General features: G+C 69.2%; 33 protein-coding genes and 1 pseudogene (1 of these 34 running past the window's edge). 13 read left to right on the plus strand and 21 right to left on the minus strand.

Annotated elements, in window-relative coordinates:
* The 4 genes from BST14_RS11690 to BST14_RS11705 all read left to right on the plus strand — a co-directional run.
* On the plus strand, positions 1-21,017 hold a 21,017-nt coding region (locus tag BST14_RS11690; protein ID WP_083064642.1), incomplete at its 5' end, for a non-ribosomal peptide synthase/polyketide synthase.
* A 155-nt stretch (positions 21,018-21,172) separates the two neighbouring features.
* The gene (locus BST14_RS11695) at positions 21,173-22,978 is read left to right on the plus strand and encodes an N-acetylglutaminylglutamine amidotransferase (protein ID WP_083064643.1); all 1,806 of its coding nucleotides are present in this window, start codon (positions 21,173-21,175) and stop codon (positions 22,976-22,978) included.
* On the plus strand, positions 22,975-24,768 hold the full coding sequence (gene ngg, locus BST14_RS11700; RefSeq protein ID WP_083064644.1) for an N-acetylglutaminylglutamine synthetase: 1,794 nt from the start codon (positions 22,975-22,977) through the stop codon (positions 24,766-24,768). Before BST14_RS11695 ends, ngg begins: the two co-directional genes overlap by 4 nt.
* Before the next feature lie 81 nt (positions 24,769-24,849).
* Complete coding sequence (locus tag BST14_RS11705) at positions 24,850-26,334, plus strand: MFS transporter (RefSeq protein WP_083064645.1); 1,485 nt, start codon at positions 24,850-24,852, stop codon at positions 26,332-26,334.
* Between the two features lie 28 nt (positions 26,335-26,362).
* Here the strand turns inward: BST14_RS11705 and BST14_RS11710 are convergent, their stop codons facing one another.
* The 5 genes and pseudogenes from BST14_RS11710 to BST14_RS11730 form a co-directional block, all read right to left on the minus strand.
* A complete protein-coding gene (locus tag BST14_RS11710) occupies positions 26,363-26,704 on the minus strand; it encodes a hypothetical protein (RefSeq protein ID WP_083064646.1) in 342 nt (113 codons plus the stop codon).
* A 134-nt stretch (positions 26,705-26,838) separates the two neighbouring features.
* Positions 26,839-27,465 (minus strand): annotated as a pseudogene (locus tag BST14_RS11715) (pyrimidine reductase family protein); the annotation flags it as partial.
* Positions 27,466-27,557: 92 nt separating this feature from the next.
* Positions 27,558-28,844 carry an APC family permease gene (locus BST14_RS11720; RefSeq protein ID WP_438502148.1) on the minus strand — a complete coding sequence of 429 codons (1,287 nt, stop codon included), beginning with the start codon at positions 28,842-28,844 and terminating at the stop codon, positions 27,558-27,560.
* 11 nt (positions 28,845-28,855) lie between these two features.
* Positions 28,856-29,830 carry a TIGR03560 family F420-dependent LLM class oxidoreductase gene (locus tag BST14_RS11725; RefSeq protein ID WP_083064647.1) on the minus strand — a complete coding sequence of 325 codons (975 nt, stop codon included), beginning with the start codon at positions 29,828-29,830 and terminating at the stop codon, positions 28,856-28,858.
* A gap of 12 nt (positions 29,831-29,842) precedes the next feature.
* On the minus strand, positions 29,843-30,967 hold the full coding sequence (locus tag BST14_RS11730) for an FAD-dependent oxidoreductase (RefSeq protein WP_083064675.1): 1,125 nt from the start codon (positions 30,965-30,967) through the stop codon (positions 29,843-29,845).
* A gap of 131 nt (positions 30,968-31,098) precedes the next feature.
* Between BST14_RS11730 and BST14_RS11735 the strand changes: the two genes are divergently transcribed.
* Positions 31,099-31,920 (plus strand): hypothetical protein, encoded by an 822-nt coding sequence (locus BST14_RS11735; RefSeq protein WP_083064676.1) that lies wholly within the window; start codon positions 31,099-31,101, stop codon positions 31,918-31,920.
* Here the strand turns inward: BST14_RS11735 and BST14_RS11740 are convergent.
* A complete protein-coding gene (locus tag BST14_RS11740; protein ID WP_083064648.1) occupies positions 31,917-32,834 on the minus strand; it encodes a TIGR03619 family F420-dependent LLM class oxidoreductase in 918 nt (305 codons plus the stop codon). The genes BST14_RS11735 and BST14_RS11740 overlap by 4 nt on opposite strands.
* A gap of 61 nt (positions 32,835-32,895) precedes the next feature.
* Here BST14_RS11740 and BST14_RS11745 point away from each other — a divergent pair, with 61 nt between their 5' ends.
* Positions 32,896-33,585: a PadR family transcriptional regulator gene (locus tag BST14_RS11745; protein WP_083064649.1), complete on the plus strand. Its 690-nt coding sequence runs from the start codon at positions 32,896-32,898 to the stop codon at positions 33,583-33,585.
* A gap of 162 nt (positions 33,586-33,747) precedes the next feature.
* Positions 33,748-35,148 carry an HNH endonuclease signature motif containing protein gene (locus BST14_RS11750; RefSeq protein WP_083064650.1) on the plus strand — a complete coding sequence of 467 codons (1,401 nt, stop codon included), beginning with the start codon at positions 33,748-33,750 and terminating at the stop codon, positions 35,146-35,148.
* 7 nt (positions 35,149-35,155) lie between these two features.
* Here BST14_RS11750 and BST14_RS11755 read toward each other — a convergent pair whose 3' ends face one another.
* On the minus strand, positions 35,156-36,898 hold the full coding sequence (locus tag BST14_RS11755) for a 3-ketosteroid-delta-1-dehydrogenase (RefSeq protein ID WP_083064651.1): 1,743 nt from the start codon (positions 36,896-36,898) through the stop codon (positions 35,156-35,158).
* A gap of 102 nt (positions 36,899-37,000) precedes the next feature.
* Here BST14_RS11755 and BST14_RS11760 point away from each other — a divergent pair, with 102 nt between their 5' ends.
* Both BST14_RS11760 and BST14_RS30925 read left to right on the plus strand, forming a co-directional pair.
* Positions 37,001-38,137 carry a 3-ketosteroid-9-alpha-monooxygenase, oxygenase component gene (locus BST14_RS11760; protein WP_083064652.1) on the plus strand — a complete coding sequence of 379 codons (1,137 nt, stop codon included), beginning with the start codon at positions 37,001-37,003 and terminating at the stop codon, positions 38,135-38,137.
* Positions 38,137-38,442: a ferredoxin gene (locus BST14_RS30925; protein ID WP_083064653.1), complete on the plus strand. Its 306-nt coding sequence runs from the start codon at positions 38,137-38,139 to the stop codon at positions 38,440-38,442. Before BST14_RS11760 ends, BST14_RS30925 begins: the two co-directional genes overlap by 1 nt.
* Positions 38,443-38,463: 21 nt before the next feature.
* Here the strand turns inward: BST14_RS30925 and BST14_RS11770 are convergent, their stop codons facing one another.
* From BST14_RS11770 to BST14_RS11795, 6 genes are all read right to left on the minus strand, one after another.
* Complete coding sequence (locus tag BST14_RS11770; protein ID WP_083064654.1) at positions 38,464-39,075, minus strand: PaaI family thioesterase; 612 nt, start codon at positions 39,073-39,075, stop codon at positions 38,464-38,466.
* Positions 39,072-40,148: a hypothetical protein gene (locus BST14_RS11775; RefSeq protein WP_083064655.1), complete on the minus strand. Its 1,077-nt coding sequence runs from the start codon at positions 40,146-40,148 to the stop codon at positions 39,072-39,074. The genes BST14_RS11770 and BST14_RS11775 overlap by 4 nt, the downstream gene beginning before the upstream one ends.
* Before the next feature lie 45 nt (positions 40,149-40,193).
* Positions 40,194-41,177, minus strand: a complete 984-nt coding sequence (locus BST14_RS11780) for an alpha/beta hydrolase (protein WP_083064656.1) — start codon at positions 41,175-41,177, stop codon at positions 40,194-40,196.
* A 1-nt stretch (position 41,178) separates the two neighbouring features.
* Positions 41,179-42,048 carry an SDR family NAD(P)-dependent oxidoreductase gene (locus tag BST14_RS11785; RefSeq protein ID WP_083064657.1) on the minus strand — a complete coding sequence of 290 codons (870 nt, stop codon included), beginning with the start codon at positions 42,046-42,048 and terminating at the stop codon, positions 41,179-41,181.
* Entirely contained in the window at positions 42,045-42,524 is a 480-nt protein-coding gene (locus BST14_RS11790; protein ID WP_083064658.1) for a nuclear transport factor 2 family protein, read from the minus strand. The genes BST14_RS11785 and BST14_RS11790 overlap by 4 nt, the downstream gene beginning before the upstream one ends.
* A gap of 160 nt (positions 42,525-42,684) precedes the next feature.
* On the minus strand, positions 42,685-44,244 hold the full coding sequence (locus BST14_RS11795) for an acyl-CoA synthetase (protein WP_083064659.1): 1,560 nt from the start codon (positions 44,242-44,244) through the stop codon (positions 42,685-42,687).
* Positions 44,245-44,345: 101 nt separating this feature from the next.
* On the opposite strand from BST14_RS11795, the gene BST14_RS11800 reads away from it, so the two are divergent.
* Together BST14_RS11800 and BST14_RS11805 are read left to right on the plus strand one after the other, a co-directional pair.
* The gene (locus BST14_RS11800; protein WP_083064660.1) at positions 44,346-46,283 is read left to right on the plus strand and encodes a flavin-containing monooxygenase; all 1,938 of its coding nucleotides are present in this window, start codon (positions 44,346-44,348) and stop codon (positions 46,281-46,283) included.
* Complete coding sequence (locus BST14_RS11805) at positions 46,280-47,170, plus strand: SDR family NAD(P)-dependent oxidoreductase (RefSeq protein ID WP_083064661.1); 891 nt, start codon at positions 46,280-46,282, stop codon at positions 47,168-47,170. The genes BST14_RS11800 and BST14_RS11805 overlap by 4 nt, the downstream gene beginning before the upstream one ends.
* Here the strand turns inward: BST14_RS11805 and BST14_RS11810 are convergent.
* The 6 genes from BST14_RS11810 to BST14_RS11835 all read right to left on the minus strand — a co-directional run bounded on the left by BST14_RS11810 (position 47,167) and on the right by BST14_RS11835 (position 52,930).
* Positions 47,167-47,793 (minus strand): Dabb family protein, encoded by a 627-nt coding sequence (locus tag BST14_RS11810; RefSeq protein ID WP_083064662.1) that lies wholly within the window; start codon positions 47,791-47,793, stop codon positions 47,167-47,169. The genes BST14_RS11805 and BST14_RS11810 overlap by 4 nt on opposite strands.
* A complete protein-coding gene (locus tag BST14_RS11815; protein ID WP_083064663.1) occupies positions 47,786-48,133 on the minus strand; it encodes a hypothetical protein in 348 nt (115 codons plus the stop codon). Before BST14_RS11815 ends, BST14_RS11810 begins: the two co-directional genes overlap by 8 nt.
* 255 nt (positions 48,134-48,388) lie before the next feature.
* A complete protein-coding gene (locus BST14_RS11820) occupies positions 48,389-49,225 on the minus strand; it encodes an IclR family transcriptional regulator (RefSeq protein WP_083064664.1) in 837 nt (278 codons plus the stop codon).
* A 131-nt stretch (positions 49,226-49,356) separates the two neighbouring features.
* The gene (locus tag BST14_RS11825) at positions 49,357-50,832 is read right to left on the minus strand and encodes an FAD-dependent oxidoreductase (RefSeq protein ID WP_083064665.1); all 1,476 of its coding nucleotides are present in this window, start codon (positions 50,830-50,832) and stop codon (positions 49,357-49,359) included.
* Positions 50,829-51,737: a biphenyl-2,3-diol 1,2-dioxygenase gene (gene bphC / locus BST14_RS11830; protein WP_083064666.1), complete on the minus strand. Its 909-nt coding sequence runs from the start codon at positions 51,735-51,737 to the stop codon at positions 50,829-50,831. The genes BST14_RS11825 and bphC overlap by 4 nt, the downstream gene beginning before the upstream one ends.
* Positions 51,738-51,745: 8 nt before the next feature.
* Positions 51,746-52,930, minus strand: coding sequence for an acyl-CoA dehydrogenase family protein (locus BST14_RS11835; RefSeq protein WP_083064667.1), 1,185 nt, complete (start codon positions 52,928-52,930; stop codon positions 51,746-51,748).
* Between the two features lie 296 nt (positions 52,931-53,226).
* Here BST14_RS11835 and BST14_RS11840 point away from each other — a divergent pair, with 296 nt between their 5' ends.
* Positions 53,227-54,828, plus strand: a complete 1,602-nt coding sequence (locus tag BST14_RS11840; RefSeq protein WP_211280708.1) for a flavin-containing monooxygenase — start codon at positions 53,227-53,229, stop codon at positions 54,826-54,828.
* Positions 54,825-55,628, plus strand: a complete 804-nt coding sequence (locus tag BST14_RS11845; RefSeq protein WP_083064669.1) for a mycofactocin-coupled SDR family oxidoreductase — start codon at positions 54,825-54,827, stop codon at positions 55,626-55,628. Before BST14_RS11840 ends, BST14_RS11845 begins: the two co-directional genes overlap by 4 nt.
* A 23-nt stretch (positions 55,629-55,651) precedes the next feature.
* Here BST14_RS11845 and BST14_RS11850 read toward each other — a convergent pair whose 3' ends face one another.
* On the minus strand, positions 55,652-56,521 hold the full coding sequence (locus BST14_RS11850; RefSeq protein WP_211280709.1) for an alpha/beta fold hydrolase: 870 nt from the start codon (positions 56,519-56,521) through the stop codon (positions 55,652-55,654).
* 87 nt (positions 56,522-56,608) lie between these two features.
* On the minus strand, positions 56,609-57,671 hold the 3' portion of the coding sequence (locus BST14_RS11855; protein ID WP_083064671.1) for a WS/DGAT/MGAT family O-acyltransferase. 332 nt of this gene lie beyond the right edge of the window; 1,063 of the gene's 1,395 nt are visible here — the last part of the coding sequence; its start codon lies off the right edge, out of view; it ends in the stop codon at positions 56,609-56,611.

Below are 57,671 nucleotides of genomic sequence, written 5' to 3' on the forward strand. Positions count from 1 at the left end.
ATGCGGTGGCGCTGACGTTTGAGGACCGGTCGTGGACGTATCGGGAACTCGACGAGGCGGCCAACCGGTTAGCGCACCTGCTGATTGAGCGCGGCGCGGGCCCGGGTGAGTTTGTCGCGCTGCTGTTTTCGCGGTGTGCTGAGGCGATCGTGGCGATCCTGGCGGTGCTCAAGTCCGGGGCGGCGTATCTGCCGATCGACCCCGCGCTGCCGACCGCGCGGGTGCAGTTCATGCTGACCGACGCCGCGCCGATGGCCGCGGTCACCACCGCCGAGCTGGCTGACAAGTTCGATGGCTTTGAGCTGATGGTCATCGACGTGGCCGACCCGGCGCTGGCGGCCCAGCCGAGCACCCCGCCGCCCGCGCCGGCGCCCACCGATCTGGCGCACGTCATCTACACCTCGGGCACCACCGGGGTGCCCAAAGGCGTGGCGGTCAGCCAACATAACGTCGCGCAGCTGTTCGATGACCTGCGGCTCGGTTTCGCCTTGTCGGCCGAACAGGTGTGGACCCAGTTCCACTCCTATGCGTTCGATTTCTCGGTGTGGGAGATCTGGGGTGCGCTGCTGCATGGCGGGCGCCTGGTGGTGGTGCCCGGCGCGGTGGCCCGCTCGCCCGAGGAGTTCCACGCCCTGCTGGTGTGCGAGGGCGTCACGGTGTTGACCCAGACTCCCTCGGCGGTGGGGCTGTTGCCCACCGACGGCCTGGACGGGACGGCGTTGGTGATCGGCGCCGAGCCCTGCCCGCCGGAGCTGGTCGACCGCTGGGCGCCCGACCGGGTGATGGTCAACGTGTACGGCCCCACCGAAACCACCATGTGGGCGTGCAAGAGTGCGCCGCTGGCGGCTGGGTCGGGATTCCCGCCGATCGGCTCACCGGTCACCCGTGCCGCCTTCTTCGTGCTCGACGAGTGGCTGCGCCCGGTGCCCGCCGGCGTGGTGGGCGAGCTGTATCTGGCCGGCGAAGGCGTCGGCGTCGGGTACTGGCGCCGCCCCGGGCTGACCGCAGCGCGGTTCATGGCTTGCCCGTTCGGCGAACCCGGCACCCGCATGTACCGCACCGGCGACCTGGTGTGCTGGGGCCCCGACGGGCAGTTGCGCTATCTGGGCCGCGCCGACGAGCAGGTCAAGATTCGCGGGTACCGGATCGAGCTCGGCGAAATCCAGGCGGCGCTCGCCGCGCTCGACGGGGTGGAGCAGGCGGTCGTCGTCGCCCGTGAGGACCGCCCCGGTGACAAGCGCCTGGTCGGTTATGTCACCGGCTCGGCGGACCCGGGCAAGGCACGCGCCGCGCTGGCCGAGCGGTTGCCGGGCTACATGGTCCCGGCCGCGGTGGTGGTGCTCGAATCGCTGCCGTTGACGGTCAACGGCAAACTCGATACCCGCGCGCTGCCCGCCCCGGACTATCGCAACGCCGATAACTATCGCCCGCCGAGCACCGCGGTCGAAGAGATCCTGGCCGGTATCTACGCCCAAGTCCTGGGGCTGTCCCGGGTCGGGGTCGACGACTCCTTCTTCGACCTAGGCGGCGATTCGCTCTCGGCGATGCGGGTGATCACCGCGATCAACACCAGCCTCGATATCCACCTTCCGGTGCGCGCCTTATTCGAGGCGCCCACCGTCGCGCGGCTGGCGCCGCGCATCGCCCGGAGCGCGGCCGGCCTGCAGCCGCTGATCGCCGGCGACCGGCCCCCGGTGGTCCCATTGTCGTTCGCGCAGAACCGGTTGTGGTTCATCGACCAATTCCAGGGCCCCTCACCGCTGTACAACATGGCGGCGGCGCTGCGGCTGCGCGGACGGCTCGACGCCGGGGCCCTGGGCGCGGCGCTGACGGACGTGGTGAGCCGCCACGAAAGCCTGCGCACCCTGTTCCCGGCGCACGAGGGAACGCCCCAACAGCTGGTGGTGCCCGTCGAGCGCGCCGACATCGGCTGGGACGTCATCGACGCCACTGCATACTCGGCGGACCAGCTGGACGACGCCATCAAATCGGCGACGCGCCATGCGTTCGACCTGGCTTCCGAAATCCCAATCCGCGCAAAGCTTTTCGCGGTCGCCGAGGACGAGCATGTCCTGGTGATCGTGGTGCATCACATCGCCGCGGACGGGTTGTCGCTCACGCCGCTGGGCGCCGACCTGAGTGTGGCCTACACCAGCCGGTCTGCCGGTCGGGCCCCCGGCTGGGCCGAATTGCCGGTGCAGTACGTCGATTACACGCTCTGGCAGCGTGCCCAGTTCGGCGACCTCGACGACAATTCCAGCCGCATCGGCAGCCAGCTGGCGTACTGGGAGGAAGCCCTGGCGGGAATGCCCGAGCGGCTGCAGCTGCCCACCGACCGGCCCTACCCGCCGGTGGCCGATCAGCGCGGCGACAGCGTGGTCGTCGACTGGCCAGCGGAGTTGCAGGAGCAGGTCCGCCGGCTGGCCCGCGAGCACAACGCGACCAGTTTCATGGTGGTGCAGGCCGCCCTGGCCGTGCTGCTGTCCAAGATCGGCGCGAGTTCCAATGTGGCCGTTGGCTTTCCGATCGCGGGACGGCGCGATCCCGCCCTCGACCAGTTAGTCGGCTTCTTCGTCAACACCTTGGTGCTGCGGATCGACCTGGCCGGTGACCCGAGCTTCACCGAACTGCTGGAGCGCGTGCAGGCGCGCAGCCTGGCGGCGTTCGAGCACCAAGACGTGCCGTTCGAGGTGCTGGTGGAGCGGGTGAATCCGGCCCGGAGCCTGACGCATCACCCGCTGGTGCAGGTGATGCTGGCCTGGCAGAACTTCGCCGGGCACGACGACCCCGCCGCCGGCCTGGCGCTGGGCGACCTCGAGGTCACGTCCATACCGGTGGAGGACCAGTCGGCCCGCATGGATTTAGTGTTCTCCCTGGCCGAGCGGTGGAGCCCGGCCGGTGAGGCGGCCGGGATCGGCGGGCGGGTGGAATTCCGCACCGACGTGTTCGACGCGGCCACGATCGAGACGCTGATCGCGCGGCTGCAGCGGGTGCTGACCGCGATGACCGCCGATCCCACGCACCCGGTGTCGTCGGTGGACCTGCTCGACGAGGCCGAGCACGCCCGCCTGGAAGAGCTGGGAAACGCAGCAATTTTGACCGGGCCGGGCGCCGCACCGGTGTCGGTGCCCGAACTGTTCGCCGCGCAGGTCGCCGCGGCGCCGACGGCCGTGGCGCTGGTGTGCGACGGCCTGTCGGTGACGTACCGCGAGCTAGACGAGGCGTCGAACCGGTTGGCGCATCACCTGGCGGCGCAGGGCGCCGGCCCGGGACAGACTGTCGCGCTGCTGTTTTCGCGGTCGGCCGAGGCGATCGCCGCCATCCTCGCGGTGCTCAAGACCGGGGCGGCCTACCTGCCCATCGATCCGTCGTCGCCCGACACCCGGATCGGGTTCATGCTCGGCGACGCCAAGCCGGTCGCCGCGATCACCACCGCCGACCTGGCCGGGCGGTTCGACGGACACGGCGTGACCGTCATCGACGTCAACGATCGGCGCATCGACGCCCTGCCCGAAACGAGTCTTCCGCTGCCCGGGCCCGACGGCGTCGCCTACCTGATCTACACGTCGGGCACCACCGGTGTCCCCAAAGGCGTTGCCATCACCCACCGCAACGTGACCCAGCTGCTGGGCTCGCTGGATGCCGGCCTGCCGGCCGCGGGCGTGTGGTCGCAATGCCACTCGCTGGCGTTCGACGTCTCGGTGTGGGAGATCTTCGGCGCGCTGCTGCGCGGCGGCCGGCTGGTCGTGGTGCCCGAATCGGTGGCACGGTCACCGCAGGACCTGCACGACGTCCTGGTCGCCCAGCACGTCAGCGTGTTGACCCAGACGCCGTCGGCGGTGGCGATGCTCTCGCCCGAGGGCCTCGAATCGGTGTCGCTGGTCATGGCGGGGGAGGCCTGCCCGGGCGAGGTGGTGGACCAATGGGCGCCCGGACGGGTGATGGTCAACGCCTACGGCCCGACCGAGACCACCATGTGCGTGACCATCAGCGCGCCCCTGGCGCCCGGGTCGGCGGCCGAGGGGCCGGTACCGATCGGGTCCCCGGTGCCCGGGGCGACGCTGTTCGTGCTCGACGATTCGCTGCGGCCGGTGCCGCCCGGCGTGGTCGGCGAGCTCTACGTCGCCGGATCCGGCGTGGCAGTGGGATATGTCGGCCGCCCCGGGCTGACCGCGTCGCGGTTCGTCGCCTGCCCGTTCGGCGGAACCGGGACGCGCATGTATCGCACCGGCGACCTGGTGCGCTGGGGTCCCGACGGGCAACTGCGGTGCTTCGGCCGCGCCGACGAGCAGGTCAAGGTTCGCGGCTACCGCATCGAGCTCGGCGAAATCCAGTCCGCGCTGGCCGGATTCGACGGCGTCGAGCAGGCCGTGGTGATCGCCCGCGAAGACCGCCCGGGTGATAAGCGCCTGGTCGGCTACATCACCGGCAGCGCCGACGCCGCTTCGGTGCGCGGCGCGCTGGCCGAACGGCTGCCCGCCTACATGGTCCCCGCCGCGGTGATGGCGCTCGAGGCGCTTCCGTTGACCCGCAACGGCAAACTGGACACCCGCGCCCTGCCGGCGCCCGAATACACCGCGGGCGAGTACCGCGCCCCAGAGACTCCCACCGAGGAGATTTTGGCCGGCATCTACGCCGAGATCCTGGGCGCCGAACGCGTCGGCATCGACGACTCCTTCTTCGATCTCGGCGGCGACAGCATCTCCGCCATGCGCCTGATCGCCGCGATCAACGCGAGCCTGGACGCCGACCTCGCCGTGCGGGTCGTGTTCGAGGCGCCCACCATCGCTGCGCTGGCACCCCGGCTCGGCGAGGGCGGCAGCGGGCTGGAGCCGTTGCGGGCCGGTGAGCGGCCCGCCGTCGTCCCGTTGTCGTTTGCGCAGAACCGGCTGTGGTTCCTCGATCAATTGCAGGGGCCCTCACCGGTTTACAACATGGCGGCCGCGCTGCGACTCGACGGCGCGCTTGACGCCGATGCGCTCGGCGCGGCGCTGGGCGACGTGGTGGCCCGCCACGAGAGCCTGCGCACCCTGTTCGCCGACCCCGAGGGAATGCCGCAGCAGGTGGTCATCCCGGCGGGTCAGGCCGATTTCGGCTGGGAGGTTGTCGACGCCGGGGCCTGGTCGGCGAGCCAGCTGGAGGAGGCGATCGGCGCCACCGCGCGCTACACGTTCGATCTGTCCTCCCAAATCCCGTTGTGCGCAGAGCTTTTCCGGCTCAGCGACTACCAGCACGTCCTGGTCGCCGTGGTGCACCACATCGCCGCCGACGGCATGTCCATCGCCCCGCTGGTGCGCGACCTCGGGGTGGCGTACACGAGCCGGGCCGCCGGCCGCGCCCCCGACTGGGCGCCGCTGCCGGTGCAGTACGTCGATTACACGCTGTGGCAGCGCGCTCAGTTCGGCGATCTCGACGACGGCAACAGCCGCATCGCCGCGCAGCTGGCCTACTGGGAAGACGCGCTGGCCGGGATGCCCGAACGGGTGCAGCTGCCCACCGACCGGCCCTACCCGCTGGTGGCCGACCAGCGCGGTGCCACCGTCGAAATCGATTGGCCCACGGAGCTGCAGCAGCGTGTCGGGGAGGTGGCTCGCCGCCACCAGGCCACCAGCTTTATGGTGCTGCAGACCGCGCTGACGGTGCTGCTGTCCAAGATCGGCGCGAATCCCGATGTGGCGGTGGGCTTTCCGATCGCCGGGCGGCGCGATCCGGCGCTCGACGAGCTGGTGGGGTTCTTCGTCAACACCCTGGTGCTGCGGGTCGATGTGGCCGGTGACCCCAGCTTCGCCGACGTGCTGTCCCAGGTGCGCCAGCGCAGCCTGGCCGCCTACGAGCACCAGGACGTGCCGTTCGAGGTGCTGGTTGAGCGGCTCAACCCGACCCGAAGCCTGACCCATCACCCCCTCGTCCAGGTGATGCTGGCCTGGCAGAACTTCGCCGGGCAGGACGCCGGCCCCGCCGCCGGGCTCGCCCTGGGCGACGTCGAGGTCACCCCGATTCCGGTGGACACCCAAACCGCCCGGATGGACCTGACCTTCTCGCTGGGCGAACGCTGGAACGAAGGCGGTGAACCCGCCGGCATCGGCGGAACCGTCGAATTCCGCACCGACGTGTTCGACGAGGACAGCATCCGGGCGCTGATCGACCGGCTGCAGCGAGTGCTGCTCGCGATGACCGCCGATCCCGCGCGCGCGTTGTCGTCGGTTGATCTGCTCGACAACATCGAACACGCCCGGCTGGACGCGTTCGGCAACCGCGCCGCGCTGAGCGGATCGGCGGCCGAAGCCGGTTCCATCCCCGCGCTGTTCGCCGCGCAGGTGGCCCGCACCCCGGACGCCGTGGCGCTGGTCTGCGACGGCCGCTCGCTGACCTACCGCGAACTGGACGAGGCGTCGAACCGGTTGGCGCACCTGCTGACCGGCCATGGCGCCGGTCCCGGACAGACTGTGGCCCTGCTGTTTTCGCGCTCGGCCGAGGCGATCGTGTCGATCCTGGCGGTGCTCAAGTCCGGCGCGGCCTACCTGCCGATCGACCCGGCGCTGCCCGAGGCGCGGATCGGGTTCGTGCTCACCGACGCGGCCCCGGTCGCCGCGATGACCACCGCCGCCCTGGCCGACCGGCTCGGTGGCCACGGCGTCAACGTCATCGATGTCAACGATCCCGCCGTCGACACCCGGCCCGCCACCGCGTTGCCGGCGCCGGCACCGGAGCACCTCGCTTACCTGATCTACACCTCGGGAACCACCGGTGTCCCCAAAGGCGTTGCCGTCACCCATCGCAACGTCACCCAGCTGCTGGCCGCCGAGGACTCGGGACTGCCGCGTTCGGGCGTGTGGTCGCAATGGCATTCGCTCGCGTTCGACGTCTCGGTGTGGGAGATCTTCGGCGCGTTGCTGCAGGGCGGCCGGCTCGTCGTGGTGCCCGAATCGGTGGCGCGCTCGCCGGAAGACCTGCACGCACTGCTGGTGGCCGAACGGGTCAGCGTGCTCAGCCAAACCCCGTCCGCGGCGGGCGCACTTTCACCGCAGGGATTGGAGTCGGTCACGTTGGTGGTGGCCGGCGAGGCCTGCCCGTCCGAACTGGTCGACCGCTGGGCGCCGGGACGCGCGATGATCAACGCCTACGGCCCGACCGAGGCCACGGTGTACGCGGCCGTCAGCGCACCGCTGGAGCCCGGCTCGCCCGGCGTGGTGCCGATCGGTTCCCCGGTGCCGGGCGCGGCGTCGTTCGTGCTCGACGAGTGGCTGCGGCCCGTACCGCCGGGCGTGATCGGCGAGCTGTACCTGGCCGGCGCGGGCGTGGCTTGCGGCTACTGGCAGCGGCCCGGCTTGACCGCGTCGCGCTTCGTGGCCTGCCCGTTCGGCGGGCCCGGATCGCGCATGTACCGTACCGGCGACCTGGTGCGCTGGCGCTCGGATGGCCAGCTGGACTATTTGGGTCGCGCCGACGAGCAGGTCAAGATCCGCGGCTACCGCATCGAACTCGGCGAGGTGCGCGCGGCGCTGGCCTGGGTGGACGGCGTCGAGCAGGCGGTCGTGGTGGCGCGCGAGGATCGGCCCGGCGACAAGCGGCTGGTCGGCTATGTCACCGGCACCGCCGACCCGGCCGCCGTGCGCGCTGCGCTGGCCGAGCGGTTGCCGGGCTACATGATCCCGACGGCCGTGGTGGTGATGCAGGCGCTGCCGCTCACCCCCAACGGCAAGCTCGACACCCGCGCCCTGCCGGCGCCGGAATACTCCGACGCCGACCGGTATCGCGCCCCCGACAACGCAATCGAAGAGATCCTGGCCGGAATCTACGCGCAGGTGCTCGGCCTCGAACGCGTCGGCGTCGACGACTCGTTCTTCGACCTTGGCGGCGACAGCATCTCGTCGATGCAGGTGGTGACGCGGGCGCGCGCGGCCGGCCTGGTGTGCAGGACGCGCGACATCTTCGTCGAGCAGACGGTGGCCCGGCTGGCGCGGGTGGCCGAAGTCCTCGACGCCGCAACCGCAGTGGCCGATGAGGGACTCGGGCCGGTCGAGGCCACCCCGATCATCCGCTGGCTGCAGGACGTCCAGAACGCCGGCGGTGACGTCGCCGCGTTCAACCAGACCATGCTGGTGCAGGCCCCCGCCGCGGTCACCGAGCCCGACGTCGTCACGGTGCTGCAGGTCCTGCTGGATCGCCACGCCATGCTGCGGCTGCGCGTCGACAACGACGCCGCCACCGGCTGGTCCCTGACGGTGCCCGAGCCCGGCTCGGTGGACGCCCGCGCGTGCCTGCACGCGGTGGACGAACTGTCCGACGCGGCGGTCGTCGAGGCGCGGTCGCGGCTGAACCCGGCCGCCGGGGTGATGCTGCGCGCGGTGTGGGCCAGCGCCACCCGTCAACTGGTGGTGATCGTTCATCACCTGGCCGTCGACGGCGTGTCATGGCGAATCCTGTTGCAGGACCTGAACATCGCCTGGGCCCAGCACCACGGCGGGCAGCCCGTGGCGCTGCCGGCCGTGGGCACCTCCTTCGCCCGGTGGTCGTCGCAGCTGGCCGAGCATGCGCACCACCCGGACGTGGTGAAGCTGGCCGACGCCTGGAAGCGGGTGGCGGCCACGCCGCCGGCGCTGCCCGCGGTGCGCCCCGACGTCGACACCTTCGCCACGGCCGGCCACCTCTCGATGGAGCTGGACGCCGAGACCACCGGCATGCTGCTCGGGGACGTGCCCGCGGCGTTCCACGCCGGCGTGCAAGACATTCTGCTGATCGCGTTCGCGCTGGCCTGCGCCGAATTCTCGGGCGGGCGCGGCGCGCCGATCGGCATTGACGTCGAAGGCCACGGGCGCCACGAGGAACTGGGCCGCGACGTCGACCTGTCGCACACGGTGGGCTGGTTCACCACCAAATACCCGGTATCCCTTGCGGTGCAAGGCATTTCATGGGCGCAGGTGGCCACCGGCGCCGACCCGCTGGGCGCGGTGCTCAAGGACGCCAAGGAGCAGCTGCGGGCCCTGCCCGACCCGCTGAGTTACGGGCTGCTGCGCTACCTGAACCCCGACGTCGACCTCGACGCACCCGAGCCGCCGATCGGCTTCAACTACCTGGGACGCCAGGGTGGCGTAGCAACCGGAAGAGCCGAGCTCACCGACGACATGTGGCGGCCCGACCCGAACGGCCGGACGGTCACCCGGGCGGCGACCGCCATACCGATGCCGCTGATGCACACCGTCGAGTTGAACGCGGTCACCGTCGATTCCGCGGCCGGACCGCAGCTGCACGCCAACTGGACCTGGGCGCCCTCGGCGCTGGGCGACGAGCAGATCACCAGGCTGGGCCGGTTGTGGTTCGAGGCCCTGGCCGGCATCTGCGCGCACGTGCGCTCCGGTGGCGGCGGCCTGACACCGTCCGACATCGCGCCGGCCCGGCTCAGCCAGCCGCAGATCGATCAGCTTGCGCGCCAACACAATATCGCCGACGTGTTGGCGCTGACCCCGGTCCAGCAGGGACTGCTCTTCCACGCCAACACCGCGCAGACGAGCGAGGACCTATACGCGGGCCAGCTGGACATCAGCATCGCCGGCCCGCTCGACCCCGACCGGCTGCGCGACGCCGTGCAGACGATGATCGGTCGGCATCCCAACCTGGTGGCCCGTTTCTGCGACGACTACGACGAGCCCGTCCAGATCATCCCGGCCGACCCCGTGGCGGCCTGGCAGTACGTCGAGTTGGACGGCGACTCCGACGCCGACGCCCAGATCCGGCGGCTGTGCGCGGCCGAGCGCGCCGCGGTCTGCGGTGATCTCGCCGACCAACCCGCCTTCCGGGTGGCGCTGCTGCGCACCGCATTCGAGCGCTACCGGCTGGTGCTGACCAACCACCACATCGTGCTCGACGGCTGGTCGATGCCGATCCTGTTGGGCGAGATCTTCGCCGGCTACTACGGCCAGCGCCTCCCGGCGGCGGCGCCCTACCGCGGGTTCGTCGACTGGCTGGCCGCGCGCGACGTCGACGCCGCCCGCGCCGCGTGGGCCGAGGTGTTCGCCGGCTTCGACAGCCCGACCCTGGTCGGCCCGCAGGACCGGGCCGAGCTCGGGCGCCAAAGCGTGGAGTCGTTCGCGCTGCCGGCCGAGCTCAGCCAGGCCGTCACCGACCTGGCCCGCTCCTGCCACACCACCGTCAACACGGTGCTGCAGGCCGCGTTCGCGCGGCTATTGTGCGCCCTGACCGGCCAAAGCGATGTCGTGTTCGGCACCACCGTGTCGGGCCGGCCCGCGGAGGTCGCGGGCGCGGAAAACATGGTCGGCCTGCTCATCAACACGGTGCCGGTGCGGGCGAACATCACCGCCACCACTACGACCGCCGAGCTGCTCGACCAATTGCAGGGCGCATACAACCACACGCTGGACCACCAGCACCTGGCGCTCAACGAGATCCACCGCATCACCGGCCAGGACCAGCTTTTCGACACGCTGTTCGCCTACGAGAACTATCCGATCGACGCCAGCGCATTGTCGGCCGACCACGAGCTGGCCGTCACCGACATCACCACCCGGGAATCCACCCACTACCCGCTGACCATGCAGGCCCAGCCCGGACGGGAGCTGCGCCTGCAGGTCGAATACGACACCGACGTCTTCGACGCGGCACGCATCGCGGCGCTGATCGAACGGCTGCAGCGGGTGCTGGTCGTGATGACCAGCGACCCGGCGCGGCGCCTGTCGTCGATCGACCTGCTCGACCCCGCCGAACACGACCGGCTGGACGGCTGGGCCGACCGTGCGGTGCTCACCCGGCCGGCCACGCCGACGTCGATCCCGGCGCTGTTCGCCGCGCAGGCCGCGCGCAGCCCCCGGGCCGCGGCGGTGACCTTCGAGGGCCGGTCCATGAGCTACCGAGAACTCGACGAGAAGTCGAACCGGTTGGCGCACTTGCTGACTGACCGCGGCGTAGGGCCGGGCGCGTCCGTGGCCCTGCTGTTCGGCCGCTCGGCCGACGCGATCGTGGCCATCCTGGCGGTGCTCAAAACCGGCGCCGCCTACCTGCCGATCGACCCCGCGCTGCCGGCGGCCCGCATCGACTTCATGCTCACCGACACCGCGCCGATGGCCGCGATCACCGTCGCCGCGCTGGCGGACAAGCTGGGTGGCCACGACCTGCCCGTCATCGACATCAACGATCGCGCCGTAGCCCGCCAGCCCCGCACCGCCCTCCCGGCACCGGCGCCCGAACACGTCGCCCACATCATCTACACCTCGGGCACCACCGGGGCGCCCAAGGGCGTGGCCGTCAGCCATCACCACGTGACCCGGATGTTCGAGGCGCGGGCCGTCGGCGTCGAGCTGTCCGCAGAGCAGGTGTGGACCCAGTTCCACTCGTACGCCTTCGACTATTCGGTGTGGGAGATCTGGGGCGCGCTGCTGCACGGCGGGCGGCTGGTGGTGGTCCCCGATTCGGTGGCCCGCTCACCCATGGATTTCCACGCTTTGCTGGTCGCAGAGAAGGTAACCGTGTTGAGCCAGACCCCGTCGGCCGTGCGGATGCTGTCGCCGCAGGGCCTTCAGGACGCGGCCCTGGTGATCGGCGCCGAGCCGTGCCCGCCCGAGCTGGTGGACCGCTGGGCGCTGGGCCGAACGATGGTCAACGTGTACGGCCCGACCGAGGCCACGATCTTCTCGTCGATGAGCGCGCCGTTGACGCCCGGATCGGGCGCGCCCCCGATCGGCTCGTCGGTGCCCGGCACGGCGCTGTTCGTCCTGGACGGCTGGCTGCGCCCGGTGACGGCCGGGGTGGTCGGCGAGCTCTATGTCGCCGGTCGCGGCGTCGGATACGGGTACGTGCGCCGGGCCGGGCTGACCGCGACCCGGTTCGTGGCCTGCCCCTTCGGTGAACCCGGTGCGCGCATGTACCGCAGCGGCGACCTGGTCCGCTGGGGCCCGGACGGGCAGCTGCAGTACTTCGGTCGCGCCGACGAGCAGGTCAAGATCCGCGGCTACCGCATCGAACTCGGCGAGGTGCGCTCGGCGCTGGCCGCACTGGACGGCGTCGATCAGGCGGTCGTCATCGCGCGCGAGGACCGGCCCGGTGACAAGCGCCTCGTCGGCTACATCACCGGCGCCGCGGATCCCGCCGAGGCCCGCGCGCAGCTGGCCGAGCGGCTGCCGGCCTACATGGTCCCGGTGGCGGTGGTGGTGCTCGACGCGCTGCCGATGACCCTCAACGGCAAGCTCGACATCCGCGCCCTGCCGGCACCGGAATACTCCGCGGCCGGATATCGCTCGCCAACCACACCCACCGAGGAGATCCTGGCCGGCATCTACGCCCACGTCCTCGGAGTCGAGCGCGTCGGCGTCGACGACTCCTTCTTCGACCTGGGCGGCGACAGCATCTCGGCGATGCGGGTGATCGCGGCGGTCAACAGCGCCATGGACGTCGGCGTCCCGGTGCGCGTCATCTTCGAATCGCCCACCGTCGCCCAGCTGGCGCCGCGCATCGGCGAGGACACCGGCCGGCTCGACCCGCTGGTGGCGGGCGAGCGTCCCGCCGTGGTCCCGCTGTCCTTCGCGCAGAGCCGGCTGTGGTTCCTCGACCAGCTGCAGGGACCGTCCCCGGTCTACAACATGGCGGCGGCGATGCGGATGCATGGACGCCTCGACGTCCCGGCGTTGCGGACGGCGCTGGCCGACGTGGTGGCCCGCCACGAGAGTCTGCGCACGGTATTCGCCGTGACCGGGGAAACACCCCAGCAGGTCGTGATCCCGGTCGAGCAAGCCGACCTGGGCTGGCGGACCGTGAACGCCCACAGCTGGTCGGCGAGCCGGCTGCGCGAGGCGATCGACGCCGCGGCCCGCGAAACATTCGACCTCGCCGGCCAGATCCCGTTGCGCGCATCCCTGTTCCGCGTCGCCGACGACGAATACGTGCTGGTGGCCGTGGTGCACCACATCGCCGCGGACGGCTGGTCGCTGCGGCCGCTGGTGCGTGACCTGAGCGTGGCGTACGCCAGCCGCTGCGCCGGGCGGGCCCCCGACTGGGAGCCGCTGGCGGTGCAGTACGTCGACTACACGCTGTGGCAGCGCGCCCAATTCGGCGAACTGACCGACAGCGGCAGCCGCATCGCCGCGCAGCTGGCCTACTGGCAGGACGCGTTAGCCGGCATCCCGGAGCGGTTGCAGCTGCCCACCGACCGGCCCTACCCGCAGATCGCCGATCAGCGCGGGGCGGCCGTCGCGGTCGACTGGCCGGCCGACCTGCAGCAGCAGGTCGCCGGGCTGGCCCGTGAGTACAACTCGACCAGCTTCATGGTGGTGCAGGCCGCGCTGGCCGTGCTGCTGTCGAAGATCAGCGCCAGCACCGACGTGGCGGTCGGCTTCCCGATCGCCGGCCGGCGCGACCCCGCGCTCGACGACCTGGTCGGGTTCTTCGTCAACACCCTGGTGCTGCGGGTCGACCTGGCCGGCGACCCGAGCTTCACCGAGCTGCTGGCCCGGGTCCGCACCCGCAGCCTGGAGGCCTTCGAACACCAGGACGTGCCGTTCGAGGTGCTGGTCGAGCGCGTCAACCCGACCCGAAGCCTGACGCACCACCCGCTGGTGCAGGTGATGCTGGCCTGGCAGAACTTCGCCGGGCAGGACAGCGACCCCAGCGCCGCGCTGACCCTGGGCGACGTGCAGGTGACCTCCATTCCGCTGGACACCCAGGTCGCCCGCATGGACCTGGTGTTCTCCCTGGCCGAACGCTGGGGCGAGGACAACGCGCCCGCCGGGATCGGCGGGCGGGTGGAGTTCCGCACCGACGTGTTCGACGCGGCCACCATCGAGACGCTGATCGCGCGCTTGCAGCGGGTCCTAGAGGCGGTGACGGCCGATCCCACCCGCGCGCTGTCGACGGTGGACCTGCTGGACCGGCGCGAACACGCCCGCCTGGACGCCCTGGGCAACCGCGCGGTGCTGACCGCACCCGCGACCACCGACGCCTCGATCCCGGCGCTGTTCGCCGCGCAGGCGGAGCGCACCCCGGACGCGTTGGCGCTGCGCTGCGACGGCCGCTCGTGGACCTATCGCGAGCTGGACGAGGCCGCCAACCGGCTGGCCCACCGGCTCACCGGCTTCGGCGTCGGCCGCGGTGAGCGGGTGGCGCTGCTGTTCGGCCGGTCGGGCGAGGCGATCGTGGCGATCCTGGCGGTGCTCAAGACCGGGGCGGCCTACCTGCCGATCGACCCGGGGCTGCCGGCGGAGCGAATCGGATTCATGCTCGCCGACGCCGCACCCATGGTCGCGATCACCACCGCCGAGCTGGCCGAGCGGCTGTACGGCCAGCACGTCGCCGTCATCGACGTCGGTGACATCGGGGACCCGGCCGTGCACACCCAGCCGTCGACCCCCTTGCCGACGCCGAGCGCCGACGACATCGCCTACCTGATCTACACCTCGGGGACTACGGGTGTCCCGAAAGGCGTTGCGGTCACGCACGGCAACGTCGCCGGGCTCTTGGCGTCCGGTGATTCCGGCCTGCCGCGCGAGGGCGTCTGGTCGCAATGGCACTCGCTGGCCTTCGACGTCTCGGTGTGGGAGATCTTCGGCGCGCTGCTGCAGGGCGGCCGCCTGGTGGTGATCCCCGACTCGGTGGTTCGGTCGCCGGACGACTTCCACGCGTTGCTGGTCGCCGAACAGGTCAGCGTGATCAGCCAGACCCCCTCGGCGGCGGACATGCTGTCGCCCGAGGGGCTGGACTCCGCGGCGCTGGTGGTGGCCGGCGAGGCCTGCCCGACCGAGCTGGTCGACCGGTGGGCGCCGGGACGCGCGATGATCAACGCCTACGGCCCCACCGAGGCGACGGTGTATGCCGCGGTCAGCGCCCCGCTCCAAGCCGGATCGCCTGTCGTGCCCATCGGTTCCCCGGTGCCGGCGGCCGGGCTGTCCGTGCTCGACGAATCCCTGCGGCCGGTGCTGCCCGGCGTCATCGGCGAGCTGTACGTCGCCGGTGGCGGCGTCGCCGTCGGCTACTGGCGCCGCGCCGAGCTGACCGCGTCGCGCTTCGTGGCCTGCCCGTTCGGGGCGCCCGGATCGCGCATGTACCGCACCGGCGACCTGGTCCGCTGGGGCGCCGACGGCCAGCTGCAATACCTGGGTCGCGCCGACGAGCAGGTCAAGATCCGCGGTTACCGCATCGAACTCGGCGAGGTGCGCTCGGCGCTGGCCGCACTGGACGGCGTGGAGCAGGCCGCGGTGATCGCGCGCGAGGACCGGCCGGGAGACAAGCGCCTGGTCGGTTACGTCACCGGGGGAGCGGACCCGATCGAGGTGCGCGCGCGGGCGGCCGATCGCCTGCCGGCGTACATGGTCCCGGCGGCCGTCGTGGCGCTCGAGGCGCTGCCGCTGACGCCGAACGGCAAGCTCGACGTCCGGGCCCTGCCCTCACCCGAATACCGCGACGTCGAGACCTATCGCGCCCCGGGCACGCCGGTCGAGGAGGCCTTGGCCGGTATCTACGCCCAGGTCCTGGGCGTCGACCGGGTCGGCGTCGACGATTCCTTCTTCGACCTCGGTGGGGACAGCATCTCCTCGATGCAGGTGGTGACCCGCGCCCGGGCCGCCGGCCTGGCGCTGCGCACCCGCGATATCTTCACCGAGCAGACCGTCGCGCGGCTGGCCCGGGTGGCCGGTGTCGCCGACGCCGAGCACGGCGTCCTCGACGAGGGCGTCGGCGAGGTCGCCGCCACACCGATCATCCGCTGGCTGCGCAGCGTGCACGGTCCGGTCGATCAGTTCAACCAGACGATGGTCCTACAGGCGCCCGCCGGTGTCACCGAGGCCGACGTGGTGGCGGTATTGCAGGCCCTGCTCGACAGGCACGCCATGCTGCGGCTGCGCGTCGACGGCGCGGACCAGGGAGCCGGCGAATGGTCGCTGCAGGTGCCCGAGCCGGGGTCGGTCGATGCCGCCCAGCGGGTGCACGCCGTCGACGAGCTGTCGGACGCGGCGATCATCGATGCGCGGTCGCGGTTGAACCCGGCCGCCGGGGTGATGCTCAGCGCGCTGTGGGTGACCTCCACGCGTCAGCTGGTGCTGATCATCCACCACCTGGCCGTCGACGGCGTCTCCTGGCGGGTGCTGCTGGAGGACCTCAACATCGCCTGGGGCCAGCATCACCACGGCCAGCCCGTCGCGCTGCCCGCCGGCGGCACCTCGTTCGCCCGATGGGCCACGCTGCTGGCCGAGCACGCGCAGTCACCGGGCGTTGTCCAGCACGCAGAGGCCTGGCGGCAAATAGCCTCGACCCCGTCCGCCCTGCCGGCGGTGCGGCCCGGGGTCGACACCTACCAGAACGCCGAGACCATGTCGGTGACGCTGGACGCGACGACCACCCGCACGCTGCTCGGCGAGGCGCCGGCGGCATTCCACGCCGGCGTCAACGACATCCTGCTGATCGGGTTCGCCCTGGCCTGGGCCGAGTTCCTGGGTGGCGATCTTGCCGACGGCGCCGCCATCGGCATCGACGTCGAAGGCCACGGCCGCCACGAGGAACTGGCCGCCGGTGTGGATTTGTCGCGCACCGTGGGGTGGTTCACCACCAAGTACCCGGTGGCTTTGGGCGTCGCGGGGCGGGTCGGCGGGCTGTCCTGGTCGCAGGTCACCTCCGGCGCGCCGATCTTGGGCGCGCTGGTCAAGGACGCCAAGGAGCAACTGCGCGCGCTGCCGGATCCGCTCACCTACGGGTTGCTGCGCTACCTGAACAGTGAGGTGGACCTGGACGGCGCCGATCCGACGATCGGGTTCAACTACCTGGGCCGGCTGGGCGGCGCGGCGGCCGAGCTTTCCGACGAGCTATGGCGAATCAGCCCGGACGGGTCGTCGGCCACCGCCGTCAGCACCGCGGTGCCGATGCCGCTGATGCACACCGTCGGCCTGAACGCCGGCACCATGGACACCGCGGACGGCCCGCAGCTGCACGCCAACTGGACCTGGGCGCGCTCGGCGCTGGACCGCGATCAGGTCACCCGCCTGAGCCAATTGTGGTTCGAGGCCCTGGCCGGCATCTGCGCGCACGTGCGCCACGGCGGCGGCGGCCTGACCCCGTCGGACATCCTGCCCGCGCGACTGGACCAGCAGCAGATCGAGCAGCTCGAGCGGCGCCAGCGGATCGCCGACGTGCTGCCGCTCACCCCCCTGCAGGAGGGGCTGCTCTTCCACGCGGGCTCCAGGCGGGACGACGAAGACCACCTGTACGTGGTGCAGCTGGACCTCGCCCTGACCGGCCCGCTCGACGCGGACCGGCTGCGCGATGCCATGCACACCGTGGTCAGCCGCCATCCGCACCTGGTGGCCCGCTTCTGCGACCAGTTCGACGAGCCGGTGCAGATCATCCCGGCCAATCCGGCGCTGGCCTGGCGCTACCTCGAGATCAGGCCCAACGGCAGCGAGCCCGAAGAGCAGATCCGCCGGCTGTGCGCGGCCGAGCGCGCCGCGGTCTACGACCTTGCCGATCAACCGGCGGTCCGCGCCGCGCTGATCGGCACGGGCGACGACCGGCACCGGCTGGTGCTCACCATCCACCACATCGTGCTCGACGGCTGGTCGGTGCCGATCCTGCTGAACGAAACATTCGCCTGCTATACCGGCCAGCGGCTGCCGGCGCCGGCGCCGTACCGCCGGTTCGTCTCCTGGCTGGCCGAGCGCGACCTCGGCGCCGCCCGGGCGGCGTGGCGCGAGGTGCTGGACGGCTTCGACACCCCGACGCTGGTCGGGCCGCCGCAGCAGCGGGAATCCGGTGGCCGCGGCCTGCGGTCGTTCGCGCTGTCCGAGGGCACCACCCGGGCCCTGGGCGAACTGGCCCGCGCCGGCCACACCACCGTCAGCACCGTGCTGCAGGCCGGGTGGGCGCAGCTGCTGGCCTGGCTGACCGGACAGCACGATGTCGCCTTCGGCACCACGGTGTCGGGCCGGCCCGCGGAGGTCGTCGGCGCAGAATCGATGGTGGGTCTGATGATCAACACCGTGCCGGTGCGCGCCCGCATGACGGCGGCGACCACCACGGCCGAGCTGCTCGACCACATGCAGCGCGCCCACGCCGACACGCTCGATCACCAGCACCTGGCGCTGAGCGAGATCCACCGGATCACCGGGCACGAGCGGCTCTTCGACACCCTGTTCGCCTACGAGAACTATCCGCTGGACACCTCGGCGTTCAGCGTCGACCACGAACTGGCGATCGCCGACGTCAACATGTTCGAGCGCAACCACTACCCGCTGACGATGCAGGCCGCGATGTCCGGCCAGGAAATCGGCCTGCGGGTGGAGTACGACACCGGCGTCCTCGACACGCAGACCATCGACGCGCTGCGCGACCGGCTGGAGCGGGTGCTGCTCGCGATGGCCGCCGACCCGAACCGGCCGCTCTCGTCGGTGGACCTGCTCGGCGCGCCGGAGCGCACCCGCCTGGACGAGATCGGCAACCGGTCGGCACTGGCCCGGCCGCGGTTCGCGCTGCCGTCGATTCCCGCGCTGTTCGACGCGCAGGTCGCGGATCGGCCCGACGCCGCGGCGATCAGCTGGGGTGACACGTCGATGACCTATCGCGAACTCGACGAGGCCGCCAACCGGCTGGCGCGCATGCTCGCCGAGCAGGGCGCGGGACCCCGAAAGTCTGTCGCGCTGCTGTTCTCGCGGTCGGCGCAGGCGATCGTGGCCATCCTGGCGGTGCTCAAGACGGGAGCGGCGTATCTGCCGATCGACCCGGCGGCGCCGGGCACCCGGATCCGCTTCATGCTCGAGGACGCAGCGCCGGTCGCCGCCGTCACCACTGCGGGCCTGCGGTCGCGGCTGAATGGCAGCCACCTGACGGTCATCGATATCGAGGACCCCCGGATCGAGGACCAGTCGGCCACGCCGCTACCGCCAGTCGCGGCCGACGGCATCGCCTACGTCATCTACACGTCGGGCACCACCGGTGTCCCCAAGGGCGTGGCGATCACCCACCGCAACGTGACCCAGCTGCTGGTATCCCTCGATGCGGGCCTGCCGCGGGTGGGCGTGTGGACGCAGAGCCACTCGTACGCCTTCGACGTGTCGGTCTGGGAGATCTTCGGCGCGCTGCTGCGCGGCGGCCGACTGGTCGTTGTGCCCGAGTCGGTGGTCCGCTCGCCGAAGGACTTCCACGCCCTGCTCGTCGACGCGGAGGTCACCGTGCTGACTCAGACCCCGTCGGCGGCGGCGATGCTGTCGCCGCAGGGGCTGGAGTCGGTGGCGCTGGCGGTGGTGGGTGAGGCCTGCCCGGCCGAGGTGGTGGATCGGTGGGCGCCAGGTCGGGTGATGGTCAACGCGTACGGCCCGACCGAGACCACGATGTGTGTGGCGATCAGCGCCCCGCTCACGCGGGGATCCGGGACACCGCCGATCGGTCTGCCGGTGGACGGCGCGGCCCTGTTCGTGCTCGACCCGTGGTTGCGACCGGTGCCCGAGGGGGTCGTCGGCGAGCTGTATGCGGCCGGCGACGGGGTGGCCGCCGGGTATGTGGGCCGGTCCGGGCTGACGGCGTCGCGGTTCGTGGCCTGCCCGTTCGGGACACCCGGGGCGCGCATGTACCGCACCGGGGACCTCGTCTGCTGGGGCCCCGACGGCCAGCTGCGCTACCTGGGCCGCGCCGACGAGCAGGTCAAGATCCGCGGCTACCGCATCGAGCTCGGCGAGGTCCAGGCCGCGCTGGCCGCCCTGGACGATGTCGAGCGGGCCGTGGTGATCGCCCGCGAGGACCAGCCGGGCGTCAAGCGGCTGGCGGGCTACATCACCGGAACGGCCGACCCGAACGAGGCGCGCGCCGCGCTGGCCGAGCGGTTGCCGGTCTACATGGTGCCGGCCGCGGTGGTGGCCCTCGACGCGCTCCCGTTGACCCCCAACGGCAAACTCGACGTCCGCGCTCTGCCGGCGGCGCAGTACTCCGGCAGCGGATACCGGGCCCCGTCCACCGCCACCGAACAGGCCGTCGCCGACAGCTACGCCCAGGTGCTCGGCGTGGAGCGGGTGGGCGTCGACGACTCCTTCTTCGACCTGGGCGGCGACAGCATCTCGGCGATGCGCGTGGTGGCCGCGATCAATGCCAGCCTGGGCGTCGAACTGGCGGTACGCGCCTTGTTCGACGCGCCCACCGTCAGGGCTTTGAGCCAGCGGCTGCAGACCGCGGCGACCGACGGCGACGACGTCGTCCCGGTGCAGACCCTTCGCGAGGGTTCCGGGGTGCCGTTGTTCTGCATCCACCCGGCCGGCGGGGTGAGCTGGCCGTACCAGGTGCTCGGCACGTACCTGGACCGCCCGATCTTCGGCATCCAGCAAATCCCACCGGCCGACGGATCCGTGCCGCGGTCCGTTCGCGAATTGGCCGAGGTGTACGCCGACCGGATTCAAGACGTCCATCCCGACGGGCCCTACCACCTCCTGGGCTGGTCATTCGGCGGGATCGTCGCCCACGAGATCGCGATCGAGCTGCAGCGCCGCGGGCGCGCGGTCGGGCGCCTGATCCTGCTCGACGCGCAACCCAGCATCGACGACGGGATCGCCCTGCCGGAGCACGCCCTGGGCGAGCAGCAGGTGCTCGACGACGTCCTGCGGGCCTACAACATCAGCGTCGACGCGCAAACCGGGCCACCCACCGACGAGCAGCTGGCCGCACTGCTGCGCGAATCGGGGGTGCCCGACATGTCGCGGCACCGATGGCTCGTCGACCTGCTGGCCGCCAACCTCAACGACAACATCGAGCTCTACCGGCTACACGAGCCCCGGCTGTTCGACGGTGACATCTGCGTGTTCTCCGCCGTGCGGGACCAAAGCGATCGCAGTTCCGTGCTGGCCCGATCCTGGGAGCCCCACGCCTCGGGTGACGTCCTCACATACGCGGTGGACTGCACGCACAGCGAGATGCTGTCCGCCGATTCGGTCGAAAGGTACGGGCAACAACTCGGACAGCTGCTGCGCGCGGAACTGCGCCGCGAACTGGCCCCGCACGAGCGGTTCGCCACGGCGGCCGGCGACGACGAGGCGCCCCCCAAGTCATGACCGGTCTCGTCGCTCCGTCGCGACGGTGCATCCAGTTCACATCTGCGTCGATCACGGTGATCACGACGGGTCGGCCGCGGCCGTAGGTGGCCCGTTGCAGCGCTTGTCGCGGAGCACACGCGCGCTGCGCTCCCGGCGACGGTAGGGTCGAAGACGTGTGCGGAGTCACCGGGGAGGTCCGACTCGACGGGCAGGCGCCCGATGTAGCGACGGTCTCAGCGATGGCCGCGGTGCTGGGACCACGGGGCCCGGACGCGAGCGGCGCCTGGTCGCAGGGCCGGGTCGCGCTCGGCCATCGTCGCCTGAAAATCATCGACCTGACCGAAGCCGGCGCGCAGCCGATGGTGGACTCGGAGCTGGGCCTGTCGTTGGCCTGGAACGGCTGCATCTACAACTACAAGGAGTTGCGCCGAGAGCTCAGCGGGTACGGTTACCGCTTCTTCTCGCACAGCGACACCGAAGTGTTGATCAAGGCCTACCACCGGTGGGGCGATGACTTCGTCAGCCATCTGTTCGGCATGTTCGCCTTCGCCGTCGTCGAACGTGACAGCGGGCGGGTGCTGCTCGGGCGCGACCGGCTGGGCATCAAGCCGCTGTACCTGACCGAGGACGCTCACCGGGTCCGGTTCGCGTCGACGTTGCCGGCCCTGCTGGCCGGCGGTGGGGTGGACACCCGGATCGACCCGGTCGCCCTGCACCACTACCTGAGCTTCCACTCGGTGGTGCCCGCGCCGAACACGATCCTGCGCGGCGTCCGCAAGGTGCCGCCCGCCTCGCTGGTCGCCATCGAGCCCGACGGCAGGCGCACCGTCACGACCTACTGGGCGCCCGACTTCACCCGGCACGCCGACCGCGCGGATTGGTCCGAGCGCGACTGGGAAGACGCCGTGCTGTCCACGCTGCGATTGGCGGTCGAACGCCGCCTGGTCGCCGACGTGCCGGTCGGTTGCCTGCTGTCCGGCGGCGTTGACTCGAGCCTGATCGTCGGTCTGCTGGCCGAGGCCGGCCAGCACGGGTTGTCGACCTTCTCCATCGGCTTCGAGTCCGCGGGCGGCGTCAAGGGCGACGAATTCCAGTACTCCGACATCGTCGCCCAGCGCTTCGAGACCGACCATCACCAGATCCGCATCGAGACCGATCGGATGCTGCCCGCGCTGGACGGGGCGATCGGCGCGATGAGCGAGCCGATGGTCAGCCACGACTGCGTCGCCTTCTATCTGCTCAGCCAAGAAGTGGCGCGGCACGTGAAAGTCGTGCAGTCCGGCCAGGGCGCCGACGAGGTGTTCGCCGGCTACCACTGGTATCCGCCGATGGGCGATCCGGCCGCCGCCACGCTGGACGGCGCCGTCGCCCAGTACCGCGGCGCCTTCTTCGACCGCGACGCGGCCGGCGTGCGGGCGCTGATCGGATCGGGCGCCGCCGCGCCCGGCGACCCCAGCCTGCGGTTCGTCACCGAGCACTTCGCGCAGGCCGGCGCCGAAACCGGGATCGACCGCGCGCTGCGGCTCGACACGACGGTGATGCTGATCGACGATCCGGTGAAGCGGGTGGACAACATGACGATGGCGTGGGGGCTGGAGGGCCGGGTTCCGTTCCTCGACCACGAGTTGGTCGAGCTGGCCGCGACCTGCCCGCCGGAGCTCAAGATCGCCCACGAAGGCAAGGGCGTGCTGAAACAGGCTGCGCGGCGGGTGATTCCGTCGGAGGTCATCGACCGCCCCAAGGGCTACTTCCCGGTCCCGGCGCTGACTCACCTCGAGGGCCCCTACCTCGACATGGTCCGCGACGCTCTCTACGCGCCCACCGCCAAGGAACGCGGCCTGTTCAACACCGACGCGGTCGACGCGCTGCTGGCCAACCCCAACGGCAAGCTGACCCCGCTGCGCGGCAACGAGCTCTGGCAGATCGCGCTGCTCGAGCTGTGGCTGCAGCGCCACGGTGTCACCGGCCCGGTCGCATGACCACGGTCGATCCGTCCGGCAGCGACCACACCGAGGCGATCACCCTCGGTCTGCACGACGCGTCGCCGCCGGAGCTGGTGGATGCGATGGCCAAGGATGTCGAGCTCGAATTGGGTTGGGGCCGGCTGATTTTCGGGCAGACCTTCGCCAATTCCCAGGAGCTGGTCGAGGCCCTGCGCCGTGAGGGGCCCGGCCGGCGCGACATCTGCATCTACGCCCGCGAATCGCACGTGGTGGTCGCCGAGGCGCCCACCGAGCTCTTCATCGACCCCAGCCACACCTACCGGCTGCGTTTCACGCCGCAGACCAAAAACCTCGCGCCGGCGCCGCTGGGGGTGACGGTGCGCACGCTCAACGACCCGATCGACGCCGACGCTATGAACCGCGTCTACGTGCGCTGCGGCATGGTCCCCGCCGGGGTCGACGTGATCTGGCACAACCACCTGAACGTGCCGGCGGTGAAGTACCTGCTCGCGGTGCGGGACGAGGACGGCGCGGTGGTCGGCACCGTGACCGGCGTCGATCACCAGGTGTTGTTCGACGACCCGGAGGAAGGGTCGAGTTTGTGGACCCTGGCGGTCGATCCGGCGGCCGGGCTGCCCGGCGTCGGCGGCGCCCTCACCAAGGCGCTCGCCGAGCACTTCCGCAGCGCCGGCCGCGCCTACATGGATCTGTCGGTGGCGCACGACAACGCCGCCGCCATCGGCCTGTACGAGAAGCTGGGTTTCCGCCGCGTGCCGGTGCTGGCGATCAAGCGCAAGAACGCGATCAACGAGCCGCTGTTCAGCCCGCCGCCCGAGACGATCGACGACCTCAACCCCTATGCCCGGATCATCGCCGACGAGGCGCTGCGCCGGGGGATCTGGGTCGAGGTGCTCGACGCCGAGACCGGCGAGATGCGCCTGACCCACGGCGGCCGCAGCGTCATCACCCGTGAGTCGCTGTCCGAGTACACCTCGGCGGTGGCGATGTGCCGGTGTGACGACAAGCGGTTGACGCGGCGCCTGGTCTCCGAGGCCGGCATCACCGTGCCGCGGGCGCGGCTGGCCACCTTCGACGAGAGCGATTTCGCCTTCCTCAAGGAGGTCGGCGAGGTCGTCGTCAAACCGACGCGCGGCGAGCAGGGCAAAGGCATCACCGTCGGGGTGGTGCCGGACAACGGCCCCGACGACCTCAGCTCCGCCCTGGCGCGGGCCCGCCAGCAGTACCCGGACGTGCTGATCGAACAGCGGGTCTCCGGCGACGACCTTCGGCTGGTGGTGATCGACGGCCGCGTGGTGGCCGCCGCGCTGCGGATGCCGCCCGAGATCATCGGCACGGGGGAGCACAGCGTGCGGGACCTGATCGCGGCCGAAAGCCGGCGGCGCTCGGCGGCCACCGGCGGCGAGTCCCGCATCCCGCTCGACGACCTCACCGAGTCGACCGTCGCCGAGGCCGGGTGGACGCTCGACGACGTGCTGCCGCAGGGGACTCGGCTGCGGGTTCGCCGCACCGCCAACCTGCATCAGGGCGGCACCATCCACGACGTCACCGCCCAGGTGAACAGCGAACTGTGCCGCGTGGCGGTGACGGCCGCCGAGGCGATCGGCATCCCGGTGACCGGCATCGACCTCTTGGTGCCCGACGTCACCGGCGCCGAGTACGCGTTCATCGAAGCCAACGAGCGCCCGGGCCTGGCCAACCACGAGCCCCAGCCCACCGCCGCGGCCTTCATCGACTTCCTCTTCCCCGGGCACCCCGGCCAGCCGCAGGCCTGGACCCCCGAGGAGTCCCGCTTCGATCGCGGCTGACGCCGCCGTTTCCATAGCGCGAGCAGGGCTAGCGATGGGCGCGGGTGGGTAATTCTCTCGTCAACCCAGAACGGAGACCGCATGAGTGCGAGCGCGCAAACCAAAACCATCTCCACCCACGTGCCGGCGCGGCTGGACCGGTTGCCGTGGTCGCGGTTCCACTGGCGCGTGGTCGTCGGGCTGGGCGGGGTGTGGGTGCTCGACGGGCTCGAGGTCACCATGGTGGGCAACGTGTCGGCCCGGCTCCTGGAGCCGGGCAGCGGCATCGCGCTCAACCCCGCGCAGATCGGCATGGCGGCCGCGATCTACATCGCCGGCGCGTGTTCGGGCGCGCTGTTCTTCGGCCACCTGACCGACCGCTTCGGCCGGCGGAACCTGTTCATCCTCACCCTCGCAATCTATTTGGTGGCCACCGTCGCGACCGCGTTCGCGTTCGCCCCGTGGTACTTCTTTTTGACCCGCTTCTTCACCGGCTCGGGCATCGGGGGCGAATATGCCGCCATCAACTCGGCCATCGACGAGCTGATCCCGGCGCGGGTGCGCGGCCGGGTCGACCTGGTGATCAACGGAACCTACTGGCTGGGTTCGGCCGCCGGCGCGGGCGGCGCGCTGATCCTGTTGAACACGTCGAATTTTCCGCCCAGTATCGGATGGCGGCTCGCCTTCGGAATCGGCGCCATCCTCGGCATTTTCGTGCTGCTGGTGCGGCGCAATGTCCCGGAGAGCCCGCGGTGGCTGTTCATCCACGGCCGCGAGGACGAGGCGGAGCAGATCGTCGGCGACATCGAGGAGGCCGTCCAGCGCGAGACCGGCCAACCGCTGCCCGAACCGCAGGGCAAGGCGCTGCGGATCCGTCAGCGCACCGCGATTTCGTTCCGGGAGATCGCCGCCGTGGCGTTCAAGCTCTATCCGCGGCGCGCGATCCTCGGGCTCGCGCTGTTCATAGGGCAGGCCTTCCTCTACAACGGCGTCACGTTCAACCTCGGGACGCTACTCAGCCAGTTCTACGACGTGCCCTCGGGCATGGTGCCGGTGTTCTTCGTGCTGTGGGCCCTCAGCAATTTCGCCGGCCCGCTGGTGCTCGGGCACCTGTTTGACACCGTCGGCCGCAAACCGATGATCACGCTGACCTACATCGGTTCCGCGGTCGCGGTGGTGGCGCTGGCGGTGGTGTTTCTCACCGGGGCCGGCGGCGTCTGGGCCTTCATCGCCTTGCTGATCGCCGCGTTCTTCCTGGCCTCGGCGGGCGCCAGCGCGGCCTACCTGACCGTCAGCGAGATCTTCCCGATGGAGACCAGGGCGCTGGCGATCGCCTTCTTTTACGCGATGGGCACCGCGATCGGCGGTATCACCGGGCCATTGCTGTTCGGCCAGCTGATCAACTCGGGCGTGCGCGCCGAGGTCGTTTGGTCATTCCTCATCGGGGCGGCCGTGATGGCGTCCGCGGGCCTGGTCGAATTGTGGCTCGGCATCGCCGCCGAGCGGCGCCCACTCGAAGAGCTGGCGCTGCCGTTGACCGTGGAAGATGCTGAGCGACAAGAAGATGCGGAGCCGGCGGCGGACTGAGACCGGCCGCACGCGGGCCAGCACGGGATCAACGGTTGTCCTCGTCGCCGGTGGTGCGTTCGGTGAGCCCTTCTCGGGCCAGCGCCCGGACGAATCCGTACGCCTGCATCCCGGCCGGGCCCGGATTGTCGAAGATCCATCGGTTGATCTTTTCCAGCGCGTTGGCCAGGTCGTCGCGCTTGACCCGCACCAGGTAGGTCTTTCGGTCGTCGTCGGGGTCCTCGAGGGAATCGGCGACCGCGACCGGATTTTTGAACGCATAGGCGATCCCGTGCACCGCATCGTGATTCAGGGCCCAGTGAATCTCGCTGGGGCGCAGCCGATTCACCGCCAGATTGCGGTAGTCACGGTCGTCGTCTGAACTGCTCACCTGGCCGGTGGTCCTTTTCTGTGTGCATCGAGAACATGGATAGCGATCAATTGACGGGAGGGTCACGCGAAGCGATTCGCGCAGCGTTCACACCGGGCATTTTCATCATAGGAACAGGCGCCGTTGGCTGCATGCCGAGCGCTTACGGTCACCCCGGCGAACGTTGCCGGGCTCAGCGCCGATATTTCGCAGATCTCGGTGACGGCATCGGCCTGCACCAGCTCGTCGAGCAGCGTCGGTCCGCCCTCGCACAGGATGCGGTGCATGCCGTGTTCCCGCAGGATTGCGACCGCGCGGGCGACGTCGACGGAGTCTTCCCCGCGACCAGGAGGTGTTGGCGGTCGTCGCCGGGGTCGAACCGCTCCGCGGTCCGCGCCCAGGTCACCAGGATCGGTGGCTGGTCCGGATTGCTGAGCAGCCGCGCGGGTAGCTCGCCGCTGCGGCTCACCACGGCGACCGGCGGCGGTTCGGCCCGCCTTCGTGATGCCGCCGCGCCCGCGCCGCATCGCTGAGCGCCACCGGGCCGTAGTTTTCGGCGCGGGCGGTGCCGGCGCCGACCAGCACGACGTCGGCGAGGCCGGGCAGGATTCGCAACAGCCGCTGTCGGTGGGGCACGACAGCGGACCGGCGCGCCCGCCGAACGCCGCGGCGCCGTCGGCGCTGAAGATCATGTTGGCGCGCGCCCCGTCCGGGGGATCGGCGTAGAAGGGCGCGAGCTCGATGATGCTGGGGACGGCGCTGACCCGGGGCGACTCGGCCATCCCGCTCAGTTTGCCCCGTGCGGCCACCGGGGAATCGCGATGCCGCGATTTGCCCGGCGGCGGATGTCCGCCCGGATGCCGGGCGCGCCCGGCTATCGGATGCGATTCCCCCTGCGCCGCAACACCTTCGGGGCGATGAAACGCCGAATCAGATAGGCGCCGGCGCCAACGCCCAGCACCGCCACCCCGGAGACCACCGACCACGGCGGCATCGCCATGGCCAGCATCACGCAGCCGCACAGCCCGAGCACCGGGATTGCCCGGGGCGGGCGGCCCTCATCGGCGCCGAGCGTGAAGGCGCAGGCGTTGGCGACGGCGTAGTAGATCAGGACGGCGAATGAGGAGAATCCGATGGCGTCGCGAAGGTCGGCGGTGGCGGCCAGGATCGCCACGACGACACCGATCAGCAATTCCGCGCGGTGCGGGACGCCGAACCGGGGGTGCACCGCGGCCAGCGCGTGCGGCAGGTGATGGTCTCGTGCCATCGCGAACGTGGTGCGCGAGACGCCGAGGATCAGCGCCAGCAGCGAGCCCAGCGCCGCGATCACCGCCGCCGCCTGGACGACGGGAACCAGCCAGCCCGTTCCCGCCGCGCGGGCCGTCTCGGCCAGCGGGGCGGCGGACTTCGCGAGCCCGCTCGGCCCGAGCACACCCAGCGCGGCGACCGCGACCAGCGCGTAGACGGCCAGCGTGATGGCCAGCGCCAGCGGGATCGCGCGCGGAATGGTGCGCGCCGCGTCGCGCACCTCTTCACCGAGGGTGGCGATGCGCGCATAGCCGGCAAAGGCGAAGAACAGCAGGCCGGCGGCTTGCACCACTCCGCCCCAGGTTGCCCCGCCCAGGCGCAGCTGCTCAGGGCGGGCCACCCCGGAAGTGAACGCGGCGGCGATCACGGCGGCCAGCACGGCCAGCACCACCGCGACGATGATGCGGGTCAACAGGGCCGACTTCCGCACTCCGGCGTAATTGACCGCCGTCAGCGCCACCACCGTCGCGACGGCCACCGTGTGCGCCTGCGCCGGCCAGGCATAGAGGCCGATGGTCAGGGCCATCGCCGCGCACGACGCGGTCTTGCCGGTGACAAATCCCCAGCCGGCCAGGTATCCCCAGAAGTCCCCCAAGCGTTTTCGGCCGTAGAGATAGGTGCCGCCCGAGGCGGGGTAGCGCGCCGCCAGCCGCGCGGAGGACGTGGCATTGCAGTAGGCCACCACCGCCGCCAAGGCCAGGCCCAGCAGCAGTCCCGAGCCGGCGGCGCGCGCCGCGGGGCCCAGCGCCGCGAAGATCCCGGCACCGATCATCGACCCCAGCCCGATCACCACCGCGTCGAAAACGCCGAGGCTGCGCCGCAATTCGTCGTCGCCTGCCGGGGTGTGCATCATGCGAATCAACGTCACAACGCCGCGAGCCGGGGAAGAACGTCGGTGGCCAGCAGCTCGAAGTTTTCCGCCAGGCTGCCGATGTTCGTCGGCGCCCGCACGTACACCCGGGAGATGCCGAGTTCGGTGTAGCGGCCCAGCTCGTCGACGATCTGGGCCGGCGAACCACAGAACGCGGTGCCGTCGAACGTCTGCGACGCGAAGTTGTCGGGATCGATCGCGGCCGTCGCGCTTTCGCGGGTGTGCCCGACGCCGACGAGTGCGGTCATCGAGAAGACGATGCCGGCGGGGTCGCGGCCGATCTGCTCGGCCGCGGCGCGGACCAGTTCGATCTGGCGGGCGGGGGATTGGAGCTCGCCCTTGTGGTGGCGTCCCGGCGCGCGACGGCGACTTGTCTGCAGGTTGAACTCGTCGGCGAACCGCGCCGCCAAGGCGGGCGTGCGCTTGGTGCCGGTACCGCCGAGAATAATTGGCGGACGCGGCTTTTGCCGCGGCTTGGGCAACGCCGGCGCGTCGCGCAGCTGGAAACACCGGCCGGCGAAGGAATAGCTCTGTCCGTTGGGGGTCTGCCACAGGCCGGTGATGAGCTCCAGCGCCTCGCCCAGCCGATCGAAGCGCTCCCCGGCGGGCGGGAACGGAATCCCGTAGGCCGCGTGTTCCGGCTCGAAATAACCTGCGCCAAGACCGAATTCGATGCGGCCCTCGCTCATCTCGTCCACCTGGGCCACCACGATCGCCAGTGGACCGGGGTGACGGAAGGTCACCGGGGTCACCAGCGATCCGAGTTTGATGCGCGCGGTTTCGCGCGCCAGCCCGGCCAATGTCGTCCACGCGTCCGTCGGACCGGCCCCGCCGTCACCGGCGAAGGGGTGATAGTGATCGGACAGAAAAAATCCGGCGTAGCCGAATTCTTCGGCCAGCCGCGCGGAATCGGCCAGCTCACGGTAGGTCGCCCCGTTGCTGGGATCGGTGAAGACCCGGCATTGCATCGCAGTCGCTCCTTATCTCAGCGGGTTGTTCCGGCGCACCCCGCGATACATACCCCAGCGCACGATCCACGGCATCACCACCCGCTCGACAGACCAGGATGGTAAGCGGAAGGCATGGCCGGTGGGCAGGAAGACCTCCAGCCCGTTGGGCTGTATACCCACCAGCGAACCCCACCGCCGCGTCGGCGCCCGGTAGGTGCGTAACGGCCGGCCGGCGAAGTCGGCGAGGACGTTGCGGGCCACCAGGGCATCGCCGCGGTTTCGGGCCGAGCTGCGCAACGGATCGGTCGCCGCGACGTCGCCGACCGCGAACACGCCCCGGTGGCCCGGCACCCGCAGTTGCGGGGTGACGCGCACGAACCCGCGGTCATCGAGCAGTTCGGCCGGCAGCCAATCGGTGTTGGGCCGCACCCGCCCGATCGCCCACAGCACGGCGTCGGCACAGGCCGGGGGCTGCCCGGTGCTCCAGTGGACCGGTTCGCTGGTCAATTTGTCACCCGCGAAACCTTCGGTCACCACCGCGCGATGTCCCGGATGGACGCCGACGCCCGAGTCGGTCAGTCGGCGGCGGATCCGCTGCCAGGTCCGCGGATGGTGCCCCGCCAGGGCGGACTCGCCGGGGAAGTACAGGTCGATCCGCTTGTCCGGCCACGTGGTTGCCATGTTGAGGGCGCTGCTGACCGCCGCCGCGCCGCCGCCCACCACGGCCACCGACCCGGCGGCGGCCAGCCGGTCGTGCGCGGCGCGCAGTCCCACGCCGATTTCGGCCGCCGACTGCAGGGTCGGCTGGCGCCAGAAGCCGTTGCTGACTCCGGTCGAGATCACCAGCGCGTCGTACGCCTCGGTAATGCCGGCGCCGTCTTCGGTTCGGGCGGTGACGGTTTGGGTGGCCAGGTCGACGCCGGTCAGGGTTGCCTGCACCGTTCGGACGGCGTCGAGACGGCGGAACCGGTCGAATGGAATCCAGTAGTCGCGGGCCCAATCGTGTGGTCGTGAGAGCCGAACGCCGAGCTCCTGGCCGCTCACCAGCGCGGGTTTGGCCGAGATGCCGACGACGTCGGCGCGCCGGGACAGCCGGATCGCCGCGAGGACGCCGACGTCCCCGAGCCCGGCGACGATCACACGCTTTCGGTTCATGCCGTTATCCTGCCCTGCGTACATTGCGAACGAGCCGTTGACCGATCCGACGGGAGGGGACGCGCCAGGTGGTCGTCTCGCGCAGCGCCGGAGGCTCGGAGCGGCTGGGGGAGTGCGCGGCGCATCCGCGGGTGAGCGCCGCGCTGCGCAGCGCGGCGCGTGCGTCGGCGCCTCGACCCGCTGCGGCCCGGCGCGCGGCCAAGGATTTCGAGAGTGTATTGATTTTGGCGGTCATCGCCGAGATCCGGTGGTCGTTCACCCGGCCGCGCACCTGGTTGATGGGTGTGGTGGCCAACGTGGTCTTCGCGGCCGGCTGGCTGCTGGTGCAGCCGCTGACGCCGGTGGGTCGTCACCCCGACTGGGTGATCCTGGTGGGCACCTACTTTTCCTCGTGGGTACTCGCCGATGTCACCACCACCAACTGCCTGGGCGCCGACCATCACCGCATCGTTCGGGGTTTGGCCGCTCGCGTGCCCTTCTGGCGGATCCTGTTGATCAAGAACCTCGCCCTGCTCGCGATCGTCGGGTTGCCCACCCTGGCCGCCGCGGTCGCGTTGACGCTGTGGCGGGAATCGCCCGCGCGGCTGGGCATTACGATCCCCACCGTCGCGGTGCCCATCGTCTCCTGGCTGGGCGTCGGCAATCTCATCTCGGTGCTGTACCCGGTCCGCGTCGAGCCGCTGCTGCGTCGCTGGCGCCAGCGCGGCGATCTGCGCCGCACCCGTAGCTGGGTGTTGGCGCTGACGCTGCCCTATGCGCTGTACTACGTGGCCGACCCGATGGACGGCGTGGAGCACCGCGTGTTGTGGCAGCAGCTGCCCGCGCTGATCTGGCCGGTGTTCGGGCGTGACACCAAGAGCTTCGTCCACCTCGGCGTCGCCATGAGCGTGTGGCTCGCCGGCAGCGTCGCCGCGGTGTATTGGGTGCGCCGGCGCGGATTGCAGCTCCGCTAGGACACCTGGGGCTTGATGTCTTCGATGACCCACTGCGCGTAGTCGAGGTACTCGTCCACGCCGCTCACGGCGGGGACGGGCACCGCGGTCACGGTCACGCCCTGCTCGGCGAGCCAGTTCAACCGGTCGACGATCTGTCCGGCGCTCATGCCCGGGCGGTCGCCCGCGCGGCGGGCCATGTGTCCCTCGCCGACCCGGTTGGTGCCCAGCCCGTGCATCACGTCGAATTCCCGTTCGTCGTAGCAGGGTTGCGACTTGATGTAGTCGAGTCTTTCGGCGATCTGCTCCGGTTGGGTGAGAAAGGGCCACCACCCGGAGCCGAAGGTGGCCGCCCGGCGCAGCGCGGCGTCGGCGTCGCCGCCGATCCAGATCGGAAGATGCGGCTTTTGAACGGGTTTCGGCTCGAAGGCGATGTCGGCGAACGACACATACCGGCCCTCGAACCGGGGTGCGTCGCTGGTCCACAGTTCGATGATGGCGGCCAGATACTCGTCGGCGATGCGGCCCCGTTCGCCGAAGGGCACTGAGAGCAGTTCGAACTCGCGGGCCAGCCAACCCACGCCGAACGTCACCATCATCCGGCCCTCACTCATCCAGTCCGCCGTGGACAAGGCCTTGGCCAGCACGATGGGGTGCTGCAGCGGCAAGATGGTGACGCAGGAATTGATGGTCAACCGCTCGGTGGCACCGGCGATGAAGGCCTGCGCGGTCGTGGAGTGCAGATAGTGCGGCCCGGACAACTCGACATGGTCGGCGGGGATGACCAGATGCTCGGGCACCGCGATCATGTCGTAACCCCACCGGTCGGCGCATTGCATCATGCGGCGTTGGTCTGCGCCGGTGACGGCGGCTTCCCAGGGCTGCGTAATCGCTTTGAGGCGCAGCAGGTGCGGAAGGGGGAAGGCGAATTTCACGGGCGTCCCAGCCAGCGGTCCATGGCATCCAATCTAAGGGTGATGTTGTTAGCCTTGCGGGATGGACTCCGAAACGGACCCTGCCGGCCAAAAGCTGACCAACGCGGCGTTGGCCGCCACCAGCTGGGCGCTGCTGGGAATGATGTCCTACGAAGAAGAGGTTTCGGGCTATGACCTCAAGAAGTGGATCGACTGGAGCGTCGATCTCTACTACTGGAGCCCGTCCTACAGTCAGATCTATACCGAGCTCAAGAAGCTGGAATCGCTGGGACTGGTGACGTCGCGCGTCGAACGCGACGAGGGCACCCGCAGTCGCCGGCTCTACAAGATCACCCCGGCCGGCATGGACGCCGTCACCGAGTGGGCCAAACACGCGCCGGTGGACCCTCCGGTGCTCAAACACAGTGTGCTGCTGCGGGTTACGTTCGGGCACCTCAATAACCCGGGCCGGCTCAAGGAATTACTGCAGGAGCATGTGGCATACACCGAAGCCAGGCATCGCAAGGCCGTCGAGGACGCCGAGGGAGCCGAGGCGGAACCCGCATGGGCGTACTCGGTGCTCGCGCTGCGCTGGGCGGCCAAGTACTACGCCGCCGAGCGTGAGTTCGCGCTGGAGATGATCAAGGAGATCGACGAGGCCGACGCCATCCTGCAGAGCGCCGCGAAGGGTGGCTTTGGCAAACCTCGCCCCACGCCCGGTTACTGGCGGGAGGTCGAAAAGCAGGTTCAGGCGAAGCGCGAAGCGGATTAGTACTGTCGGTGGCGGCCGGTTTCGCGAGCCACCGGCCCCGGGGGATCGCTACCCGGGTTAATTATGGATATCGAAATCGCATAACGAAATCACTTGCTTCCCTGTGGTTTCAGGAGTCTCTGGTCGACAAATCTTGTCGGTGGCCTCCGATAGTTTCGGGGCATGAGTTCGGGTGGCATCATCGATCGGGATGCGATCACCGCGGCCTTTGATGCGCTCGCTGCCGCGCTCGAGCGTGTAGCGGACCTGAGTTTCGATGCGCTGACCCCCCGAGAATGCCTGGCGCTGTTGGAGCGCTCCGAAAAGGCGCGCCGACAGCTGCCGGTCGCCGAACACAAGCTGATCAACCACGTTGCGCGACAGGCCACCCCAGCAGAACTCGGCGGCACGCTGTCCCACGCCCTGGCCGAACGGACCTTGATCACCCGCGCCGAGGCCGCGCGCCGCATCCGCGAAGCCAACGACCTGGGACCACGGCAAGGGCTGACCGGCGAACCATTGGCGCCCGCGCTCGCGGGCACCGCCGCGGCGCAGCGCGCGGGACAGCTCGGGGCCGGCCACGTCGCCGTCATCCGCCGGTTCTGCCACCAGCTGCCCGGCTGGATCGACCAACTCACCCGCGAGCGCGCCGAAGCCGATCTGGCCAAGCAGGGCAGTCGGTACCGTCCCGAACAACTGGCGGCGCTGGCCGACACCCTGGCCGATTGCCTCAACCCCGACGGCACCTACCGCGACGAGGACCGGGCCCGCCGCCGCGGGCTGACGCTGGGCAACCAGCAATCCGACGGCATGTCGGCACTGCGCGGGTGGCTCACCCCCGAACTGCGCGCCACCTTAGAAGCCGTGCTGGCCAAGCTGGCGGCCCCAGGCATGTGCAACCCGTTCGACGAGACGCCGTGCATCGACGGCACCCCCACCCAGGAGGCCATCGAGGCCGACCCGCGATCGGCCGCCCAGCGCAACCACGACGGCCTCAATGCCGCGCTACGCGCGCTGCTGGCCTCCGGAAAGTTGGGTCAGCACAACGGCTTGCCGGCCTCCATCGTTGTCACCACCACGTTGGCAGAACTGGAAGCCGCCGCCGGACGCGGCCTCACCGGCGGCGGCACCATGCTTCCGATGGGGGACGTGATCCGCCTGGCCCGCCACGCCCGCCATTACCTGGCCATCTTCGACAAAGGCAAGGCGCTGGCCCTGTATCACACAAAACGACTCGCCAACCCAGGACAGCGAATTGTGTTGTACGCCAAGGACCGCGGCTGTTCGGCCCCCGGCTGCACCGTGTCCGGCTACTACTGCGAGGTACACCACGTCACGGACTACGCCACCTGTCACAGCACCGACATCAACGATTTGACCTTCGCCTGCGGACCCCATCACCGCCTCCTGCAACCGGGAGGCTGGACCACCCGCAAGAACGCCAAGGGTGACACCGAATGGATCCCGCCCCCGCACCTGGACCGGGGCCAGCCCCGAGTCAACGTTTTCCATCACCCCGAGAAACTGCTCCGCGATGGAGACGACGAAGACCACAGTCCGGGCGCGGGGCATGATACGTCGTAGATCACCGCTAGTTCCGGTGGCGGCGACCCGCTTCGCCAGGCGCCGCCGCGTTGTCGCCCGCCGCCTGCTGCGCCGCGATGTAACCGTACACAAGTCCCTGCGCGATCGTTGCGCCCGCGCCCGGGTACGTCGTGCCGAATGCGTTGGCGGCGGTGTTGCCGATCGCGTACAGCCCGGCGATCGGGCCGCCGTCTTCGCGCAGCACCCGTGCCCGATCGTCGGCCTTCAGCCCACCGCAGGTGCCCAGGTCGGACAGCACCATCTTCACCGCGTAGAACGGGCCGTTGACCACCGGGCGCAGGTTGGGGTTCGGCTTGACGGTTGGATCCCCGTAGTAGCGATCGTAGGCGCTGCGACCGCGACCGAAGTCGGGATCCTCGCCGGCAGAGGCGTTTTGGTTGAAGCGGGTCATCGTCGCAAAGAACTCCGACACCTCAACACCCATCCGGGCGCCCAGGTCGGTGAGGTTGTCTGCGCGTACCGCGACGCCGGCGTCGTACCACGCCTGCGGGATGCGCATCCGCGGGAACAGCTCGGCGCCAAAAACGTAACTGTTGCGGTACTGCTGGTCGAAGACGATCCACATCGCCTCCACCGGGCTGCCCGAGCGCTCCAGCTCCAGCAATCGCTGCCCGAACGACATGTAGTCCGTCGCTTCGTTAGCGAACCGGCGCCCATGCTGATCCACGATCAGGCACCCCGGCAGTGATCGCTCGGCCAGCATCACCGCCGGCGCCTTGCCGGGCAGCGGCGCGATGGCGGGGAACCACCACGCCTGATCCATCAGGTCGATGCCGGCGCCGACCTCCTGGCCCGCGCGGATCCCGTCGCCGATATTGGAGGATGAGCCGAGACTGAGGTTGGCACCCAACGATTTCGACTGAAATTTCCAGCGCATGTCCATGCTGTGGTCGAAACCGCCGGTGGCCAGCACCACGCCGCGCCGCGCGGTGATCGTGACCTCGCGGCCGCCGTGCTCGACGACGGCGCCGGCCACACGGTCGCCATCGCAAGTGAGGCGCATCAGTGTCGCGTCGGTCCACACCGGAATGCCGGCGCGCAGCACCCCGGTGAACAGCCCGGCCATCAGGCCCTGACCGCCCGCGGCGTAGCGCCGGCCCAGCATGCGCCCGCCCACGCCCTGCGCCAGCCGCTTGGCGTAGACGGGAATTCCCTTGCGCGGCATGCGGGCCACCAGGTTCATCCACCGGTAGTCGGCGCCCGTCGTCGGCATCGGGACGGTGACCTCCATCAGGCCGGGCTCCAGCCGGGTGCGGTATTCGCCGAGCAGTGCGGTGTCGAAGGGGCGGCATTCGCAGGTGCGGCCGGCGGCGCTGCCGCCGGAGACCTCGGGGTGGTAGTCGGAGTAGTCGCGGGCCCAGAACAGCCGCAGCGGCGTCGTCCGGCGCAGCATGTCCATCGTCGGGGGCACGTTCGCCACGAACGCCGCCGACCGTTGCGCGGGCGCCGACCCCGCGACGACCGAGTCCAGGTACGTACCGGCGCTCTCCGCGGTGTCACCGGCGTGCGCTTCGGCCAGCACCGGACTGGCCGGCAGCCACAGTGCGCCGCCCGACCGCGCGGTCGAACCCCCCACGTACGACGATTTCTCCACGATCAGCACCGACAGGCCCAATTCGTGGGCCGCCAGTGCCGCGGCCATGCCGGTGCCGGAGCCGACGACGAGCAGGTCGACGGCGGTGTCGGCGACCAGAAGTCCGGCGGGAATCGTCGCGATGTGCGTCGTCACGCCGGCAACGGTAGGCCGACATGTCGCAAGGCCAGACGAGCCGTCCTGATGAGTGGAACAAGGGGGTCCCGCGGCCCGCTTCGGGGGAGTTAAATCAGTCTCATGACGTCGCAGACCGAGGCCGACGAAATTCGGTTGATCGAAGCGCAGGCAGCGCCGACGCGGTTCGCCCGCGGCTGGCACTGCCTGGGACTGACCAGGGATTTCGGTGACGGCAAGCCCCACGCGATCAACGCCTTCGGGCAGAAACTCGTCGTCTTCCGCAGCGGTGACGGCAAGATCAACGTGCTCGACGGTTACTGCCGGCACATGGGCGGGGACCTGTCGCAGGGCCAGGTCAAGGGCAACGAGATCGCCTGCCCGTTCCACGACTGGCGCTGGGGCGGCGACGGCCGCTGCAAGCAGGTGCCCTACAGCCGGCGCGCCCCCAAACTGGCCCGCACCCAAGCGTGGACCACGCTGGAGCAGGACGGCATGTTGTTCGTGTGGAACGATCCGGAGCGCAGACCGCCGCCACCGGAGGTGACGATCCCGCGAATCGAGGGCGCCACCAGCGACGAGTGGACCGACTGGCATTGGTACACCACCGTTGTGCAGAGCAATTGCCGCGAAATCATCGACAACGTCGTCGATATGGCGCATTTCTTCTACATTCACGGTTCGTTGCCGACCTACTTCAAGAACATCTTCGAGGGCCATGTGGCCACGCAATACATGAACGGTGGAAGCCGGCCCGACATGGGCGGCAGCGTCGGCTCGCAGATGCTGGGGACGACGTCCGTGGCGTCCTACTACGGCCCCTCGTTCATGATCGACGACCTGACCTATCACTACGAGCACGGCGACGCCAACACCATCCTCATCAACTGCCACTATCCGATAGACACGAATTCCTTTGTGCTGCAATACGGCATCATCGTGAAAAAATCGGATGCGCTGCCCGACGATCAGGCCATGCAGACCGCGATCACCCTTGGGGATTACGTCAAACTCGGGTTCGAGCAGGACGTCGAGATCTGGCGGCACAAGGCCCGCATCGACAACCCGCTGCTCGTGGAAGAGGACGGTCCGGTCTACCAGCTGCGGCGCTGGTATCAGCAATTCTATGTTGACGCCGCCGACGTACAGCCAGATATGGTGGATCGCTTCGAATTCGAGCTCGACACCACCCGGCCCTACGAGGCGTGGATGAAAGAGGTCGAGGCGAATATGGCGATCCAGGCGGCCGCTTCGGTGTGATGGTACTGAACTCGTCTGTCCGGGAAGACAACCGTCTCGACGAAATGCCGATGGCGCCGATAGTGTGCCGCAATTGCGCTGCGCAAGTATTGGTCCGCAAGAGCAGCTGGAACCAGACCAGTGTGCAGTGGAACGCCGAGGCGACAGCCCGGTGCGCCGAGCGCGCCGACGCGGAGCGGGTCTCAGCGCATGCCGACCGTGGCGTGTTCCTGGCGTGCGCAGCGCTTAACGAGTCGATAACCGCCGCCGTGCGACGCGGTGACCTGCCTCTCGTCGACGAGATAGCAAGCACACCAACGCTTTAGAAGCTCGGGCTGGCTTGAGATTCATCCACCGCGACGTATTCCCGTGGGACGTATTCCCGCGGAGTGATGAAGCGGAGTGATGAATACGCCCTCGGCTTCTACCGTGACACCGTCGACGTTACCGAGATGGCCGACCGCATAGGTCTTGTTGCCGTCGATCCGCTCCAGCCGGGCCTCGGCTCGCAATGCGCCCAACCGCGTGGGGCGCAGGTAGCGCACGGTGATGGTGCCGGTGTAAGCCGGTTTGCCCGGCTGATGTGCCGTCGCGCCCAGAAGATGGTCCAGGATCAGCGCGCACATGCCGCCGTGCACATGACCGGGCGGTCCCTCATAGCCGGCTCCGAGGTGCACATCGGCGTGCACGCCGCCCGCCGCGTCTCGCTGGACGATCAGTGGCGGAGCGATCGGGTTGTGCACCCCGATGGCCACATTGCCCGCGACGACATTCTTGCCGTCGGCGGTCGTGCGCACACCGAACGAACCGGGCATGAGTCGCGTACTCAGCAGCTCGACGGCTTGGTCGACCAGAGCCAGGGCGTTCGCCACGGCGGCTCCATCGGCCTCACTGCGAATCGTGACGTCGATGAGTCGTCGCACCGACTGCGTCAGCCGTTCGCGGAGCGTATCAGTCATGCCAGCTGGAAGGCACTGATCGGCGCTTCGTCAGGGTAAGCCGAAGGTCCGCCGATGTCGTAAGCGGAGTTGAGCGCGTTGATGAACGCGGGATCGTGCAAAGGCTCAGCGGGTATATCGAGTTTGATCCCCTTGGCCTTGACATCGTCGACCATGATGTCGATCGCCTTCTCGATCGTCAGATCGTCGGAGCCGTCCATGTTCTTCTTCAGCTCGTCGAAGTCGGAGAACACCTCGGCCGACCAGTGCACCAGGAATCGGAGCTCGTCGGTGTGGTGGCGGGCGATCACGTCGTCACCGCTTTTGAGCAGCCAGTGGTCGCGATCCGTAGGGTCGCCGGCGAACACGGTGTCGAAAGTCAAACCTGCCGGAATCTGCTGCGCCAGTGGGCCGTTGGCTTCGCCGCGGTGCACCATCATCTCGTTCTGCACCACGACGCCGCGGTTGTAAATCGGCGGCAGGACTCGCTTAGGCGCTTTGAGGGGCCCGTCTGGCCAGTAGGTGAATCCGCTACCGGTGTCGAGGGAGAACCAGGTGATTACCTGCGCCATCTTGATCAGGTAGTCGCAGAATAGGCCGGACTTGCCCATCACACTGGTAAGCCAGGTTGGCGCGTTCTCATGCCGCACCCCGCGGAAGCTCGGCGAATCCAGGTGTCCCGGATCGCGGTTCGCACACGGCCCGTTGATGTTGAAAAGCATCAGCTGCGGCTTGGCATATTCAGCGTTCCAGTAGCTCTTGGCCATCGCGATGAATTGCGCGTTGTAGAAGCAGTCGTGCAATTGCGGGTAGAGCGTTGCGCCGTAATTGGCCAGGTAGCCGCGGAAGGTCGGCGTGAGGAACAGGTCGAGCGATGGGGTGAATCCGTCAGGGAACAGGCCACTCATCGTCGCTATCAGTTCCTCGGCGGAGGCGAAGTGCTGTGCGATGATCAGGCGCCACGGGCCGTAGGTGCGCACTACGTCGAGGAGACGCTCCCGCTGGTCGTCGGTGTAGACGTTGTCGATTTCGAGGGGTGGGGCGGCCGGGCGCAACACATCCGAAAGCTCCATCCGGCGCTCGTCGGTGAGCATCAGCTGTCTCCTTTGCAGTTCAAGATTGGTTGATTGTGCGCAACGTCACCGCGACGCGGGAGATGGCTGTCCGGTCATCGGGACGTCAAACCGAAGCGGATGGGCAAACTTGGCTCGCAGCAACGCCCCGACCTCCGCGATGGCCAGCCTGCCCCGTGCGGTGGCATCGGTACGCATCAGAAAGCCGTGGTACATACCCGGATAACGCGTGAGGGTGGTCTGCACGCCGGCGTCGCGCAGCCGCTCCGCGTAGCGCTCACCCCAGTCCCGGATTGGGTCACAGCCGGCGGTGACCACGATCGCCGGCGGCAGGCCGGACAAGTCGGTGGCGTACGCCGGAACCAGGTAGGGGTCACTGGGCGGTCCCGCGTCTCCGTCCACCAGCACGTGCATGTAGTCGATGTCATCGCGAGCGAGCATCGGCGCGTCGGCCAGCAAGGCGATTGACGGCACGGACATGTCGCGGTCCAAGCCGGGATACAGCAGCACCTGAGCGCAGATCGGCGGGCCGCCGCGGTCGCGAGCGGCCAAAGCGACCGCCGCCGCCAGCGAGCCGCCGGCGCTGTCGCCGACGACCGCGAGCCGGTCGACGTCGACGCCCAATTCACCGGCGTTTCGCGCCACCCATTCGGTGGCGGTGTAGGCATCGTCGAACTGCGCGGGCGGCGGTGACTCCGGGGCCAGCCGGTAGTCCACGGCCACGACGGCCGCCGACGAGGCCGAGGCCAGCTCACGCGCCAGCGGCTCGAAGGAGTGGTTGGAGCCCATCACCAGTCCGCCGCCGTGCAGATAGACGAGCATGGGACCGCCGGTGTCGACGGTGGGGCGATACATCCGGACTGCAATCATTCCACCGGGACCGGGAATGGTGGTCTCGGTGACGGCGGCCATTTCGGGCATCGCCTCGGGCAGGGGAGCGGATTCCAGGCCGGCGCGGACCACGGCCAGCCCGCGTTGCCGCATCGCCGCCAGCGGGGCGAATGAGGCGACACGCGCCGCCGCGTCGGGATCCAATGCGGGCGTCACCATGTCATGGCTTTGCCGCGTCGAATCGACTTCCGTTGCGCAGCGTCGGGTTATGTTGTGCCGCAAGCGCGTCAGCGCGCTCGACCATCGCAGTGGCCACCGACTCGGGGTGGGTGTGCAGGTAGAAGCGTCCCTCGGTAGCCCGCTCGAACAACAGCCCGGCGGCGTCCAGCGGATCCATGGCGGCGGCCTTGAGGTCCAGCATGGTCGAGCGCTGCGCCTCGGCGGCCACTTGGCCGGACCCGCCGGCTTCGACTCCGCCGGCTGACTCGAAGATGTTGGACGATACCGGTCCGGGAAGCACGGCCTGCACGTGAATGTGATGACCGTGCCCGGTCGATTCGACCTCCAGGTATAAACATTCGGTCAATGCCAGCACCGCATGCTTGCTGACGATGTAGGGAGCTTGCAACGGAATTGCCACCACAGCCCCGACCGACGCGATGTTCCAGACCCACGCCTGCTCGTCGGTGGCCATCATCTTGGGCAGGAAAGCGCGCACACCGTAAAAGACGCCGCTGACGTTGATGTCGATGATGCGCTGCCAGTTGGCCACCGGTGTGTCCCATAGGTAGCCGAACTGTTCGATGCCGGCGTTGTTGATCAGCAGGCGTACCGGGCCGATGTCCCGGTACACCCGCTCGGCAAGGTCCTGCACAGCGTCGGGATCGCGCACGTCGCAGCAGACATCGACTATTGATCCGCCCGCCGCCCGCAGTTCGTCGGCGACCGACGCCGCCGCCGCTCGATCGATGTCGGCCAGCACCACGGTCATGCCCAGCCCGCTGGCGTGGCGCGCCAGGCCGGCGCCGAGGCCGGAGCCGGCTCCGGTGATGATGGCGACCCCGCCGGTGAATGGATCGGGGGCGTTCACGAACCGGTACTGCTGCCGGCGGTCAGATCTGTCAGCAGCACCGAGTTGGTGGCGTCGAGGATCACCTCCATGTCGGTGAACTGCAACCCATTGGCGCCCCGTCTGACGCCGACGTTGACGACACCGCTGGACACCGCGAACGGTACGAAGTTGGCGATCTGGTTGACGAAAATATAGAACCGCGCGTGGGTGATGTCACCGTCGATGCCGGTGCGGTGCACGTTGGTGGCGTGGTGCCGCAACGGATATGGGCTCTGCTCGCGGTGCTCGGACAGCCATTCGATCACCGCGTCACGACCGTTGAGCTTCGGCGACATCAATTCCTCGAAAGGGCTTGCACCGGAATCGCTTCGGGTCAGGTCGTGCACATCCTCGGCATAACTGGCCGCCAGCTCGTCGTAGCGGGCCTCGTCGTAGTGGTACCAGAAGGACGCGATGAACTCCTGCAATTCCGGCAGCGTGACGTCGTTGCTCATGGCGTCAGTCAACTCCGGTATGGCCTTGCCAACACCGCCGATGCCCGGTCAGTGGAACACTCGTTGCTCGCTCCGGCGGTGTCACCCGGTGATCGGCCATGCGCTGGTTTGGGCAGGGGTTGATTCGGGTTCAACCGAACGTGTGCTGTTCGACACTGAATCACTCCCGCAGCAGACGTTTGAGCAGTTTTCCGCTGGGGTTCTTCGGGAGCGCATCCACGAAGAAGACGCGTTTGGGTGTCTTGAAGCCGGCCAGGTGCGCCCGGCAGTGGGAGAACAGTTCCTGCTCGGTGAGGGTGACGCCGTCGCGGGGGACCACGGCGGCCACGGCCGCCTCCACCCACACCGGGTGTGGCAGGCCGAACACCGCAACTTCCTGAACACCGTTGTGCCGGTAGATGATTTCTTCGACCTCCCTGCTGGCCACGTTTTCGCCACCGGTCTTGATCATGTCCTTCTTGCGGTCCACCACGTGCAGCAGTCCGTGGTCGTCGTGGTAGCCCAGGTCGCCGGAGTGGAACCAGCCGCCTCGGAAGGCTTCCGCGCTGCGTTGCGGGTCGTTCAGGTAGCCCGGTGTCAAATGTGGGCTGCGGTGGGCGATCTCGCCGAGCACGCCGGCGGCGACGGGGTTGTTGTCGTCGTCGAGTATGGCCGTTTCGACGTTGATCACCGGTCGTCCGGCCGAACCGGCGTGCGCGTCCTGCTCGTCGGGCCCCAGCGCGGAGGCCAGTGGCGCCATCTCGGTCTGGCCGTAGAAGTTCCACAGTCGGAGGTTGGGGAGCCTTTCGCGGATCTCGTGCAGGATTTCCGTGGGCATTGCCGAGGCGCCGTAATAGCCCTTGCGCAGGCTGGACAGGTCGACTTCGTCGAACACCGGCGAGCGCAGCAGCGAGATCCACACCGTCGGGGGAGCGAAATAGTTGGTGACGCGGCGGCGCTCGATGGTGCGCAGCACCGTTTCCGGGTCGGGCCGCGGCAGGATGATGCTGGTGGCGCCGAGGTAGATGTCGGTGGCCAGGAAGTTGTCCAGCTGTGCGCAATGATACAGCGGGAGCGAGTGGATCTCGACGTCGTCGGGTGACATGTCGCCGGCGACGATCGTGCTGACGTACTGCCACATCAGGCTGCGGCTGGTGTGGATGGCGGCCTTGGGACGGGATTCGGTGCCGCTGGTGTACATCAGCCGCACGGGCTGGTCGTCGTCGATGTGCGGCCTCGGGACCGGTGTGTCGGTGGTCAGCCACTGGGCGAAGTCCGCCCACCCGGTCACGCCCTGGTGTCCCGTCGGCACCAGGGCGCCCTTGCTCCTGACCACGCCGCCTCGCCGAATCGCCTCCTCGGCGGTCGGCGTCAGGTCCGCTTCGACGACGATGCCGCCGACCTGGCTGTGATCGAGGATGTAGGCGATTTCCTCGGCGGTCAGCATGAAGTTGATCGGGACCAACACCACTCCCGCGCGCGCGGTCGCGAACGCCAGCACGGCGTACTGCCAGCAGTTGCGTGACAAGAGGCCTAAGCGGCTGCCGGGTCCAAAACCGCTGTCGTGCAACGCCGCCGCGGCCCGGTCCACCAGACCGTCGAATTCGGCAAAGGTCAGCACGACTTCGTCGTCGATGATCGCGATCTTGTGCGGGTGCCGGCGGGCCGATCGCCGGGGAATATCGCCGAGCCCGTGGCTACGTGCCCGCTCGATCATGGCGTCGAGGTCATCGGACTGCATGCGGTCACGGTAAGCGCCAACGCACATCAGCGCGTCGTTCGCGTCCCGCTGAGTAGACAACGCCCTGCCCATGGCCGCAAATCGCCCCAATACTCGTTGGCATGAGCACTGGCGTCCCCATCACGACTGAAACCGCCGGGTGGGCGGGCGCGGATCCCGCACACGTCGACGAATTGCGGGACAACCTGCGTCATGCGGACCCCGGGGTGCTGGTCGCCGTCCTGGCGCAATTGACCGGCGATCCGGCCGTGGCTGACCGGTTCGCGCCGCGAATCACCTACATGCCGGATCCACCGGAACAGGCCGGCGCCACCGACCCGGCGACGGCCGCGCAGCTCATCGAGGAGATCGTTGCTGCGCTGCGGGAGCCGCGCCGGGCGGACGCGGTGCCCGCCGACGACCTCGACCTGTTCACTCGTGTCGCTCCCGTTGCGCTCGGGGGAGAGGTCGGTCCCGAATATCTCCAGTTACTGCTCGAGCAAGGCGGATTCCAGCCTTCGCAACCGGTGCTGCCCCGCGGCGCGAAGCTTCCCACGGACTTTCGGGTTGTCATCATCGGCGCGGGCATCGCCGGAATCACCGCCGCGCTCGCGTGTGCGGAGGCCGGCGTCGACTACCAGATCATCGAGCGAAACGACGAGGTCGGCGGAACGTGGTACACCACCACGTATCCCGGCATCGGGGTGGACACGCCGTCGGCGTACTACTCGCTGTCACGCGAGATCAACGGCGATTGGTCGAGCTACTACCCGCAGGGTGCGGAGTACCAGGCCTACCTGGTGTCGGTGGCGGACAAGAACAATCTGCGCAGGCGCACGCGGTTCAGCACCGAGGTACAGGCGTTGTGGTGGGAGGAGCAGCGCCGGCAGTGGCAGATTCACTCGGTCGCCCCGGACGGAACGCGCGACGTCAGTTACGCGAATGTGGTGATTCCGGCCGCCGGATATCTCAACCGGCCGCGTTGGCCGGATCTTCCTGGCCGAGAAACGTTCTCGGGCATTTCGATCCATTCCGCGCGGTGGGATCGGAATTTGGACCTCACGGGCAAGAGGGTCGCGATCATCGGAGCCGGCTGCACCGCGGTCCAGATCGTCGACGCGTGCGTGGACCAGGTCGCGCACTTGACCGTGTTCCAACGCCAGCCGCACTGGGTCGCGCCGCGACGGCGGGCGTCCGACGACGTTCCCGCCTACCGGCGGTGGTTGGGCGTCCGGCTGCCGTACTACGCCAATTGGGTTCGGCTCAAGTCTTATTGGGGGACGTCGGACAACAACTACCCGGTGATCCTGCATGACCAGGATTGGGCGGCCGAGCATCTGTCGATTTCGCCCGCCAACGACGTGCTGCTGCAGATGTGCCTCGATTACATCGATCGCGTGTTCGGCCGGGGCAGCGAGCTCGCGCGCAAGGTCACGCCCGACTTCGCTCCCTATGGCAAGCGGATCATCCGCGATCCCGGCGGCTACTACGCGGCGCTGGCCCGCGAGCATGTGGACGTCGAGGCCAGTGAGCCGGCCCTGGTCAACGAGGCCGGAATCGTGACGCAGGACGGCAGGCAGATCGACCTCGACGTCATCGTCTACGCGACCGGCTATTACCTGGATTTCCTTTCCACCGTGGATATTCGGGGCCGTGACGGCAAGAAATTGGCCGAGGAATGGGGCGAGGCCCCCCGGGCCTACCGTGGCGGGATGGTCCCGGGATTCCCGAACCTGTTCATTTCTTCGGCCCCCAATTACAGCCCGGGTCACGGCGCGGGGCACAACTTCGGTGTGGAAGTGATGGTGCACTACGTGATGGAATGCCTGCAGTTGATGGCGCTGCGCAAGGCCGCCACCCTGGAGGTGACGCAGCGAGCCTATGCGGACTATGTCGACCGCATCGATGCCGCCATGGAAGGCACCGTATGGCGTCACACGCCATCGGCGCACACCTACTATCGCTCGGGCGGCCGGATCGTGATCTCGTTTCCATACCGGCTGGTTGACTTTTGGCGCGACCATCGCGCCCCGGTCGAAGGGGATCTCGAGCTTCGATGAGGGACGGGTTACTCTGCGGCAAAACGGCTTTGGTTACCGGTAGCAGCCGCGGTATCGGCCGTGCCATTGCGCAGCGACTCGCGGCCGAAGGCGCCACGGTGGCGGTCACCGCACGCTCGCAAGCACTTTCGTTGTCGATGCGGGCCGGAACGACCACGGCCCTGCCCGGCACCATCGGCGAAACGGTGGGGCTGATCGAGGCCGCCGGGGGCTCGGCGTTCGGTATTGCCAGCGACCTGGAGGATGCACAGCAACGCGACGGCTTGGTCGATGCGGTGCTGGACCGCACGGGACGCATCGACATCCTGATCAACAATGCCGGTTTCGCCGACTACTCGTTGGTCGAGGACATGAGTCTGGAAACGTTCGACCGCACCGTGGAGCACTACCTGCGGGTTCCGTTTGTGCTGACGAAATCTGCTGTGCCGTATATGCGTAACCACGGAGCGGGCTGGATCGTCAACATCGGTTCCGTCACGGGCGTGGCTCCGGTCCGGCCGTACCGGGAATACAACAAGACATCCGGCGACGTGATCTACGCGTCCCTGAAAGCCGCCCTGCACCGGTTCACCCAGGGTGTGGCCGCCGAGCTGCTGGACGCGAACATCGCCGTGAATTGCGTGGGCCCGTCGACCGCGGTCCGCACACCCGGTGCGGCGCAATTGATCCCGGACTCTTTCCCGACCGAACCCGTGGAGTATCTAGCCGAGACCGTGCTGGCGATGTGCCATTTGCCCGCCGCGAAGCGCACCGGCCTGGTCGCGTTCAGCCTGCACTATCCGTGGTCGCAGCAACTACCGGTGCATAGTCTGGATGGCGCAAAAGTATTGCCACCTTTGGCGCCCCCGGCGACCGCCAATCCGAATATCCTGCCCGCAGGCGTCTAGATCAGAGCCGGTTCGGCGATGGGGCAGAAGCTGTGGCATACCCGGTCACGGACGATCACGTCGGTGGTTTCCGGGTCGAACCAGCGGTCCACCACCGCCCAGTGGACAGGGTGCATCAGGTAGGCCCCCATCAGCGCCTCGATGTCGGCGAACTCCTGCTCGAACACGTGTGTCCACGGGGAGCTTCCGGCCGCCGCGGACACCCGGCTCAGCTGCCATGCACGGATCGTCGGTAGATAGCGCGGCATCGAAGACAGCTCGCGCTCGAACCGGGCGAGGGTGGCATCGGGCGTGTCTGGCTGCACGCGCAGCAACAGCGCCCGGTAGACCGTGCCGGGCTCCTCGCCGCGGCGGGTGGGTGCGCCCCCGTAGTCGACGCCGTTGACACGACTCACCGCGGGATCAGCCAGCACGGCAGCGAGAACGTCTGTTGCGCAGCAGCATTGGCCCTCGGTTGCGAACCGCAGATGCACTAGGATGTCACCTCCGTTGCGCGAGCCGGGCAGCGTCGGTTGCACCACCGAGCGCAGCGGCGTCGTCGCACGGGCAGCGGTGCGTAGCGCCTCGAGAATCCGGTCGCGATTGCCCTCGGCGACGTCGATCAGTCGCGTGAGGTTATACATCGCACAGCCCGTCGACGTCGTCGGCCCTCGCGGCGAAGGACCGGGACCTCTCGGTGACCAATTCGTCGATCCGTGACCACCATTCGCCCAGCGTCGAATCCGGTCGGCCTTTCCACGTCATCTCCCACCATGCCCGGGCACTGGGCAGGGTCCAGGTGGCCGTGATGACGTTGGCGTCGTCGTCGAACCAGATTGGCGGGCTCACCAGGATGTCTCGCAGCGTCATCCCCCGTGCCCGCGCGCCGGGGACGTAGTCGGCGAGGTAGGCGTCGACGAATCGGCGAGCACACCCGGGCCGGGTCACCACCCGGTCGATCACGAAGATTTCGCCGTCGGCCATGAGCCGACCGTATGACACCCGGGGGACGCAGCGGCGTCGGCTCCCGACTACCGGGAACATCCCGTTGGCCGGCTGCGGGTGCGACGCGGGGACGTGCCGGATTCGCGACCAGCATCGTGACCAGCATCGTGACCAGCATCGTGACCAGCATCGTGACCAGCATTGTGACCAGCATTGTGGCGGGGCAGATCCGTTGCGTGGCGGCGCCCTATCGCCGCAACAGCTCGATGACCGCAGCGATCTGCGGGTCGAGACTCACGCGTACTGCAGGGCGGGTCGCTGCGTCGACGCCGGATGCTGCGGCCGCATGGGCAGCAATGGTCGCAGTGGCTGCAAGGTCGGAGCGACGCGTTGCGGGCCGTCCTCGGCGTGCCGCCAGATGGCCATCGCGGTCATCCGGACCGGGGCGATCAATCGCTGGTCGAACGCCATCCGGTTGATCGGACCGCACACCGACACCCCCGCGACGGCTTCGCCCGGGTTGCCGATGGGCGCTGCCACGCAACCGAACCCGGGCAGCGACTCCTCGCGTTCGAAGGCGACGCCGTGCGCGCGCACCCGGGACAGTTCCGCGGCCAGCTGCGAGCCGCTCGCGATCGAGTACTTGGTGCTGCGGACGCGCAGGTCCACCGGGGCATCCTCATCGCGGTCGGCCAGCATCGCCTTGCCGACTGCGGTGCAGTGCGCGGGCTGGCGACCGCCGACCCGGGTGGGTATGGGCGCCAGCGGTGAATCGCCGACCTTGTCGAGGTAGACCACATCGGGTCCATCCAGGACCGCCAGATGCACGACGAGCCCTGTCGCGCGGTGCAATTCACCCAGCAACGGCCCGGCCGCCCGCACCAGTCGGTCCTGGTGCACGGCGAGCGAGCCCAACTCGACCAGGCGCATGCCCAGTTCGTAGTCGCGGCCGCTGCGGCGCAGCCAGCGCAGCTGCACCAGGCGTTCGAGCATCCGGTGCGCCGACGAACGTGGCAGTCCGGTGCGCCGGACGATCTGGGCCAGCGTCAGGCGCCCGGGACCGTCGAACGCGTCCAGGACGAGCGAGATGCGGTCGATGACGGCGGTGGGGGTTTCGGCGGGCGCTGACACTGAGCCTCCTGGCTGGCATATTCCTATTAGGAATATAGTTCTAGCACACCGGTGTGGCCGCTGTCACACGACGCGCGAGAATCGCGAGCGTAAGCCCACTGCGAAAATCCAGGGCGAAAATCGCAGTGTGCTTACGCTCGCGAGCGGGAGGCGGCCGACCGCCCGGCGCGACGCCCGTAGAAGCTGCCGTCACCCAGCGAGACGCCGCTGGCATAGCCCCAGGCGGCCAGCCCGGCGGTGCACCGGCCGGCGGCGAACAGGCTCGGGATGGGCGCGCCGCTGACATGCAGCACCTCGGCGTCCAGCGTGGTGGCCAGCCCGCCCAGGGTGAAACCGCCGGTGTTCTCCCGCAAATCGATCGCGCCGACGGGGGAGCCGATCGGCTTGATCCACTCCGGCTTCTTGTGCAGCAGCGGATCCTCGCCGCGCGCGGCGGCCTCGTTGTAGGCGGCCACGGTCGCTTGCAGCGACCCCCGCGGCAGCCCCATCTCGCGTTCCAGGTCGGCGACGGTGTCGGCCACCCAGGTCGCCGGGCGCAGCATCAGCTTCGGCGACCACGAGGCCATCGCCTCCTGCTGGGCGTCGTCGTCGATGATCAGATAGGCGACGTTGTCCTGCTGGTAGAGCGTGAGCTGGCCGATTCGGCCCGGGTAGGTGTCCTCGGCGACGTAGCGCTGGCCTCGCCCGTTGACCAGGATTCCGCGCACCAGCTGCTGGGGATCGATGAAGATCGCGACCTCGGTGGCGTCCATGTGCGCCAGGTCGGCGCCCAGCGCCTGCGCCATCCGGATCGCCTGCCCGTCGTGCTGCTCGATGGACGCGGCCGGCCGCCCGGCGATCCGCGGGGCGTAGCGCGCCACCATCGCGTCGTTGTAGGCGAAGCTGCCCGTCGCGAGCACCACGCCGCTGCGCGCCCGGATGCTCATCTCGGTGCCGTACCGGCGGGCGCGGACGCCGACCACCCGGCCGTCGGATTCGACGATCAGCCGCTGCACCCGCACGTCGTAGAGCGCCCGGGCGCCCGCGGCCGTGGCGGTTTCGACGAGGGGCTTCATCAGCATGTAGCCGGCGCTGGCCTCGCCCTGCTTCTTGTTCTGCATCTGCGGCACGTGCCCGCGCGGGGCGGGATCCGCGATGGTGTTGAACGGGAAGGAATTCTCGCCGCCGCTGTACATCAGCCCCTGATCGCCCATCGGCTCCCAGCCGGGCTCGGAGAAGAACTCCGCCTTGAACGGCACGCCGCAGCCGACCAGCCACTCGAAGTGGGCGACGCTGCCGGCGCAGTAGTCGGCGATCCGGCTCTGGTCGGCGCCGGGGCCCATCGCGACGTTCAGGAACGCCGCCATGTTGTCGACGGAATCGGTGAAACCGCAAGCCTTTTGGATCGGGGTGCCACCGCCGAGATAGATGAAGCCGCCGGCCATCGACGCCGCCCCGCCCCACGAGCCGGTGCGCTCGAGCACCAGGACGTCGGCGCCGGACCGCGCCGCCTCCACCGCCGCCGCCGCACCTGCGACGCCGTAGCCGGCGATGACGACGTCGGCCTCCTGATCCCACGAGGCGATCGAGGACGCCGGGACCGGCGTCACGTCCGAGTCGGGCGTCACAGCCGCATGGCCGCGGGCATTTCGCCGACCCACTGGTGGCCCCAATAGCTGTCGGCGGTGATTTCCTCTGCGGTGTAATAGGTTTCGTCGACTCGCATTCCGTCGGTGCCGAATTCGATGTCCCAGTCGCCCGGTGCCCGGACGTAGAACGAGACCATCTTGTCGTTGGTGTGCCGCCCCAGCGTGGACGACAGCTGGAAACCCTCGGCGTTCACCCGATCCAGCGCCTGGCCGACGGCGTCCAGGCTGTCGACCTCCACCATAATGTGCACCAGGCGCGGGTCGCGCTGATGCGCGGCGGGCACGATCGCCAGGCTATGGTGGCGCTCGTTGATGCCCAGAAACCGAACCCGCACCGGGCCAAACTCTTTCGGCAGCGGCACCCGGAACGCCCCGCGCGAACGGAAGCCCAGTATCTCGGTGTAGAAGTCGAACAGCCCGCCCGGATCCATGGCGGGCACGACGACGTGGCCCATGCCCTGATCGCCGGTGACGAATCGCGCGCCGAACGGCGTGACCACCGGGCTGTGGTCGAGCACCGCGCCGTGAAACACCTCGAGTGTGGTGCCGGCCGGGTCCTCGAAGGTGATCACCTCTTCCACGCGGCGCGCCTCGGCCTCGCCGGTGGACAGCTGCTTGTAGGCCACGCCGGCGGCGTCCAGGGTGGTCTGCACTCGCTGCAGGGCCGGGTGGTCGCGCACCTCCCAGCCGACGGTCAGCACCCGGTCGGACTCACCGGGCACCACGATCAGCCGGGCCGCCCGCTCGTCCATCCGCAGATACAGCGCCGACGGGTCGGGGCCCGTGCCCTCGGCGAACCCGAGCACGCCGAAGGCGAACTGCCGCCAGCGGTCGATGTCGGTGGTCGAAATGGTGATGTAGCCAAGGCTTTTCAGGTCGCTCATCGGTGCTCCTAAATCAGGGCCCGCAGCGGACCCTCGGGCGGGTCGATACCCAGCGAACTCAGCGCCGACGCGTGGTAGGTGGTGCCCGGCATGTGGATGGCGTGCAGCTGGCCGACGTGCACGTCGCGCCAGTACCGTTGCAGCGGCTTGTCCATGCGGGCCGCGTTGCCGCCCGAGCGGGCGAAGATCTCGTCGACCGCCGCCACCGCGCGCCATACCGCGCGGATCTGGGTGCGGCGTCCGGCCGCGCGGTCGGCGAACGACACCTCCTTGCCGGCCGCGACCATGTCGTAGATGCGGTCGGCGTTGGCCAGCAACTCCTGGCGGGCGGCGTTGATGTCGGCGGCCGCCTCGCCGATGGCGTGCATGACGTAGGGGTCGTCCTTGATCGCGGTCCCGGTGGCGCCGACGCGCTCGCGCTGATAATCCAGATGCGCGGCGAGCGCGCCCTCGGCGATGCCGATGGTGGCCGCGGAGATGCCCAGCGGGAACATCGTCGACCACGGCATCAGGTAGAGCGGTTCGGTCATGCCGGCCTCGCGCTGGGCGGTGCCGTCCATCACCTTCGTCGCGTCCATGGTCCGGTAGGACGGCACGAACGCATCCTTGACGATGACGTCCTTGGAGCCGGTCCCGCGCAGCCCCACCACGTTCCACGAGTCCTCGACGATCTCGTAGTCCTTGCGCGGCAGGATCATGTGCAGCATCTGCGGCGGCATGATCGGAATGCCCTTGTCGTCGCCTAGCATGGCGCCCAGGATGATCCAGTCGCAGTGGTCGGTGCCCGAGCTGAACTGCCAGCGGCCGTTGAAGATGTACCCGCCGTCGACGGGTTTGGCCACGCCCTGCGGCGCGTACGGGGAGGCCATCCAGGTGTCGACGTCGTCGGCCCAGATTTCGGCGGCGACTCTCGGGTCGGCGTAGGCCAATTGATAGGGGTGCACGCCGACGACGCCGACGATCCAGCCGGCCGCCGGATCCAGTGCCGCGGTGGCCATCGTCGTCTCCGCGAACTCGCGCGGGTGCACCTCGAAGCCCTGGTACTGCTTGGCCTGCAGCAGCCGGATCAATCCGGCGCCCTTCATCAGCTTGACGGTGTCGTCGGTGAGCCGGCCAATCCTTTCGGCTTCGGCGGCTTGGTCGCGCAACTGGTCGGCCATGGCCACTACCCGGTCGAGTACCCGGTCGGTCATATCGTTGTCCTTACGTGTGTGGGCTCAGTAATGGTCTACCGCAGTCGGCGCCCGTCCCAAAGGAAATCCCGATCAGCGGACGCCGAGACGTCAATTTGCGACGTGAACGTCCCTTCCGACAGGAGTGGGTCACGCCGATCCCCGCGTCCGGCAGCGCCTCGGCCAGCTTTTGTCCAGGGGGCCAGCCCCGTGGCTGGGAAAACTGGCCGCAAGCGTCCGGTGACCGGGAGGCCACGCGGTCCGCGCCGGCCAAGGACCTACGGTGACTCCCTGTGAAGGATCCCGGGCCGCAGTCCATGGACGTCGTCGTGGTCGGCGCGGGCTTCGCCGGCCTGTATGCGCTGCACAAGCTGCGCGGCCAGGGCCTGTCGGTGCTGGTGCTGGAAGCCGCGCCCGAACTCGGGGGCACCTGGTATCACAACCGCTATCCGGGCGCGCGCTGCGACGTCGAGAGCGTCGATTATTGCTACTCGTTCTCCGGCGAACTACAGCAGGAATGGAACTGGACCGAGCGGTACGCCACCCAGGCCGAGATCCTGGCGTACCTGAACTGGGTCGCCGACAAGCTCGACCTGCGCCGCGATATCGCGTTACGCACCCGCGTGGCTTCGGTGCACCTCGATGAGGCGACGGTGCGTTGGACCGTCACCACCGATGAGGGACAACGCTTTTCGGCGCGGTTCGTCGTGATGGCGACTGGCCCGCTGTCGGCCGCGCTTACGCCGAATTTCCCCGGCCTGGACACCTTTGCCGGCGACATACACCACACCGCGCGGTGGCCGCACCGGCCCGTAGACTTCACCGGCAAACGGGTGGCCGTTATCGGCACCGGATCTTCTGGCATTCAATCGATTCCCATCATCGCCGAGTCCGCCGCCCACCTCTACGTCTTCCAGCGCACCCCCAATTACAGCGTCCCGGCCGGCAACCGGCCTTTGTCCGTCGCCGAGCTCGACGAGATCAAGGCGGGTTACGCGCAGCGGCGTGCGCTGTCGTGGCGCAGCGGTGGTGGCTCGCCGCACAAAACCGCCCCCAGGCCGACGATGCAGTTCACCGCCGAGGAGCGCCGCGCGGCGTTCGAAACGCGGTGGCAGCAAGGTGGCGTGCTGTTTTCCAAGACATTCCCGGACCAGATGACCGACCTGGAGGCCAACGAAGAGGCCCGCAAGTTCTACGAGGAGAAGGTCCGGGCCGTCATCGACGATCCGGCCGTCGCCGACCTGCTGATTCCCACCGACCACCCGATCGGCACCAAACGAATCTGCACTGACAGCAAGTACTTTCAAACCTTCAACCGGGCGAACGTGTCGCTGATCAGCCTCCGGGCCACCCCGATTGAATCCGTCGATGCGACCGGGATCAACACCATTGGGATCGATGCACCCAAAGCCCACTACGACGTCGACATGATCGTCCTGGCAACGGGTTTCGACGCGATGACGGGGGCGTTGGGAAAGATCGACATCGTCGGCCGGCGCGGCACCGCCCTGCGGGACGATTGGGCGCACGGTCCGCGCACGTATCTGGGGCTGGGCGTCGACGGATTCCCCAACCTGTTCTTGGTCTCCGGGCCCGGGGCACCCGCCGTGCTGGCGAACATGGTGCTGCACGCCGAGGCCCAGGTGAACTGGATCGCCGAGGCTATCGCCTTCCTCGACCGGCACGGCTACGCAGCGCTGGAAGCGACCGTGGACAGCGTGGACGGGTGGGGCGCCGAATGCGCCCGCCGGGCCGAGGCGACACTGTTCACCAAGGCGAACTCCTGGTACATGGGCGCCAACGTGCCGGGCAAGCCGCGCGGCTTCATGCTGTACACCGGCGGCTTCGCGACATACAACGACATCTGCGCTGAGGTGGCCGGCGCCGGCTACCGCGGCTTCGATCTAATCGAACGATGACGGGATTGCTGGGCAAGGTTGTGGTTGTCACCGGTGCCGCGAAGGGGACGGGACGGGTGCACTGTGAGCGGTTCGCCGATGAGGGCGCCGACGTGATCGCGCTCGACGCGCCCGCGGCGGCCGACGAGTTGCGCGATACGGCAAGGGGAGTCGAGGCCCGGGGCCGCCGGTGCGCGACCGGCCTGGCCGACGTCAGCGAGCTCGAAGCGATGACGGCCGCCGTCGATACCGGCGTGGCCGAGTTGGGCCGGCTCGACGTCGTCGTCGCCAACGCCGGAGTCCACCTGCCGGGCGCACCGTCGTGGGAGTTAGATCCCCAGGTCTGGCAGCGCACGCTCGACATCAACCTCACCGGCGTGTGGCATACCGTCCGGGTGAGCGTGCCGCACATGGTTGATCCCGGCGGCTCGGTCGTCATCATCAGCTCCACCAGCGGTCTGCGCGGCCTGCCCAACACCGCGCACTACACCGCCAGCAAGCACGCGGTGGTGGGATTCGCGCGCACGCTCGCGAACGAGCTCGGGCCGCGCGGCATCCGGGTCAACACCGTGCACCCCGGGCCGGTTGCCACCCCAATGGTGCTCAACGAGGCCACCTTTCGGCGGCTCCGGCCGGACCTGGACAACCCGACGGCGGCCGACGCGGCCGAGGTGCTGCAGGCGCGCAACCTGCTGCCGGTGCCATGGGTCGAGCCCGTCGACATCGCCAACGCCGTTCTGTTCCTGGCTTCGGACGCGGCCCGCTACATCACCGGCACGCAGCTGGTGGTCGACGCCGGCCTGACGCAGAAGACGACATGAGCACGACGCGCGACCGCCACTGGCTAGTCGCGCGAAAGGAATGCCAGGACGGTGCTTTCGAACGCCGCCTTGGCCTCGATCATGGCCCAATGCCCGGAGTTGGGGAAGATGTGCAGCTCCGCGTTGGGGATGGTGCGCATCGGGATCAGCGCCATGTCCGGCGGGCTCACCCTGTCGTCGCGACCCCAGGTCAGCAGCGTCGGCGCGGTGAGCTTGTGCATCGTCGCCCACGGCAGCGGCCGATCGGAGGCGTTCAGCGCGGCGTTCATCCCGGCGAACGCCGCCTTGCCGTACATGCGTCGCGCCGCGGCCAGGGTGTCCGCGTCGGTGGCCAGCTGCCAGCGTTCCTCGATCAGCTCGTCGGTGACCAGCGCCTGGTCGTAGACCATCGACTTGAGCCAGTCGACCAGTCGCTGCCGTGTCGGGTCCTCGACGAATTCCTGCAGCAGCCGAATCCCTTCGCTGGGACTGGGACTGAAGATGTTAATGCCGATCCCGCCGATGGTCACCAGCCGACCCACCCGGTCCGGATTCTGTGTCGCGAAGTTGATGCCGACGCCACCGCCCATCGAGTTGCCGACGATGTGCACCCTGTCGACGCCGAGCTTGTCCAGGAACGGCGCCACCGTGCCGAAGGCGGTCACCATCGGATGGCCACCGAAATCGTCGCTGACCCCGAAACCGGGGAACTCCAGGATCAGGCAGCGAAACCGCTCGGCAAAGGCGGGCAGCACCCCGCGGAAGTTGCGCCAGCCGGTGACACCGGGGCCGGAGCCGTGCAGAAACAGCAGCGGCGGGCCCGAATGAGATCCGCCGGTGTCGTAGTAGCGCAAAGCGCCCTTTTCAGTGCTGATTTCGCGAGTGCTGATTTCGCGCAAGTCCTGCGCCGCCACGCTCGTCGGTTCAGAAGTGTCTGCCACGGATGTCACCCTGCCATGCCGCGGCGGCGAGAATGGACGGGGTTCCGCTGACCGGGCAGATCAGATTCGGTGCTCGCCCGGTCCGCCGCAATTGAGCAGCTCTTTGAGCGCGGCGGGAAACGCATCGGCGAGGTCCCAGAGGTCGGAAACGAGGTCCGGGCAGGAGACCATGCCGACGCCCAGCCGGCCGTTGAGCGACAGAACGGTGATGTTCAGCGCGGCTCCGGCGATGATCGGGCCGAGCGGATACATCGCGTCGAGCCGGCAGCCCAAAAAGTAGAGCTGTTCTTGCGGGCCGGCGACGTTCGACATCACCAGGTTGTGCGGCGGGTTGGCGGGAAGGGGCAGGCGCGGCAGCAGTTTTCGGGCGGCGCCGAACACTGTCTGCCCGGCCACCTGCGTCCAGTCGTGCAGCAGGGTCGGGCCCAGCGCCGCGGAGTGGTCCTTCGCCGCGGCGTTTCCGGCGGCGATATTGGCGAGCCGTTCCACGGGATCGTCGAGGTGGGTTTCGAGGCGGCACAGCATCCAGGTCATCTGGTTGCGGCCCGTGCGGGGGGATCTGTCGCGAACGGACACCGGCACGCTCGCGACCAGGGGGACGCCGGGCAGCGCGTCGCGGTCCCGGAGGTACTGCCGTAACGCGCCCGCGCACAGCGCCGTCACCACGTCGTTGACGGTCACCTTGAATCGGCGTTTGACGGTTTTGACGTCCTCGAGGTCCACGCTGGTCAGGGCGACGTTGCGGCGGCGGGTGAACGACCCGTTGAACGCCGTCGGCGGGGCCGCGAACGGGGCCGCCATCGTCGGACCGCCGCCCCGGGCGCGCAGCACCGTCTCCGCCACGGTCAGCGCCGTGGCCGGCAGGACTCTGGCCAGCCGCCACGGCCGCAACGCCGCCCCGATCAGGCCGCTCGCGGCGATCTGTAGCGGATTCGCCCTACCCACGCGCTCGGCCGGTGCCGGTGGCGGCGCGTCGGGCGCGGTGCTGCACACCTGCGCGAGCAGGTGAGCACCGCCCACGCCGTCGACCACCGCGTGGTGGACCTTGACGACGACGGACAGCGCGTCCGTGCCGTGCAAACCTTCGATGACCCACATCTCCCACAGCGGCCGGTCGCGATCG

This window comes from Mycobacterium arosiense ATCC BAA-1401 = DSM 45069, assembly GCF_002086125.1.
GTDB lineage: Bacteria > Actinomycetota > Actinomycetes > Mycobacteriales > Mycobacteriaceae > Mycobacterium > Mycobacterium arosiense.

Coding starts and splice junctions, on each gene's coding strand:
- BST14_RS11805 (WP_083064661.1), top strand. CDS start 46,280: ATGAGGGACGGGTTACTCTGCGGCAAAACGGCTTTGGTTACCGGTAGC.
- BST14_RS11795 (WP_083064659.1), bottom strand. CDS start 44,244: ATGCAGTCCGATGACCTCGACGCCATGATCGAGCGGGCACGTAGCCAC.
- BST14_RS11725 (WP_083064647.1), bottom strand. CDS start 29,830: ATGCAATGCCGGGTCTTCACCGATCCCAGCAACGGGGCGACCTACCGT.
- bphC (WP_083064666.1), bottom strand. CDS start 51,737: ATGAGCGACCTGAAAAGCCTTGGCTACATCACCATTTCGACCACCGAC.
- BST14_RS11750 (WP_083064650.1), top strand. CDS start 33,748: ATGAGTTCGGGTGGCATCATCGATCGGGATGCGATCACCGCGGCCTTT.
- BST14_RS11760 (WP_083064652.1), top strand. CDS start 37,001: ATGACGTCGCAGACCGAGGCCGACGAAATTCGGTTGATCGAAGCGCAG.
- BST14_RS11705 (WP_083064645.1), top strand. CDS start 24,850: ATGAGTGCGAGCGCGCAAACCAAAACCATCTCCACCCACGTGCCGGCG.
- BST14_RS11800 (WP_083064660.1), top strand. CDS start 44,346: ATGAGCACTGGCGTCCCCATCACGACTGAAACCGCCGGGTGGGCGGGC.
- BST14_RS11770 (WP_083064654.1), bottom strand. CDS start 39,075: ATGACTGATACGCTCCGCGAACGGCTGACGCAGTCGGTGCGACGACTC.
- BST14_RS11790 (WP_083064658.1), bottom strand. CDS start 42,524: ATGAGCAACGACGTCACGCTGCCGGAATTGCAGGAGTTCATCGCGTCC.
- BST14_RS11840 (WP_211280708.1), top strand. CDS start 53,227: ATGGACGTCGTCGTGGTCGGCGCGGGCTTCGCCGGCCTGTATGCGCTG.
- BST14_RS11780 (WP_083064656.1), bottom strand. CDS start 41,177: ATGGTGACGCCCGCATTGGATCCCGACGCGGCGGCGCGTGTCGCCTCA.
- BST14_RS11845 (WP_083064669.1), top strand. CDS start 54,825: ATGACGGGATTGCTGGGCAAGGTTGTGGTTGTCACCGGTGCCGCGAAG.
- BST14_RS11775 (WP_083064655.1), bottom strand. CDS start 40,148: ATGCTCACCGACGAGCGCCGGATGGAGCTTTCGGATGTGTTGCGCCCG.
- BST14_RS30925 (WP_083064653.1), top strand. CDS start 38,137: ATGGTACTGAACTCGTCTGTCCGGGAAGACAACCGTCTCGACGAAATG.
- ngg (WP_083064644.1), top strand. CDS start 22,975: ATGACCACGGTCGATCCGTCCGGCAGCGACCACACCGAGGCGATCACC.
- BST14_RS11720 (WP_438502148.1), bottom strand. CDS start 28,844: ATGATGCACACCCCGGCAGGCGACGACGAATTGCGGCGCAGCCTCGGC.
- BST14_RS11835 (WP_083064667.1), bottom strand. CDS start 52,930: ATGACCGACCGGGTACTCGACCGGGTAGTGGCCATGGCCGACCAGTTG.
- BST14_RS11815 (WP_083064663.1), bottom strand. CDS start 48,133: ATGGCCGACGGCGAAATCTTCGTGATCGACCGGGTGGTGACCCGGCCC.
- BST14_RS11810 (WP_083064662.1), bottom strand. CDS start 47,793: ATGTATAACCTCACGCGACTGATCGACGTCGCCGAGGGCAATCGCGAC.
- BST14_RS11730 (WP_083064675.1), bottom strand. CDS start 30,967: ATGAACCGAAAGCGTGTGATCGTCGCCGGGCTCGGGGACGTCGGCGTC.
- BST14_RS11745 (WP_083064649.1), top strand. CDS start 32,896: ATGGACTCCGAAACGGACCCTGCCGGCCAAAAGCTGACCAACGCGGCG.